Here is a 42,029-nt window from a genome sequence, read left to right on the forward strand (position 1 = left end):
GTTTGGAAACAAACAGAATGCTATCGCTGCATAGTTGAACAGTGATGTTCAGCAGTGTTCAGCGTAAATGTATCAGAACAAGCTCTGCTCTGTAAACAAGCGTACACTCCAGGGGGCGGTGATGCCGTTGTAGAAAGCCAACCCCAAAACGGGCAGGCTGAGAAATCCATAGGCAATCTGGGCCAAAGGGATCCCGAGGGCATCGGGGATGAGGCTGTTGTCTCCCAGAGGGGCGATGAGCAGCAGCTTCTGCCAATGGTGGGGCTGTAGGCGGGCCGAGCGCAGCACAAACCCTGCCGAGAGGGAATTGGCAATGACGTGACACGGTCGCCCGATCACCTGCTGGACAAAATCCCCGATCATCTCGGCATAGAGGCTGCCGGTGTACTTCAAATCTGGACGTTCTGAGTTGCCCCACCCCAACAAATCCAGAGCATAGACTTGATGGTGCTGCCCCAGCTCCGCCATAATGGCACGAAACTCATAGCTGGAGGAGCCTGCCCCAATGCCGTGCACCAGCAACAACGGCTGGCCGGATCCCATGACCTTGTAAAACAGGCGATGACCCCGCCAGAAGTGATGCCTTTCCTCTCCCGGCAGCAGGCTCTGCAGAGGCTGAGTTTGGGAAGAGATCCAAGCGTTGAAAACGGCTAGAGCACCCAACCCGCCGACAGTAGTCCAGAGCCCGATCTTGAGAACTTGGCTCAGCTCTTTCATCCTCAGCAGCCCAGCTAGGGAACCTACTTTTTCTTAAGGCGGTAGGTGATGCGCCCTTTGTTGAGGTCATAGGGGCTCAGCTCCACCTTGACCCGGTCGCCGGGCAAGATCTTGATGTAGTTGCGGCGAATTTTGCCGGAGATATGAGCGAGCACGTTGAAGCCGTTGTCCAGATCCACTCGGAACATGGCGTTGGGCAGGGATTCGGTAACGACCCCCTCCATTTCAATGGCATCTTCCTTAGACAATGAACCCTCCCAAAAACGACATAACAAACAACAGAACAACCCACAGCCGCGACGACACGCGCTGTTAAGAAATGAAAATATACTCCATCTCTTCCATCCTAACCGTTGCAGTCCTTCATCAGGGGATCCCTTAGGACTGAAAAGGCGTGCGATCGGTCAAAATTTCTGCTCCAGACTCGGTAACCAAGACCGTGTGCTCAAACTGAGCCGACCAAGAGCCATCCACCGTGACCACCGTCCACTGGTCTGGCAACACTCGGGTTGCCTCTCCCCCCGCATTCACCATCGGCTCAATGGCCACCGTCATGCCGGAGCGCAGCTTGGGATTGGGCAGATCGCGGGTGCGATAGTTGGGAAATTGCGGCTCTTCGTGCAGATTGCGCCCCACCCCGTGACCAACATACTGCTTCACCACAGAATAGCCCCGCCCCTCGATGTAATCTTCAATGGCACCCGAGACATCCTGAAGCCAAACGCCGTGGCGCACACAGTCGATGCCCGTCTGCAGGGCTTTGGCCGCAGTATCGATCAGATCCCGAGCTGCGTCGCTCAGGGGTTCCAGGCCGATGGTGATACAGGAATCCGCATGCCAGCCCTCGACGATGGCGCCAAAATCCACCTTAACCACATCTCCCGGCTGCACCACTTTGCGGGGACTGGGGATCCCGTGCACCACCTCATGGTTGACACTGACACAGACGCAGGCGGGAAAGCCGTAGTAGCCCTTGAAACTGGGCAAAGCATTGAGTTGGGCCACCCGTCTCTCGGCATAGGCATCGATATCTGCCGTGGTCCAGCCCGGCTCCAGGCGCTCCGCGATCTCCTGCAATACTTGGGCCACCACCCGACCGGCCCGCCGCATTTTCTCCACTTCGCGGCGAGATTTGATCTCTATGAGCTGCATGCCCCGCCGCTGGGGGGAATTTCCAGCTCCTGCTCTGATCACGCCGTCCTCCTGAAGCCTTCCAGAAGAGCCTGCAGATGTTCCTGTACGGATTCCACCGGCTGGTTGCCGTTGACCCGTTGCAAGCGCCCCTTGGCCTCATAAAAATCAATTAGGGGAGCCGTCTGCTGCCGATAGACCTCCAGACGCTTGAGAATCACCGACCGATCCGCATCATCGCTGCGCCCCTGTTCCTTGCCCCGGGCCAGCAGCCGGGCCACCACCACCTCATCCGGCACCTCCAAGTTGAGGACGTAGTCATAATCTTGGCCCAGCTCTTGCAGCAGCTCTTCCAAGGCCTCTGCCTGGGCTAAGGTGCGAGGAAATCCATCTAGGATCCAGCCCTGCTCTGGAGACTGCTGCAACTGCCCCTTCACCATTCCGATCAGCACCTCGTCGGGCACCAGCTCTCCCGCATCCATGTAAACCTTGGCCTGGCACCCCAGGGGCGTTTGGGCTTTCACCTCGGCCCGCAACAGATCGCCTGTGGAAATTTTGGGCGTGTGGTAAATGGCCGCCAGCCGCTCCGCCTGTGTACCTTTGCCCGCCCCCGGCGGCCCCAGAAAGATCAACCTCGGCACTACTGTTTGACCATCCCTTCGTAGCGTTGTGAGATGACATAAGTCTGGATCTGCTTGGAGGTCTCGATCGCCACCCCCACCAAAATCAGTAGCGAGGTCGCCCCCAAACCTTGGAAAGTGGTGATGCCGGTTGCCCGTTCCACCGTCGTCGGGATGATGGCCACCGCGCACAGGAACAAAGCCCCCAGCAGCGTCAGGCGGTTGAGGATCCCTTCGACATACTCGGCAGTGGCCTTGCCCGGGCGTACCCCTGGAATGCTGGCCCCCATCTTCTTCAAGTTTTGAGCCAGATCCACCGGGTTGATGAGCAAAGAGGCGTAGAAGTAGCTGAAGAAGAGGATCAGCACGAAATAAAAAGGAATGTAGAACCAGGAGGTGGGGGATAGGAAGTTGGCCACTTGCACCAAAGTCAGGTTTTGGGTGTACTGGGCCAGGGCCAGAGGCAGGGACATCACCGAGTAGGCAAAGATGATCGGCATCACCCCCCCTTGGTTTAGCCTCAGGGGCAGATAGCTTTTCTGCTCGCGGAACAGCTTGTTGCCCACCTGGCGCTTGGCGTAGACGATAGGGATCTTGCGGCTGCCTTCTTGGACAAAGACAATGCCGACAATGGTGACCAAAAAGATTGCCAGCAACAGCAAGATGCCACCGATGGTGCTGCTATCGGCACGGGCCAGGCTAATAGTCTGTCCGAGGGCACGGGGCAGAGTGGCAACAATGTTGACGAAGATCAAGAGCGAAGGGCCACTTCCCACCCCTTTCTCCGTGATCATCTCTCCCAGCCACATCACAAACAGGGATCCCGCCGCCAGAGCCAGGGTGGTGGATGCCATGAAGGCCAACTCATTGGTGGTACTGGCAAACTCCCGCACCCAAAAGGAAATGCCAATGCCCTGGATGATGGCCCAAACCAAGGTGACATAGCGGGTGTACTGAGAAATCTGCCGCCGCCCCTGTTCTCCCTCGTTTTTCTGCAGGTTCTCCAAGGCTGGAATGGCCGAGACCAGCAACTGCATGATAATTGAGGCATTGATGAAGGGCAGGATCCCAAGGGCGAAAATTCCCAAAGCAGAAATCCCCCCGCCGGAGAAGACATCCAGCAAGCCAAACACAGGGCTGTTGGCAGCTTCGGCAGCAAAGCGGGCCCGATCGATACTGGGAATGGGGATGTAAATGCCCAGTCTGACCAACAGCAGCAAGCCCAAGGTGAGAAACAGACGGCTGCGCAGGCCAGAGGCCATAGCCATCTGCATAAAGGTCTCTTGGGCAGAGGGGGCGGAACCTCGTGTGTCAACCATAGGGAAGAGAATCTCGCGGGAGCAAAGGGCAAGGTTAGCTATCTACCACTCTACGCTGCTGGTGGAGCAGTCGGCAAAATCAAAGCAAAATCAAAAAAGTGCAACTCAGCGCCACCCGGCAGAAGCCGGCCAGAGCAGCGGGAAGGGGCGGTCTAGGATCCCAAAATCTCCACCCGACCTCCGGCTGCCTCGACCTTGACTTTGGCTGAAGCAGTAATGGCCGCCGCCCTGATCGTCAGGGGCACGCTGACTTCCCCATCCCCCAAGATCTTCAGCGGGCCATCGTTGGTGGTGACGATCCCTCGTTCCATTAAGCTTTCCAGGCTGACCTCGCTGCCGGCAGGCAGATCCGCCAAGGCGCGCAGGTTAACCAGGGTGTATTCCAGACGCCGCGTGTAGCGGGGGAAATGCTTAAGCTTGGGTAAACGCCGGTAGAGGGGAGTCTGCCCCCCTTCAAAGCCGGGTCGTGTACCACCCCCCTTGCGGGCCTTTTGCCCCCGCATCCCCTTGCCACAGGAGGCCCCCTGCCCGGCAGAAACGCCACGACCTAGCCGCCGCCGCCGCCGCGTCGAACCTGCTTGAGGCCGAATGTCTTCCAGTCGCATGTCTACCTCTAGCTCACTTGCTCAATATCACCTGTCCATCACTTGCCCAATAGGCGGCGCACATCGATGTCTCGGTCTTGGGCCACCTGCTTAAAGGTACGCATCCGCCGCAGCGCATCGATGGTAGCACGGGCATTGTTGAGGGGGTTGCTGGATCCCAGTTGCTTGGCCAAGCTGTTGCGTACACCCGCCAGCTCCAGAACGGTGCGGACTGCCCCCCCTGCGATGACGCCTGTGCCGGGAGCTGCTGGCATGACCAAGACGGTGGCACCGCCGCCTGCCCCCTGCATGGGATGGGGTACGGACAAACCTTTGGTGAGGGGCACCTCAATCAGGTGTTTTTTACCGTCCACAACTCCCTTGCGCACTGCTCCGATCACATCGTTGGCTTTGCCCACGCCAACCCCGACTTGGCCCCGCTCGTTGCCGACCACCACCACAGCGCGGAAGCTCAACTTCTTGCCGCCCTTGACCACCTTGGTGACGCGCCGAATCTGGATGACCCGCTCTTGCCACTCCGTGGGCTGCTCTTCGCGGCTTTTCTTGCTTCTGCGACGTTCCCTCTGCTCAGCCATGTGCTATGTCCTCAGTAGCTAGAACTGTAACCCTGCTTCTCGGGCAGCTTCTGCCAAAGCCTGAACGCGCCCGTGATAGAGCTTGCCCCCCCGATCGAAAACCACGCGGGAAATGCCCATCTGTAAGGCTCGTTCAGCAACTGAGCGGCCCACCAAGGCAGCCGCTTCTTGAGTGGCTGTCCCGGTTTCTTTGAATTTTTCGCGCAGCTCCGTGTCCAAGGTGGAGGCGGAGGTTAAGGTATGCTGGGCTACATCGTCGATCACCTGGGCGTAGATGTGTCGATGGGAGCGAAACACGGCCAGGCGAGGCCGCTCGGCAGTGCCAAAGACCTTGCGGCGAATGCGTCGATGACGACGTTGGGTGGTGATTTTGCGGCTGGTTTTCATAGGACTCCGTCCCGCTTTCGCAATGGGCTATTTACTTCTTCGCTTTCCCGGATTTACCCGCCTTGCGGCGAACTTGTTCCCCTAGATAACGGATCCCTTTCCCCTTGTAGGGCTCTGGGGGCCGGACGGCTCGGATACGGGCGGCAGTATTGCCCACCAGTTCTTTATCTGTGCCTGAGACAACAATGATGTTGTTTCCCTCAACGGCAATTTGGATGCCAGGGGGAAAGGGGATCTCCACAGGATGGCTGTAGCCAACGTTCAAAACCAACTTGCTGCCTTGGATGGCAGCCCGGTAGCCCACGCCCACCAATTCCAGCCGCCGCTCAAATCCCTTGGATACTCCGTCTACCATGTTGGCGACCAAGGTGCGGCAGAGGCCGTGCAGTTGGCGGGCAGGCCGAGAATCGTTGAGACGGCTGACTGTGAGCGTCTGAGCGTTTTGCTGGACTGTGATCAAGGGCGGTAAACTGCGGGACAGTTGACCTTTCGGGCCTTTCACTGCAATGTGTTGGCCGTCGATCTGGATCTCCACCTTGGCAGGAAGGGCGATGGGGCGTCTACCAATACGGGACATGGGAAAAACTCCTGACCAGAGAAAACTTAATGTCTAGTAGACAAGGCAGAGGACTTCGCCGCCAATGCCCTGCTTACGAGCCTCCCGGTCGGTCATAATGCCGTTGGAGGTGGAGATGATGGCAATTCCAATTCCTCCCAGCACTCGGGGCAGCTCTTTGTGGTTGCGGTAAACCCGCAGACCCGGTCGGCTCACCCGCTTTAGACCATTGATGATGGGCCTGCAGTTGCGGCCTTTGCCTTTGTACTTCAATCGCAACACCACCCGGGCTTGGATCCCTTCTCCCTCCTCTTTCCATTCGCTGACAAACCCTTCCTCATGAAGAACGCGAGCGATGCTGCGGGTCATGCGTGTGGCCGGAACTGCCACCGACTCGTGCCGAGCCATGGTGGCATTGCGAATGCGGGTGAGCATATCGGCGATCGTGTCGTTGGTGTGGGCCATCGGTGGGTCAGTGCTCCTCGGAAGATCGATGCAGATCAAGAAAAGTCAGGGTGGGCAACCTAGGAGGCAAAGGGCATGCCAAACGCTTTGAGCAGGGCACGGCCCTCTTCGTCGGTTTTAGCAGTGGTCACAATGGAGATATCCATACCTCGCAACTGATCTACAGAGTCATAGTTGATTTCGGGAAAAATCAGTTGTTCGCGGATGCCCAGGGTGTAGTTGCCTCGTCCATCAAAGGCTTTGGGGCTGACGCCGCGGAAGTCACGGATACGGGGCAGAGCAATGTTGATCAGGCGATCCAAAAACGCATACATGCGCTCCCGTCGCAGGGTCACCATCAGGCCGACAGGCATGCCCTTGCGAATCTTGAAGCTGGCAATTGCCTTCTTGGCGCGGGTGATCACGGGCCGCTGGCCAGTGATGGCGCTGATCTCGGCAATGGAAGATTCCAGAGCCTTGGCATTTTGGGAAGCTTCCCCCAAGCCGCGGTTGATGACGATCTTCTCCAGGCGGGGCACCTGGTGGATGTTGGTGTAGCCCAACTCCTTTTGCAGCTTGGGGACGATGACGGTGTTGTAGAGGATTTGCAGACGTTGGGGCATGGTGGCTTCTCCTTGCGGCTCTGGGCTGGGTCAGAGCCAAACCAATGATGGAAAAAAGAATGTAATGCCTAGTCGAGGATCTCGCCTGTTTTCTTAAGGACGCGGACTTTGCGACCATCGGCGGTGATTTGATAGCCGATGCGGCTGGCCACTTCCTGCTTCTTGGAATAGGCCATCACTTTGCAGACGGGAATGGGGGCTTCCTTGGTCTCAATCCGGCCACTTTCCCCTTCTCGCTGAGGTTTGCGGTGGTAGGTAACAATGTTAACCCCTTCCACCAAAACCATGTTGCGTTCGGGAAAGACCCGCAGCACCTCGCCGATTTTGCCCTTATCATCGCCGGAGATCACCTGCACGGTATCCCCTTGCTTGATACGCATTTTGTAGCGCAGGCTGTTGCGGTGCTTGCGAATGCCCGGTCGCCGAACTAAGCGCCGAATTTGGCTGGGTTTGAGGGGGCGAACCATCAGAGTACCTCCGGGGCAAGGGAGATGATCTTGGTGAAGTTTTTCTCCCGCAGCTCACGGGCTACAGGGCCGAAAACGCGAGTTCCACGGGGGTTGCCGTCGTTGTTGATGATCACGGCGGCGTTGTCGTCGAAGCGGATGCACATGCCGTCAGGGCGACGTACCGTATCGACGGTGCGGATAACAACGGCCTTGACAACATCGGATTTTTTGACGGGCATGTTGGGCAGGGCATCCTTGACGACACCAATGATCACATCGCCCAAGCTGGCGTAGCGACGGCCACTGCTGCCCAGCACGCGAATGCACATCATCTTGCGAGCACCGGTGTTGTCGGCCACCGTCAGCATAGTTTGCTGCTGAATCATAGTTTCTTCACCTCCCTCAGGATTTCGGCAACTTGCCAACGCTTGGTGCGGCTAAGGGGACGGGTTTCCGTGATGCGCACCAGATCCCCTTCTTGACAGCGGTTTTCCTCGTCGTGGGCCTTAAACTTCTTGGTCTTGACGACGATCTTGCCGTACTTCGGGTGAGCAACTCGATTTTCCACAGCAACAACCACCGTTTTTTGCATCTTGTTGCTGACAACAATGCCAATCTTCTCCCGAACAGCCATTACTCCTCCTTGGTTGGGCGTTTGCCCCGCTTACGCTCTCCCTCCACAGTTAGTAGTTGCGCCAGCTTGTGTTTGCGCAGCCGGATGAGATGGGGCTGGTTCAACTGCCGCGTGGCCTGCTGCAAACGCAGCTCAAACAGCTCTTTCTTGACGGCGTAGATTTCGTTGCTCAGCTCTTCGTCCGATAAAGCACGGGCATCAGCAATTTTGGGCATGGGCATGGCTGAACTCTCCTCATACACTGCTGGTGGCCACCTCTGAAGCCGTTGCCTGGGCGGGCTCTGGCTTTTCAAAGTCGGCTTTGGTTACAAACTTGACCTTAATGGGCAGCTTCTGGGCGGCAAGGCGCATGGCCTCGCGGGCGATGGGCTCTGCCACTCCCCCCATTTCGAAGAGGATACGGCCTGGCTTGACGACACAAACCCAGTACTCAGGGTTGCCTTTGCCGGATCCCATGCGGGTTTCCGCGGCTCGCTGAGTAACGGGCTTGTCAGGAAAGATGCGAATCCAGATTTGGCCACCCCGCCGAACATAGCGGGTCATGGCCCGACGGCTGGCTTCGATCTGTCGAGCTGTAATCCAGGCGGGTTCTAGGGCCACAAGGCCGTATTCCCCAAAGTTGATGCGGTTGCCACGGGTCGCTTTGCCTTTCATGCGCCCGCGCTGCTGCTTGCGGTATTTGGTGCGTTTGGGGCTTAACATGGCCGTTCCTCAATCATGGGTAACTGATGGGGATCCCTGGGCATTGCCAAACCGGCGGTCAAGCCTCTGCTTGAGCCGAGCGATCTTCAAAGGTGGGCCGCCGCCGCTGCTGCCGACGTTTGGGCTGTTGCAGGGGAAACTTTTGTTCGTGACGTTCCTGCCCGGGCAGAACTTCCCCTTTGAAGACCCAAACTTTGACTCCGATGATGCCGAAGGTGGTATGGGCGAGGTGCTCGGCGTAGTCGATGTCGGCCCGCAAGGTGTGCAAAGGGATCCGCCCCTCCCGCGTCCATTCGGTGCGGGCGATCTCGGCCCCGTTGAGACGACCGGCAATTTGGATTTTGATCCCTTGTACGCCTGCCCGCTGGGCCCGTTGGATTACCTGGCGCACGATGCGGCGAAAAGCAATCCGCCGTTCCAACTGTTGGGCGATATTTTCCGCCAGCAAGGTCGCTTCGGCGTCGGCACGGGTGACCTCTACTACATTGATGCGAATGGTTCGTTCGCCGCCACCTCGTGAACTCAGCTCTTTTTGCAGACCTTGGCGCAAAGTCTCTAGGCCGGATCCGCCCCGACCCACGACCACCCCAGGGCGAGCAGCGCGGATCTCTAGGTCAATTTGATCTGCTTTGCGTTCAATTTGGATATCGGCCAAGCCAGCACTGCTCAATTGCTGGGTCAGGTAGGTGCGAATCTGATCATCCTCCTGTAACAGGGCTGGATAGCGGGCCGGATCGGCAAACCAGCGGCTGCGATGTTCTTTAATCACGCCGAGGCGGAAACCGGTGGGGTGGATCTTCTGTCCCATGGTGGTTAAGGGGTAGAGGTCTGGGAATACGGAAGGTTAGGAAGCTGTCACCACTTCAGCTCCTATGGGCCGGACGGCGATGGTGATGTGGCAGGTGCGCTTGCGAATGGGGTAGGCCCGCCCTTGGGCGCGGGGGCGAAACCGTTTCAGCACAGGACCCTGATCGGCGTAGGCTTGGCTGATCACCAGATCCCGGGGATCCAGGCCGTTGTTGTGCTCTGCGTTGGCCACCGCTGATCGCAGCACCTTACGAACCGGCTCACAGGCAGCGTAGGGCATGAACTCCAGCAGGATGAGGGCATCGGCATAGGTGCGCCCGCGGATCTGATCCAGCACCCGCCGCACTTTGAAGGGGGACATGCGGATGTAGCGGGCTACCGCTTTAACCTCAGGGGATGAATCAGCCATGGCGCTCTCCCTCCTGCTCAATACTGTCCTACTCGTTGTTTATCTCAACGGCGGGCGGCTTTTTTGTCGCTACCCGCGTGACCGCGGAAGGTACGGGTGGGAACGAATTCCCCCAGCTTGTGACCCACCATCTGATCGGTGATGTAGATGGGCACGTGTTGCTTGCCGTTGTGAACGGCGATGGTGTGGCCGATCATGACCGGCAAGATGGTGCTGGCCCGCGACCAGGTCTTGATCATGTGCTTCTCGTTGCGCTCGTTCATCTTCTCCACCTTGAGAAGCAGCTTGGCATCCACAAAGGGGCCTTTTTTCAGCGAACGTCCCATAAGAACCTCAACCGTTTGATAAGCAATTCACTGTCGAAAAAGCTTCGGGGAGCGAATGGCCAGCGGCTACTGAGCAGCCCTTCCGCCCTTGTCCCGGCGGCCTCCGCGACGGCGACCGCGCACGATGAATTTGTTGCTGGGCTTGTTGCGTTTGCGGGTCTTGTACCCCAGGGTGGGCTTGCCCCAAGGGGTGACAGGGGTACTGCGGCCTATGGGGGCTCGCCCTTCCCCGCCGCCATGGGGATGATCCACAGGGTTCATCACCGAGCCACGCACCTTGGGACGGCGCCCCAACCAACGGCTACGACCCGCCTTGCCCAGGCTGATGTTGTTGTGGTCAACGTTGCCCAGTTGGCCGATGGTGGCGTAGCACTCGCCGCGGATCATGCGGACTTCGCCGGAGGGCAGCTTGAGGGAGACATATTTGCCTTCTCTGGCCACCACTTGAGCGCCAGCCCCGGCGGCGCGAACGATCTGCCCGCCGCGACCGGGATACAGCTCCACATTGTGAACCACCGTTCCCAAGGGGATCCGCTCCAGGGGCATGGCATTGCCGATCTCAAAGGGGGCCTCTGGCCCGGCCATGATGGTGGCTCCCACCTGTAGGTTGCGGGGAGCGAGGATGTAGCGTTTCTCGCCGTCTTCGTATTCCACCAGGCAGATGTGGGCGCTACGGTTGGGATCGTACTCCACAGTTTTGACGGTCGCCGGGATCCCCCGCTTGTCGCGACGGAAGTCGATGATGCGGTAAAGCCGCTTGTGGCCACCACCGCGGTGCCGGCAGGTGATGACGCCACGGTTGTTGCGCCCTTTCTTGCGGTGAATAAATTGCAGCAGCGACTTTTCCGGTCTGGGCCGCTTGCCGTTCTCGTCACGGGACAGCTCCTCGAAGTCAGAGACCGTCATGTGACGGGTGCTGGGGGTGTAGGGTCGGAGAGTACGAATGCCCATGGCTCAGGTAGGGGTGGGGGACGGGACAACAACAGCTCAAAAGGGGCGTTCAGGTGTCCGGGAAGAGGGTGATGGAATCTCCCTCCGCCAAGGTCACGATGGCTCGCTTGGGACGGGTGCGGTAGCCCACAAAGCGGCCCACCCGCCGTTGCTTGCGCGGGAGCTTCAGGGTGTTGACGGAAGTAACTCGCACGCGGAACATTTCTTCGACGGCAGCTCGGATGAGCGGCTTGGTGGCGGTGGGCAGCACTTCAAAGACATATTTGCGCTGCTCCATCAAGGCGGTTGCCTTTTCGGTGATGACGGGGCGCAACAGGACGTCGGCCAGGATCCGCTTGCTCTCAGTCATCGCTTTCCTCCTCTGCTGGGGCTGCTTCGGCCTCTTCTACCGTTGACGGCTCTGCTCCTTGAGCCAGTTCTTCTGCTGGATCTTGGGGCTCTTCGGTTTGCTCTTCTGGCCCCTGCGGATCTGCTGGACGTCCTTGGAGGGCAGCTTGGTTTTCCTGGGCCTCAGGTTGGGCTGGGGTTTGCTCTGCTTCCTCGTGTTCGCTTTCTGGAACGGCCTGATCTTCCGGCCCATCTCCGGGCAGGGCCTGATCTTCGGCTATGTCGGCCTGAGGTGCATCCTCAGAGGGAGTCTCCAGAACTGCCGGCGCAGCGTCGGATCCCCAACGGGCCTTGAGCTGCTCTAGGGCAGAAACGGTGATCAGCACCCAATCGACGTTGAGCAGATCGAAAACGTTGATCTGATCCAGGCCGATCAGCTTAACGCGGGCGATGTTGCGCACGGCCCGCTCTACGGCTTCCGAGCGTTCGGCAACGATGAGCAGAGCCGATTGATCTTCCATCACCCCCCAGCGCAGCAAAGCCTGGGCCACAGCACGGGTTTTGGGCGGGTTGAGCTGCTCCTGGAAATCCTCCACGACGATCAGGTCTTCCACCCGACTTTGCAGAGCGGTGCGCAGGGCCAGTTGCCGTTCTTTGCGGTTCATGGCCAGGTTGTATTCCCGCTTGCGGGGGCCGAAGATCACCCCCCCTTTGCGCCAAAGTGGGGAGCGGATGGAGCCGGCACGGGCCCGACCGGTGCCTTTCTGCTTCCAAGGCTTGCGACCGCCGCCGCGCACCTCAGCTCGGGTCTTGGTGTGGGCGTTGCCCTGACGAGCATTGGTCATCTGCCGGCGCAGTGCCAGATAGAGGATGTGGGCGGCTGTTTCGGGACGAGCAACTTTAAGGCTCAGCTCCGCGCTGCCCACCGTTTCCCCTTGCCAATTTTTCACCACACAACTTGCCATGGTTCCCTCGTCTTTGCGGATGCCGGTCAACCTTGTTTTCACCCAGGGATCCCTCCCCTAACGCTTGTTGCCCACCTGCTTGGCAGGGGTGATCTCCAGCAGCCCTCCTTCTACGCCGGGCACGCAGCCCTTAATCACCAACAGATCCCGCTCCGGATCCACCTGCACCAACTGCAATTTGCGGGTGGTGACTCGGCCACCTCCCAGCCGCCCTGCCATGCGCATCCCCGGAAACACGCGGCCTGGGGTTGTGCCGGCGCCAATGGAACCCGGTCGGCGGTGGTTTTTGGAGCCGTGGGACATGGGGCCACGACCGAAGTGGTGGCGCTTTTGATAGCCGGCAAACCCTCGCCCGATGGAGGTACCTGCCACATCCACCAACTGGCCGGGGGAAAACATCTCGACGGTAATTTTCTGCCCCAATTGGTAAGCTTCCGGCTGATCAACGCGAAACTCTCGCAGGTGGCGCAGCAGCTCTGTCACCCCTGCTTTGCTGAGGTGGCCCCGCTGCGCCCGCGTGAGATGCTTTTCAGTGGTGGGCAAGTAGCCCAACTGAATGGCGTTGTAGCCGTCTGTGGCCTGGGTTTTGATCTGGGTCACGGTGCAAGGCCCCGCCTGTACGACGGTAACCGGAATGGCCAGCCCCTCTGGTGAGAAGATCTGGGTCATGCCGACTTTTCTTCCAAGGATGCCAAGTGCCACAAGAACCTCCAATCGAGCCTGCACGACTCGCTTTCATCAATTCAGAGCCGACTCACTCCGACAATCAGCCGACCTTTCGCGAAGCGGGCTGTAGGCCAATGGCTCAGTCAGCCGGATGGATAGACATACAGCAACAGCGTGGCAGCAGAAAGCTCAGAACAAGGCTGAGTCTGCCAACTCAGGCGAAAAAGCGAGGCAGGGAGAATCAGGGATCCCTGTCCCCAGAGCCTAAGATCAGCATCGGCAACGCTGATCCTCTCGCCTAGTTCACCCCAAAGTTACACGCCAAACTGCTTTTGCTAAGAGCTGCTCAGACTTGCCTGCAAAGAGGCAGTATCTGGGGTAGCAGCGCACCAGGTCGCCAAAGCGGATGGGCTTAGTTGGCAACGGAAAACGATCATAATGAAGCGAAGGCCCGTTTGTCCAGACTTTTGCCGAGAAAATGGGCTGGTTGGGGAGGCCAGCAATGGCGAGAGCAGCTCAGGCGGAAGAAAAGAGCCATTGGCGGGGGAAGCCATCTCCCTTCAAAAGTGTGATGGGCTGGGCAGGCAGTGGGCTGACCCAGGCTTGTGTGGATCACTATCGAAGTTTGTTGCAGGCGGGATCCGATCCGGGCCGGGTCTTGTTTTTGGTGCGGAGTCAACGGCAAGCGGATGAGGTGTTGTGGCGCTTGCAGCAGTCCAGTTCGGGCTTGGTGGGGCCGTGGCGGATCGAGACGTTCTTGCAGCGGGTTGGGCGCTCTCTGGCCGATCATTGGCCGCAGGTGTGTGCCCGCCTTCCTCAGTTGCCTCCTCAGTTTGAGCCGATCCCCTTGGCCAAAGATCTCACTCAATTTCTCTGCGAACGAGCCTGCGCTTTGTGCCCTCGGCATGGGGAAGCCTTTGCCGGGGTCGGGCTCAAGGAGTTCCAGATCTGGGATCAGATCAGCAGTGCTGCTTATATTGCGGGGGCTTCGGGTTTGCCGGCAGAGGTGGTGGGATCCCGGCTGGCCCGGGCTTGGCCCGAGGAGGCAGATCCGCGGCGGGCAGAGGCTTTGCAGGCAATGGGCTGCTGTGTGGGTCGGCTGTGGGAGGCAGCGCTTCGGTTGGGATCCCTGGATTTTGGCCTGCAAATTCGGCTGTTTGGCGAGCACATCCTGCCGCTGGCGGAGTTTTGGCAAGAGTGGGATCACCTGATTGTGGATCAGGCGGAAGACAGTTGTGCCGTGGCGCTGGAGTTTTACCGGCAGGGGCAATCCCATCTGCAAAGTCAATTTTTCAGCTACACCCTTGGTGGTGGGGTTTCCTTGACCGGGATCCCGGAAGCTGTGGCCGACTTCTTGATGGAAAAAACGCAGGTTCAGTTTCTGGAGGGGAGCCATCGCGCTTCAGCAGGCATGATCCGCTTGGGGGTGCAGATTGCGCGGGTGCTGGATCCCCCGTTTTCTCATCCGCTGCCTGAGCCGAAGGGGGGGGAGCTGCCGCTGGTGCAAACCCTGGAGGAAGAGACCCAGTTTGCGGCAGTAGAGGCGATGGTTGCCCAAATTCGCCGGCTTTTGGGGGCCGGGATCCCGGCCCATCGCATCGCTGTTTTGCTGCCCCGTATGGATGCGGGGGTGAGCCTGAGCTTGCAGGAGCAGTTGTCGGAAGTGCCGGTTTTGCCGATTGCCCCCTTCCCGGCCTTGATCCGCTATCCTTTGGTGCGGGCGGTGCTGACGGCAGCAGAATTGGCTCACCCTGAGTGGGGCGCTTTTCCTACTTTGCCGGCTTGGCGGCTGATGTTGAGCTGGGTGCTGGGGCTGGATCCCATCCGGGCGGCTCTGTTGGCCGAAGATACCTGGGATCCGGTGGGGCGTTCTCTGCGTCCCCGAACAGCAGTACGGCAGCCGGAGCGGGTGGGGTTTGCCAACCTGGAGCGCTACCAGCGACTGTTCGATTGGCTGCGCGGCTATCGTCCCGGCCCTTCATTGGCCGCTTTCTTCCAGCAGTTTTTTGCCGATCACTTGGCCTCGGTGATTGCTTCCCCTCAGGATCAAGAGCTGCTGCGCGTATTGATGGAAGCGGCACAACGGTTTCGTCAGGCCTTCCCTGCCGAAGGGGATCCCGCCTTTTTGGCCATGATCCGCTCGGGACAAACCCCCAGCAGCAGCCGCTTCGAACCCGATTATTCCCGCTACTTGGTAGTTGCAACTCCGGTGGCCTATATCAATCGGGGTTTGGAGGCCGATTACCAATTTTGGTTTGATATCACCAGCCCCAGTTGGTCCCGCTCTTTGTGGCATGTGCTCTACAATAGCCGTGTGCTGACGCCGGAGTGGGACGGGGAGGTTTTCGATGCAGGGCGGGATTTACAGGCGCGTCAACGCATTTTGGCCCGCACGCTGTTGAACCTCTGTTGCCGCACTCAGAAGGGGCTGTGGTTGGTGCGCTCCAATTTTAACTACCGCGGCGAGGAGAACACCAGCATTTTGGACTACCTGATTTTGAAGGGCCTGAAAGCCATGGCAGCCGTCGGCTGAGAGAGGCCCTATCCTGAAAGGGTGCTGGCAACTCAGGCCCCCAAGAAATCGGGGGATGCACCGCAGGAATGGTCAAAGGCAAAGGTTTTGGAAAAGCGGCGCAGCCGTCCCTCTCAAAACAGATCCGTCAGGCGGCAGTCCATTTCCGGCAAGGTGACTGGGCCCGTTGTCGGCAAATTTGTGAGCAGCTCCTCTCGGGTGCCGGCTCAGCTCCTGTTGGGACTGCCCAGCGGGGATCCCATTCGAATGCCGCCGACCTGTCTGATCCCGAAGCAGCCATCGCCTGGGTTCAGGCCCACGCTCTGTTGGGACAAATCGAGGAAGGAGCCGGTCGCTACCCCGCCGCCATGCTGCACTACCAGCAGGCCATTGTGAGCTGTCCACCTGCTGCGCCGGCCAGCTTAGCCGCTGAGGTTCATGCGCTGCTGGGGAGGGTGTTGCGGCAGATGGGGGAGAAAAAGCAGGCGCAATTGTTGTTTGAGCAAGCCCTGAACCGGGATCCGCAACTGCTGATGGCACGGGTGGGGTTGGCCGATCTGCTGCAGATGCGGGGAGAATTCGTGGCGGCGGTGGCCCACTACTTGCAGGCTTGGCAGGGATCCCAGCAGGAAGCGGATATCCCCTATCAAATCGGCATGTGCTTCTGGAAGCAGGGACAACCAGAGGCGGCCAGTCCCTGGTTTCGGCGGGCGCTCTCCTTGCAGCCTGAACACAGCGATGCCCGCTACATGCTGGCCATTCTGGGGGAGCTGCCCCTGCCCGACAGAACGCCTCCGGCTTGGGTCAGCCGCCTGTTCGACGAATATGCACCTCGGTTCGAGCAGCATTTGTTGGAGAAGTTGAACTACCAGGGACCAGAGGCTTTGCGGCAAGGGATCCTGGCGGTGGCAGCAGCGCAGGGATCGCCTCCTCAGTTTGAGCGGGCGCTGGACTTGGGCTGTGGTACGGGCTTGGCAGGAGCCCAGGTGCGCCCCTATGTCAAGCAGTTGTGGGGCGTGGATCTCTCTGCCCGCATGCTGGAAATCGCCCAACACAAGGGCATTTACGACCACCTGGTTCAGGGGGACTTGCTGGAGCTGCTGCACCAGACCTCAGAACGCTACGACTTGATCCTGGCGGCAGATGTGTTCATCTACCTGGGGGATCTGGCCCAGGTCTTTCCTGCCTGCGCTCGGGTGTTGAATGCCGGCGGGCTTTTGGCCTTTACCGTCGAGGTGGGATCCGCCCCCGGCTACGAGCTGGGATCCACGACGGGGCGCTTTGCCCACTCCCCATCTTACGTGCTGCAGCAGGCAGAACAAGCAGGGTTGGATCCCGTCTACCACCAAAACTTCACCCTAAGACGAGAGGGGGAAGCCGACGTACCTGGAGCCGTGTGGTGTTTGCGCCGTTCGCGTCAGCGGTGCGGAGCCCATTGAGGGAGAACACGACCTTCCCGAGCTTTCCCTTCATAGGAGCTTCACAGAAAGCCAGTTGAGGTATTCTTGAGCGAGAGTTTCCTCAGGGATCCCGGAAAGAGGAGCCTGATTTCTCGTCAGTCCCTCTGGGTTAGCTTGGGGTTAAGTTTCATTGGGCCAGGGTGGTTTGATGGATCCTGCCACCTTTCTGGAGCACTATGGGTTTGAACTGGAAGGTCAACCCGGCCAGGTTTGGGTGGAGCGCTGGGATCAGTCGTTCCCGGCCCGTTGGATCCCGGTGGCTTTGCTGGAAGCCCTCTACCAGGGGCGGTACAAGGCCACCTCTGTGGAGCAGCTTCTCCGCCTTTGGCAGCGTCGCGGCTCTCCTCATCTTACCTTTCCCCCAGAAATCGGCCAGTTCCTTTGGCAGGAGCAGCAGGAGCTGATCCGCTCTTTGGCTTCGGCTGCCCTTGCCTGTTCTCCGTTGCCGCCGGTACCCCTCGCAGGATCCCTGTTTTCCCGAGAACCGGCCATATCTCTAAACTTGTTGTTGGAGCAGTTGCAGGAGCTTCCCCCCAAGCTGCGCCGCCTGCTCGCCCAGTCCCCTCGTGCCGGTGGGACAGAGTCCTCATCGTTCGCGACAGAGGTGCAGAGCACATTCCCGGAGATTCCGCAGATGGTCGTTGACCCGCCAACTCCTGCCGAGCCTCCTCAGGGACAGTCTTGATGGGTTTGCCACCTTTTCCTCAGGGATCCCCGCCATGACCTTTCCCCTTGATCGCGACAGCGGTGCAGAGCACATTGCCTCCTTGCCCTGTGGGGTGATCACCGTCAGCGACACACGCACCCCTGAAACCGACCACAGCGGCCAGTTCATCTGCACAGCCCTCCAGGAATCCGGCCACCGGGTGGAGAGGTATTGCATTCTCCGAGATGAACCGCAGCTCATTCGAGAGCAGGTTCAGGATTGGGCCGGATCCCTGCCGGTGATCCTGTTGAATGGCGGCACAGGCATCGCCCCCCGCGACACCACCTATGACGCCATTGAGGCTCTCTTAGAGAAAACCTTGCCCGGTTTTGGCGAGATCTTCCGTCAGCTCAGCTACGCCCAGGTCGGCAGTCGGGCCATCGCCTCTCGGGCCATCGCCGGGATCCACGGAAAGTGCTTGATCTTTTCCATGCCTGGCTCCCCAGCAGCCGTGCAACTGGCTATGCGCAGCCTGATCCTGCCGGAGCTACCCCACCTGGTTAAGCAACTGCACCAGGGCAAGCATTGAGGCAGCAGGCCGTCTTAGTGATCCCCTCTTAGGCCAAGAGGGCAGTCGCCTTGGCAAGAGCCTCCTCCCGCAGCAGAGCGGCTTTATCGGTGCGCTCCCAGGGCAGATCCAGGTGAGTTTGCCCGAAGTGACCATAGACCGCTACATTTTGGTAGAAGCGTCCCCCCCGTTGGCGGGGCAGCTCCCGCAGTTGGAACTGGGCCAAAATGGCTGCCGGCCTCAGATCGAAGTGGCGCTGCACCAGCCGCAACAGCTCTTCGTCGGGGATGCGCCCTGTGCCAAAGGTTTCCACCAAAATGTTGATGGGGCGGGCTACCCCAATGGCGTAGCTCACCTGCACTTCACATTTTTGCGCCAAGCCAGCTGCCACGATGTTCTTGGCCACGTAACGAGCCGCATAGGCAGCGCTGCGATCCACCTTGGTGGGATCCTTGCCGGAGAAGGCCCCGCCCCCATGGCGAGAATAGCCGCCGTAGGTATCGACGATGATCTTGCGTCCGGTCAGGCCCGCATCTCCCTGAGGGCCGCCGATGACAAACTTGCCGGTGGGATTGGTGAGGAAGCGGGTGTGGCTATCCGGCTTGATGGGCAGCTCGGCAAACACCGGCGTGACCACTGCCTCCCAGAGATCGGCGCGGATCCGCTCTTGCACCGCCGCCTCTTCCGTAATGGCGCCAATCGTGGGCGTGTGCTGGGTGGAGATGAGCAGGGTGTGAATGCCCACCGGGCGACCTTCCTCATAGGCCACAGTCACCTGCGTTTTGCCATCCGGGCGCAGATAGGGCAGGGTGCCGTTTTTGCGAACCGTGGCCAACTGGCGGCTGAGGCGGTGGGCCAAGCTAATGGGCAAGGGCATCAACTCGGGAGTTTCATCGCAGGCAAAGCCAAACATCAACCCCTGATCCCCGGCCCCGACCAAGTCGAATTGATCTTCCTGGGAGCCGCGACTTTCCAGGGCCACATTCACCCCTTGGGCAATATCGGGAGATTGCTCATCGAAAGCCACCAACACCGCGCAGCTTTCTGCACAAAACCCATTCTTGGCATCGGTATAGCCAATTTCGGCCACCTTGTCCCGCACCAGACGGGTGAAGTTGACCTGCGCTTGCGAGGTGATCTCCCCGGTCAACAAAACCAGGCCCGTATTGACCACCACCTCGGCGGCCACCCGACTGAGGGGATCCGCCGTCAAGAGGGCATCCACGATGGCATCGGAGATCTGATCGCAGATTTTGTCGGGGTGCCCCTCCGTCACCGACTCCGAGGAAAACAAAAACGACTTGGACAACGAACCTTCTCCTTAAAAGCTAGAACTGAGAACCTGAACAAAAAACAAGGCTCACCCGCTCGTTCATTATCCGTCGGAGAAAGAGCCAACCAGGGATCCCCAGGTGCTCCGCACCAGCCCCAACTCAGCCAGAGGAAAGGCCCAGCAACCAGCAAGCGTTCTGCACCGCTGACGCACCAGCACTGCCGCGAAGGCCTTGCCCCGCTGCCGCGACCAGAGCTATGGGAGCTGCTAAAGGATAAAGTTGCCAGAAAAGTCCCCCGCCAAAGAGGGCTATCCTCTAGAGAAAACTTTATTGCCTTTATCTTTCGGTTACTGACTAACCGCAGGAATTGGCACCGTAGCGGAGGCTTCCGCCGGGTTGCCGCAGCTTCATTGGGCCTGGTCCCTCAGTCTGCTCTGGATAAAGAACGGAACTTGTCCCTATAGTACCCCCAACCTCCGCCCATTTGTCAAAAAATAAGCTGTGGGCGGCTTCAGCCAAACAGACCCTGCCACCAGTCTGTCCCCTGAGCGGCTTTGAGAAAGAATGCGCCGGCCAAGCCCAGGGGGGAGAGAACGCCGAGAAAGCCAACTGTCCCCAATCCCCAAGCCAAGCGGTGCAGATGCTTTTTGTCGGCAGGATTTGGCGTCGTTTCGGCTGAGATGGCCAACAGGGATCCCAAGGCTGCCAATAGGGATCCCCCCAGACCTGCAAAGTAGCTGGGCGCTAGCCACGGTTGCAACTCGGCGGCAGATACGACTTGGATGCGTGGCAAGACTTGAAAACACCCTATTGCCAGCACTGCCCAGATGAAGCAGTACATTAGCAGGCTATCTCGGAAAGCAGCAGCCGGTTCTCTCATGATCCCAGCCAATGCAACCAGATGAGGGATTAGGATGGGGGCGGTCTGCTGTGGGGGAACTTGAGTTTGCCCTAACAGTCGCGTCAGCGGTGCAGTTCCCCTGCCGTAGGCACAGCACCTTCCCCTCAGCTTGTGTGGCGAATCTCAATTTTTATGATTATGGCCCAACCCGCCCTGTCTGGCTGGCCTGCACCGGCTTCGGGATCCCAGCCCCTGCCCCCCTCGACAACAGAACTTGAGGCTGCTTGCGATAGCTCACCGGGCACAGAGGCCGACCCAAACTGGCGGCATCGCCAAAGAATGCAAAAACGCCAGCAGATCCAGCGGCAGCGTCTGTCGGGCATGCGAGATGACAAGGGCCTGATCATCGTGCACACGGGGCAGGGCAAGGGCAAGACCACGGCTGCCTTTGGCATGATCTTCCGCGCCCTCGGCCAGGGATTGTCGGTGGGGGTGGTGCAATTTATCAAGGGGGCCTGGGATCCAGGAGAAGCCAAGCTATTGCGGAAATTGGCCGAGCATCCAGAGCTGGGCCTGGGGAAAATAGCTTTTTACGCCATGGGAGAGGGCTTTACCTGGGAAACCCAAGACCGGGAGCGAGACATCGCCCATGCACAGGCGGCCTGGGAAAAGGGGCGGGAGCTGTTCACCAGCGGGGAGTTTCAGTTGGTGCTTCTGGATGAGATCAATGTCGCCCTCAAGTTGGGATATCTCTCGCCGGACAGGGTGTTGGCCGGGCTAGCGGAGAAACCGGAGCGGGTTCACCTGATCTTGACGGGGCGGGGTGCGCCGGCAGCGTTGATCGACCGAGCCGATCTGGTGACGGAGATGACTTTGGTCAAGCATCCCTTCCGTGACCAGGGGATCAAGGCGCAAATCGGCATCGAGTTCTAACCCTTGGGCAGGAAAGATGGCCATTCTGCTGGCGGCGGCAGCAAGCGGCAGCGGCAAAACCACCATCACTCTGGCTCTGTTGGCCGCTCTGAGGCGACGGGGCCTGCGCATCCAACCTTTCAAGGTGGGGCCGGATTACATTGATCCTCTGTTTCACACGGCGGTGAGCGGGATCCCCTGTCGCACTTTGGATCCCTTCTTGACCGACGAGGACTTTGTGCAGCGCTGCTTTCGCCACCATTGCCAGGGCAAGGATGGAGCCATTGTGGAGGGGGTAATGGGCCTCTTCGATGGACGAGCGCCGGGATCCCTGCCCCTCCCCGAGGGCGGAACGGAGCCTTTTTTTGCCAGCAGCGCCCATGTGGCCCGCCTGCTCGGGATCCCTGTGGTGCTGGTGATCGATGGCAGCGGCATGGGAACGACGGTGGCCGCTTTGCTCTACGGCTTGAGCCGCTGGGATCCCCGCCTCTCCATTGCTGGGGTGATTTTCAACCGGGTGGCCTCGGAGCGGCATGGACAAATCTTGCAGCAGGCAGCGGCTGCAGCGGGGATCCCAGTCTTGGGCCAGTTTCCCCGGCGGGAGGATTTGCGGTTGCCCAGCCGACACCTGGGGTTGGTGCCTGTCTCAGAACTGGATCACTTCCCCCACTGGCAAGCTGCCTGGGCCGAGCTGGCCGAGCAACACGTCAATTGGGATAGCCTATTGCCCCTCATTCGGAGGCTTCCTCCAGCGGTAGGAGAGCTGTGGCCAGGGATCCCCCCTCTCACCGAAAGGACTCCGCCCCGCCGCTGCGAACAGGTACGGGTGGCGGTGGCCCAAGACCACGCCTTTAACTTCTACTACGCCGACAACTTGGATCTGTTGCGGGCCTGTGGAGCCGAGCTGCTGGAGTATTCCCCCCTCCAGGTGGGGCTATGGCCACCGGAGCCCTGCGACGGCGTGCTGCTGGGGGGAGGGTTCCCGGAATTGTTTGCAGCACCTCTATCTGAGAGAATTAACCAACAACCTCCCCCGCCCACCCACCCACCCCTCTACGCCGAGTGCGGCGGACTGATGGTGCTGGGCCAATCCCTTACCGATTTTCAGGGAAAGACCTACCCGATGGCCGGGCTGTTGCCCATCACAGTAGACATGGCCGACCGGCTGTGTTTGGGCTACCGCGAAGCTGCGGTTTTGCGCCCAACCCTGCTGGCCCCAGCCGGGGATCGCCTGCGCGGGCATGAATTTCACCGCTCCCGCAGCACCCCCATCTCCCCCAGCCCAATCTACAGCTGGGGATCCCCCGCCCAGCTTCAACAGGAAGGATGGGCCACCGAGCGCCTTCACGCTTCGTACCTGCATCTGCACTGGGGATCCCGTCCTGATTTGGCCCTGAGATTATTACAGAACTTCTTAAGAATCTCGAAAGGGGATCCCTAAAAAACCGTGCCATCGCTGAGCAGTTGGATGGGAGGAGAAGCATCTGGCCTGAGCTGGGCAGCGATTTGCCGCCCTGCCGTCCAGGTTCCCCCTTGCAGTATTTTCACCAGGGGCAACTCCTGGGCAGAGCAGCCAAGCCTTTCCCGGATTAAGGAGGCAACTTGATCCAGCAAAATCACCGTCAGGGCTCGCCACTCCACAATCACCGTCGAATCTGGAGGATACGGTTGCTGACCAATCTCCGGCTGCTTGAGCTGGATCACCCCCAAATCCACAAACAGCCCCCCGTTGCGATACTCCGCCAAACCCGTCAGCTCATCCAAACCCCCGATTGGGATCCCCTCCTGCTGCAACGGCTCCAGCAGGGAATAGGTCATCCATTGGGACAACTTGTGAAAAGGCACCCAATGGCTCCCCGACTCCGTTTGGGGCAGGTGGGGATAGGGCCAGACATCCCCCAGAGGGATCCCGGCCAGCGAGACTCGCCCAGGCCAAATGGAGCTAAACCCCCTCTGAACTGCCTGGAAGACCTGTGCTGCTTTGATCCCACGGCTGGGATCCTCGGGTTGGATTGCTTCCCACAACCGGCCTGGACGAGGAAGATTGTGACCAGATCCAAAGTAATGAGGTTGAGCCCGCAAAGTTTGTGCCAACCTTTGCAGCAGTTGCCAGCGCCCCTCCAGTCCCAGTAAAGGATTTTCCGGCCCCACCTGGAAAGCTGCTGCCAAATCCGCCAAGGTGATCCGCTCCAGGCCCGCCGCATCCACCTGCAGAGGCTGCTGGGGATCGCTGGAAAACCCACCTTGCCAGAACCAGTCGAAACTGGCCAAGGCCAAACCTTCGGAACGACCCACCACCATCTGACTTTCTGGATCCCAGTACTTCCAGGCAGAGCCTGCGCCTGCGTCCAGCAACACGCTGACGATGGCCAGATCCCACTTGCATCGCAGCCGCTCCAGCGGATCCATGTCTTTAAGTCGATTTTCCAAACGGGCTAGGCGCTCCCCGGATCCCACCTGAAAATGTTGCCAGCGGCTGTGGAAGGGAATTTCCCCGTTGGGATAATGGGCCCGCATTGTGGTGATCACATAGTCGGCTACGGATCCCAGCCGGTTCAGGTCGAGGCGAAAATGCTCTGATTCACCGGCCAAAACCCTTTCAAATAGCAACTGACAGCGATCCCGAATGGCTTGGGGACTCTGAAAATAAGCCACTCGTTTCTCCAGATCAACAGGTGTCAGCATCGAGCCGTTCCTTCTCAATTGTCCATGCCGAGAATTTTCTCAGCATAATCGGGCGGGAACCCACCTTGATCTGCATTCGTCTGCAAGCCTTGGCCCACTTGACACTCCCGCCGGTCTCTTGTCAAAAGACCGCGTCTTACTTCGCGATCGGTGAGACCCTTGCAAGAGAAAGCTTTGAGGCAACTGTCCTGATGACGCGAGCAGCCGCTGAGCCATTTTGAGAAAAGACTGGGCGAGCACTGAGTGAGGATCCCAGTCGATAAGAGTGTTGACTCGGAGTAAACTTTGATGTCTTTGTTAAGAGAAGTGTTGAATACTACATTTCACTGAGGTAGACCTTGCCTACTCTGTGGCCTTAATCACTTCCTTGAGGGATTGTCGATTGTTATGATAGATGTAATCCTAGTCCTAAGCATAAATTACTAGTTAGGTCATTTGCAGCTAGGCTAAGCCCCAAAAGTGCCAATCCGTTAGGGAGGAGTGTGATGTTCACACGGTTGGCGGAACAATACCGCAGCTATGTTCAAGATCTGGTGATGAGTTTGCAGGCTCTGGCCATCGTTTTGGAGAAGCGGGGCTACCCAGCCTCTTGCTACACCTGTGGTACGTCTTTCGAGAGTGCCTCGTTTATGGTCAGTTTACGAGAGGGGCACCTAATCCGCTTTTTGGTTTCCGAATGCTCCATTAGCTGGACAGAAATGCGGGATGACCGGGAGCTTATGAAATTGGAAGGGGCAGAGGCGATTCGCCAACTGCAGGAGCTGGCAGAGCTTATCAAAGATGAGCTGTTGGTCGCCGCCACGCCGGCTGAAGCTCTGGTGGCCAGCACCTGATCCTGGCAGGCCCTAGGTCTGCTCAAACCCAAGCCGTAGCCGATTGGACAACTAAGCCTAACCTTCTAGGCCGCTGCTTTGGAGATTTTTCCCCTGTTGAGGAGTAAGGGTGGAATAGGGATCCCCCTCGACGGAGTGGCAGTTGGCTGGCTGCCCATGCCGCTTGTATGGGGATCCCAGATGACCCGCTCTCCCAGCTTGTATCTGGAGTGGTTTGTGGCGGCAAAGCCTCTCTGAGTAAAGTCTGAGTAAGGTGTCACCGCTGCCAGGGATCCCCTGTTGACGGCTTCATCTTATAACTCTGACCCAATACCCCCAAGGGGATTCGAACCCCTGTCGCATCCGTGAAAGGGATGTGTCCTAGGCCTCTAGACGATGGGGGCGCTCTCCGACAAGGCGATCCTAATCCTAAAGAAGGATAAGTAAGCTTGTCAACCTTTTAATCTGCATCCCCAGACCCACGCCCTGCCAAGTTCAGAATCAAGATCCCCAGCAAAGCCAGGCTCAGCAGGCTGGCAATTACAATCGGTTCATCTGGGATCACGTCCATCTTGGCTTCACCTCACCACATCACAAAGAGCCACACCTCAGACCCGTTCCACATCCCAGAAGAAGAGGGATCCCGCCATAACCACCCGTCTCTTTGCTGTTCTAGCCGGCTCACACCCCATCGAGCCCCGTACGGAGGCGGGCCGGTGAGTCGTCCTGAGCAAAGCATCCGTCCGGTGGCTTAGACTACACTAGTAAGGACTGACCCATCGTTTGGACTGGCATGATTCCCACCGTTATTGAGCAATCTGCGCGAGGCGAGCGCGCCTTTGACATTTACTCGCGTCTCTTGCGGGATCGGATCATTTTCTTGGGCACCCAGGTGGACGACGACATTGCCAACCTGATTGTGGCCCAGATGCTCTACTTGGAATCGGAAGACCCCGAAAAAGACATCTACCTCTACATCAACTCCCCCGGCGGCTCTGTCTATGCTGGCATGGCCATTTACGACACCATGCAGCACATTCAGCCGGATGTCTCCACCATCTGCATTGGTTTGGCTGCCAGCATGGGAGCCTTTCTGCTGGCAGGGGGCACCAAAGGCAAGCGCATTGCCCTTCCCCACGCCCGCATCATGATCCACCAACCCCTTGGTGGAGCTCAGGGGCCAGCTACCGATATTGAAATTCAGGCCAAAGAGATCCTCTTCATCAAAAACAGCCTCAATAGCTTGCTGGCCTACCACACCGGTCAACCTCTAGAGCGCATCGAACGAGATACCGACCGCGACAACTTCATGACCCCAGAACAAGCCAAAGAGTACGGCCTTATCGACCAGGTGATCAGCAAGAGACCCCAGCCAACCCTGGCAGCCGTTTCTTGACCGTCCAGGCCCTGCGGGTGGGTTTGCTCTGCTCCCTCAAAGAAGGGAGCTTTTGGTTTTGGCCGGGGATCCCACCCGAAGGATATTAAGAAAGCCAAAGAAATCTGTATTCTCAGCGGGAAGCAGGGGGTCTTACTTTAATTAAACTAATCAAACTCATAAAGAAAGTAATGATCAGCCCATTATTGCGGATGGTAGCTTAGGATTAAACCTATATAGAGTTGTGTTTGCCGAGATTCTAGCTTAGGCGCTGTATAAATTCCTTTCCGCTGGGTTTGCAAATCCAGGGAGTCGAAGCTAGTGATTGAAGGCGCTCGAAAAGAAGGGTTTAGGGCTTCCATCCGCCGGGATGAAGAGTGTCTTAAAGCCCAACTTTGGCCTCATGGTTGTGGGGCGGTCTTATTCACGGAAACTCGGCGGTCTCGAGTTTTGGCCCTGAGTTTTTCCTCTTGGTTGCATCCGTGAAGGGCATTTTCTGGTTCTGTAATTCGTTCAGAGGGAGATCAACGTGGCCTACTCAGCAACCCAATCCAAAAGCGGCTATCAAGCCGGGGTGAAGGATTACCGACTCACCTATTACACTCCCGACTACACACCCAAGGATACCGATGTCTTGGCCTGTTTCCGGGTTACTCCTCAGCCGGGTGTTCCTCCCGAAGAGGCCGGGGCGGCTGTGGCGGCTGAGTCTTCGACAGGCACCTGGACAACGGTATGGACCGATTTGCTTACCGACTTGGATCGGTACAAAGGCCGCTGCTATGACATCGAGCCGGTTCCCGGCGAAGACAACCAGTACTTCTGCTTCGTCGCCTATCCGCTGGATCTGTTCGAGGAAGGCTCGGTGACCAACATGCTCACCTCGATTGTGGGCAACGTTTTTGGCTTTAAGGCCCTAAAGGCGCTGCGGCTGGAAGATGTACGAATTCCGGTGGCCTACCTGAAAACCTTCCAGGGCCCTCCCCATGGCATTCAGGTGGAGCGGGACAAATTGAATAAGTATGGCCGTCCGCTGCTGGGCTGCACCATCAAGCCCAAGTTGGGCCTTTCTGCCAAAAACTACGGGCGGGCCGTGTATGAAGCTCTGCGGGGCGGTTTGGACTTCACCAAAGACGACGAAAACATCAACTCCCAGCCCTTCCAGCGCTGGCGGGATCGCTACCTGTTCGTGATGGAGGCTGTCCACAAGGCCCAAGCGGAAACCGGCGAGATCAAGGGCCACTACTTGAACGTAACGGCGCCCACCTGTGAAGAGATGTTCAAGCGGGCCGAGTTTGCCAAGGAGTTGGGCGCTCCCATCATCATGCACGACTACTTGACAGCCGGCTTTACTGCCAACACCAGCTTGGCCAAGTGGTGCCGGGATAACGGCATTCTGCTGCACATCCACCGGGCAATGCACGCGGTGATCGACCGGCAGAAAAACCATGGCATCCACTTCCGGGTGTTGGCCAAGTGTTTGCGCATGTCCGGTGGCGACCACCTGCACTCTGGGACGGTGGTGGGCAAGTTGGAAGGCGACCGCGCCATCACGATGGGCTTTGTGGATCTCATGCGGGAAAACTACGTAGAGGCCGATCGCTCCCGCGGCATTTTCTTCACCCAAGATTGGGCTTCCATGCCAGGGGTGATGCCGGTGGCTTCCGGTGGGATCCACGTTTGGCACATGCCGGCGCTGGTGGAAATCTTCGGCGACGACTCGGTGCTGCAGTTTGGCGGCGGAACTTTGGGACACCCCTGGGGCAACGCGCCGGGCGCAACCGCCAACCGGGTGGCCTTGGAAGCGTGTATCCAAGCTCGTAACGAAGGTCGAGATCTGGCCCGCGAAGGCAACGACATTATCCGGGAAGCAGCCAAGTGGTCGCCAGAGCTGGCGGCTGCCTGCGAGCTGTGGAAGGAAATCAAGTTCGAGTTCAAGGCCGTCGACACCCTCTAGAGATCTGCTGGGGGCAGGGGATCCCCACGGCTCTCTTGCCCTACTGGCTCCCTCCCTGGATCGGCAATGGATCTGAAACAGATCGCCAAAGACACCGCCAAGACCTTGATCAGCTACCTGACTTATCAGGCGATGCGCACGGTGCTGGCTCAACTGAGCGAAACAGATCCCCCCAGGGCTCTTTGGCTACAGCAGTTCTCCGCTCGGCAAAACCTTCAGGATGGGGAAGCCTACCTGCGGGCTTTGCTGGCTGAGCGTCCTGAGTTGGCCTATCGCATCATGACCGTTCGTGAACACATTGCTGCGGAGGTGGTCGATTACCTGCCGGAAATGGCCAAAGCTGGCATCCAGCAAGCCAACATGGAGCACCGCCGCAATCATCTAGAACGGATCACCTCAGCAACAGGATCCCTACCCGTTACCCACCCAGAAGCGGGATCCCCCCCACAAAACCCTAGACCCGAAATGGAGTGATACCCATCATGCAAACCTTACCGAAAGAGCGCCGCTACGAAACTCTCTCCTACCTGCCGCCGCTGACGGATCTGCAGATCATCAAGCAGGTGCAGTACATCTTGGATCAGGGCTATATCCCTGCCATAGAGTTCAACGAATCTTCTGAGCCGACGGTTCGCTACTGGACACTGTGGAAGCTGCCCCTGTTCAGCGCCACTTCTCCCCAGGAGGTGCTCAGTGAGGTGCAGGCTTGCCGCAGCGCCTACCCCAACTGCTTTATTCGCGTGGTGGGGTTCGACAACATCAAGCAGTGCCAGGTGCTCAGCTTCCTGGTCTACAAGCCCAGCGGCCTGCGCTAGGAGAGCGTCTTGCCAGTTCCCGGTCAAGTTCTGGCCAGCACCAGGGGAGAGCTTCTCCCCTTTTGGTCAAGCCTCCTGGCTTGACTTCTTTGTATGGCCGTTCTCGGTGGCACGGCAATAGAGACCGTGGTTCGGTAATGGTCATGTACAACGTTGCCGTCAACGGGCAACCGGGGTTGGGAACCAGCCTCGTTGGTCTCGGATGTTGCAGCACTCCTTCAGAGACCTGCGGGTCTATGAAGCAACTGGGACAGAGGAAGGGACAAAAACCTCACTGTTAAGGGGATGGGGCACTAGAAACCCCATCTGCCTATACGGTGGGGTAGTTCATGGTGACCCTATTTCTAGGATCCGATGCCCATAAGGGATCCCAGCCCTGCCGCCAGAAGAGCGGCCAAAGTTGTTTGAATGCCGTTCACGACTTCGTTGGTCATCCAGGCCAAACGGGGTTGTAACACCACTCCCATCCAGCTTTCCGCCAGGGTGGCCAGGATCCCAGCCAGCCAGCAGATGCCCAACCAAAATGGGCTTTCCCCCACCCACTCCCCGCCAATCCCCCAGGCCAACCCGGCCATCCCTGCCGCTGCCGCCACCCCCGCCAGGGATCCCTCTAGGCTCACGGCTCCTTCTGTGCCCGCCGGCACGGACTGGAAGGTGGTGATCAAAAAGGTCTTGCGGCCATAGGCTTTCCCCACCTCGCTGCTGACGGTATCGGCCAATTTCGCTGCAAAGCTGGCGCTGTATCCCAACCACCACAGGGGATGCGGGAAGAAAGCGTATCCTAGCGCACATACTGCCCCGGTTAAAGCGGATCCCCAGACGTTCTCCGGCCCTCGCGCCCCCTCTCGCTTTTCGGCGATCCCCTGCGCCTGCTTGCGCCGGATCCCCAGTTTGGTTACGGCTGTTCCCACTAAAAAATAGGCAGCTACCACCGCGTAGCCCCGCCCCCCCAGCCCCCCCCACACCAGCAAGCCCAGAAGGCCCGCGTGGATGACCCCTGCTCGCGTCAGAGCTTTCTGAGGGCTCAGCAGACCCAGCACCACCAGAGCCAGGTTGAGCCAGAGTGCCACCCCCCACTGACTCAGAAGCCACGCCTGCCACATAAACGCTCAGAAGGGGGTGAAATTGCAACCGAGGTTGACATTCTCCCTGCCCTAAAGGGTAAGGATTCTTTCCCAGGTCGCAGGATGATCCCCACTTCCTGGGCCACACCACCCTTGCGAGTGATGGGGGATGCCATGACCCCAACTACTGGGATGAACTCGCAGATACTTTTCCTGTTGACACTGCGCCATATTCAAGTTGGCGGAGTTCAACCAGCACCATAGCACAAAGCCGCCCTGTTCAGCTTGCTGCCGCGCAGCGGTAGGACGGGGCTTGCAACCCAGCTTTCTTGGTCAACTACAGAAACGGAGAGGGAGGGATTCGAACCCTCGACGGAGCTTTTGGGCCCCGTAACTTCTTAGCAGGAAGCCGCTTTCGACCACTCAGCCACCTCTCCAGGGCCAGGAAGGGCAATGGCAAGCTGGGATCCAGCCACCAGTTCACTCATTGTAGGGGATGGGATCCCACCCGGCAACTGCCCCCTGACCCGCCCTGCAAAGACTCCGTCCCGCTATCGCGATCAGCCGGGATCCCTCCTGGGGTTGGGTGAGTCTAGCTCACCACCTGCAGGTAAATATCGAAGCTGCCGCTATTGTCGCCGTAGCTGCCCTTGGCGTCATTGATGTTGAAGGCAATATCCAGGTTGGGATCCAGATCCACCTCTTGGGGCTGCTCTGGCGAGGACTCGAAAACCTGATGGGCCACCAGTTGGGCGTTGGGTTGAAACAGCACAATCCCGTAGCGGCAGAGGCCCGGGTAGCGCCACTCCTCAGGGGTCGGGATCCCTTTGCCAAGGGGCGAGCGGATGCTGGTGGAAAACGAGAAGCCATAGCGCCAAGCCACATTCCTGGGGAAAAAGCGGATACGGCTGGCCCGCAACGGACGCCCTTGCCAGCGTAAAATGTTGCCCGCCTCTTGGTTCACCCGCAGGTCACGGAAAGCCATCCAAGCCTGTAAAGCTTCTTCTTCAGGTTGGATCCCTTCGATGGCCAGGGCCTGGCTCCAATCCAAGTCACTGCCATCGCAGGTGATCTGCCGCGGAATTTGCGCCAAATCCAGTTGTGCCAACCCCAGGGTATCAGACGCAGATTGGGTAAACATCTATCTCTCCTTTTTCCATCTGATTTTTCAAAATGACTCCAGAAAGGATGGGCTCCCTCCCCAGAGATTGAGGAGCCGCAGGGATCCCAAAAATGTGTCTAGGGAAGGGTTGTAAGAGACCAACCTATCCACATCTCCCCTGCTGGGTAGAGAATGTCAGATGCACGATGCCCAACGGAGCTGAAAACCTCAAGCTCTTGCCCAAACGGATGAGAGGTTGGGAGTTCAAGCCCCTTTAGCAATAGATCAACTTTACTTGATGAATAGGAGCTATTCCCGAAAAAAGAGCCCTTTGCAATACTTTTTTAGGGAACCTTAGAGAGTTGTTAATCCCCTGTGACTTGGCTGCCCATAAAGACCAGAATCCAAATCCGGGTTTGGTGCAGATCTTCCAGAGACTCGTATTCTGGAACACATTAGTTTGTGCAATCCCCTGTTGAGCACTCTTGCACTCGACCCCTGGGCTCTCCCCGACCCGGAGCGCTCTGGCAAGCGCTTTTGATTTGATAAGATCGCCGTCATAGGTCTCGCAGGGTGCCCGGCGCCCACCGCATGCACGACAACCCCACTTCCATCTCTACTGACTTCGAAATCATCTCTCTGTCCGATCCTCAGCAGGCCATGTCTTTGGCGGGCATTCAGGAGGCCAACTTGAGGTGGATCAGTCGCTCCAGCGGTGCCTCTGTAACGCTGCGCGGACAAGACCTGTATCTGAAAGGCACTCCTCAACAGCGGCAGCAGGTGCGGCAATGGCTAGAATTGCTGAAGCCGCTTTGGCAAACTGGACACCCTGTTACTGTGATCGATGCAGAGCAAGCTTTTCGCGCCCTCTCCGGCCAGGAGGCTGCCGCCTATCAGCAAGCACAAGCAGGAGTTTTGGCCCGCACCCGCAAAGGGGAGCTCATCCGACCGAAGACGCCCCGCCAACAGGAGTATGTGCGAGCCATTCGCGCCCATGACCTCTGCTTTGGCATCGGGCCGGCGGGTACCGGCAAAACCTATCTGGCTGCCGTTGTGGCCATCACGGCTCTGCAAAACCGAGAGTATGAGCGCCTGATCTTGACTCGCCCGGCTGTGGAAGCGGGAGAAAAACTGGGGTTTTTGCCGGGGGATCTGGTGGAAAAGGTGGATCCCTATCTGCGGCCCCTTTACGATGCCCTATTCGAGTTTATTGACCCGGCCAAGCTGCCGCAGTTGATGGAGCAGGGGGTGATCGAAGTGGCGCCGCTGGCCTACATGCGAGGCCGCACTTTGAGCAATGCCTTCATTATTTTGGATGAAGCCCAGAACACCACCCCTGAGCAGATGAAGATGGCCCTTACCCGGCTGGGGTTCCGGTCGCGCATGGTGGTTACCGGGGATCTCACCCAAACGGATCTGGGCAAACATCGCACGTCGGGCTTGGCCGCCGCGGAGCGCATTCTGGCAGGGGTGGAGGGGGTTGCCTTTTGCTACTTCGACCAGCGGGATGTGGTGCGCCACCCTCTGGTGCAGCGGATTGTCGATGCCTACGCGCGCTACGAGGGGCAGTCGTGAGGCTGAGGGTGCTCTTTTTCGACGCTGTGGGCACTTTGTTTCGGGTGCGGGGCAGTGTGGGCCAGGTTTACGGCCAGGTGGCAGCGGAGTACGGGGTGAGGGTGGATCCCCAAGCCTTGGATCGCGCTTTTGGCCGAGTTTTTGCCCGGGCTCCAGCCCCGGCCTGCCCAGGGTTGACGGGATCCCCTTTGCCGGATTGGGAGCAGGCCTGGTGGCGTCAGGTGGTGCGGGAGACATTTGCCCAGGTGGGATCCCTGGCTGCCTTCGGAGAGCACCGGTTTGAGGACTTCTTCACCCAACTGTTTGAGCACTTTGCCGGGGCGGATCCTTGGGAGCTGTATCCCGAGACGCTGCCGGTTTTGCGGGCCCTGCAGCAGGAAGGGATCCGGCTGGGGGTGATCTCCAACTTCGACAGCCGCTTGCCCAGAGTGCTACAGCAGTTGCAGTTGGATCCCTACTTTTCCAGCCTCACCCTCTCCACCCAAGTGGGCTATGCCAAGCCCCATCCCCGCATCTTCCAAGCTGCCCTGGCAGCCCACGGGATCCCCCCCGCAGCCGCCGGCCACATTGGCGACAGCCACCGCGAAGACTACCAGGGGGCAAAAGCAGCAGGCTTGAGGGCCCTTTGGCTGGATCGAGAGGGGAAGGAGAGCTCCGGCCCAGAGCGGATAGAAGATCTGTGGGGATCCCTCTCCATGCTCAACGGGCCGAAGCAGAATTGAGCAGCAGGGGGGTGAAAAGGCCACCTGGCTTGAGCAGGTAACGCCGCAGGTTCATCTGCCGCTCCAGCAGACAAGCATGGCCGCTCTGGGGAGAGATCTCTATCTGTGCTTGGGGCAGCCGTTCCGCCAGTCGGCCCACCTCCTGCACCGAGGGCAAGAGGCGATCCCGGCCCCCTGCCACCAGCAAAGTCGGCATGGTCATCAACTCCAGAGGCAGCTTCTCCACAACAAAGGATCCCAGCAAAGCCAAGCGCTGGGCAGCCACTGTGGGCTCAACACTGTGAACCGCCTGGCGCAGCCGCTCCCGATCCGGCGGCTCCATTTGGCTGAGCTCCGCCAAAGCCCCCAACCCTCGCTCCGACAACTGGTGATAGAGCGCCGGCGGCAAAAAGGGCAAGAGAACATGTCCTGCCCACCACCAGGGCCTACGTCGCAGCGACGAGGCTGGATTGACCAAAATGAGGCCACGGCACCGTTCCGGCCATTGGGCGGCCACCAACAAGGCCAGGCAGGCCCCAAAGGATTCTCCACACAAGTACGCCCCCGCTTCTAGCTGGGATCCCACCCAATCGGCCAGGGTTTCCCAGCTATCCCCCGCTTCCGGGTGGTTCAAACTCAGGGGGCGAATGCGAAACTCCCGCTGCAGAGCCTGCGCCTGCCGGTAAAACAACGTACCTGTGCCATCCATACCGGGCAAATACAGCAGCAGGGGCCGCTCCTGACCGACCGCTCCCGTTGCCGGGCTGACCAAGCTAGAGGCAGATGCTACCGGCTCGCCACTCAACTTTCTCATCTCTCTGCCAATCCCAATCGCACCTGTTCTCGGGCCGCTGCAGTTAGCTCTTGAATGACCTGCATTCGCTCGCGTCGGGATCCCTGGCGCTGCTTCCTGCCCACCCAAAGGGGGGATCCCACCCTGAGCACCACCCGCCGATACAACACCACCGGATGTCCCCCTTCCTGTTGAAATCGGGGTTCAGTGGGGTCAAACCAGCGGAAAAAAGCCATAGGAATATCTACTCCCCGCCATTCTTCCTGCGCCCACACCGCCACCGGCAGAATCGGCAAGGGATCCACCGCTGCCGCCAGCGCCAGGTGGGCAAAACCTGGCTGAAACCGCCCCACCTCCCCAGGCGAGGTCTCACGGGTGATCTGCTCCGCCCCTTCTGGGAAGATCCCCACACCCACCCCCGCTGCCAAACTGGCCTGCGCCTGGCGAAAAAAATGGATTTGCTGTCGGGATCCCTGCTTGAGGGGAATGCAGTCCAAAGCCAAGGCGATCTCCCGCAGCAGCGGCACCTGAGCCAGGTAGTAATGGCAGGCAAAGCGAATCGGTCGGCCCAACCCCGCGATCAGCACCGGTGCATCCAGAAAACTGCGGTGATTGCTCACCACCACCAGCGGGCCAGCAGGAACACGCTCCCCTCCCTCCACCCACACTTCCGTCTGGAAAAGGGTAAGCAACAACTGGGCCAGCATCCTGGGGTCTGGAGGCCAAGAGAGAGCAGAATTGGCTGAGAACGCTGCGAAGGATCCCATCAATAGTCCACCCCGCGCCGCAGATCGGCCCCCTGCTCGGCATAGTGCTTGTGGCTCACCATTTCCGAGTGGACAGAGGCCAGCTCAAAGTAAGGTAAGGGGGCATGGCACCGCCCCGTGATGATGATCTCCGTGTCCCGCGGCTTGCGCAGCAAAGCCTGGACAATCGGCTCCACGTCCAGCAGCTCCAGATCCACCGTCGGGTTCAACTCATCCAAGATGATGGTTTTGTACAGGCCAGAAGCGATGGCCGCCCGTGCCAACTCCCAGCCCCGCTCCGCTTCTACATAGTCGATTTCCTGTTGTTTGCCCCGCCAGACAATGGCGTCCCGACCGCAACGCTGGTGATCCACCAAATCGGGGTAGCTTTCCCGCAGGGCCCGAATGGCTGCATCCTCGGTGTAGCCCGTTCCCCCCTTCAGCCATTGCATGATCAGTACACGATGGGAGAGATCCTTACTGATGCCGCGCCCAATGGCTTGCAGAGCCCGACCCAGAGCGCTGGTGGATTTTCCCTTGCCGTTGCCGGTGTAGATCTCGATGCCGCTGGAAGGGGGTTGGCCGTTTTGGGGATCCGCCGTCCGACGCAGGCTGCGCATTTCCGAATGCAAATCCGCCAGGTCGATAATTGCCTTAGGAGCACCCCGACCAGTGATGATCACCTCCATGGCCTCCGGCTTTTGCTTGAGGGTACTGACCACCTCCTCCACAGGCAACAGGCCCAGATCCAGCACCGGGTTGAGCTCATCCAGCACCACCACCGAGTAAAACCCCGACGCCAAAGCCCCTTTGGCCACGTCCCAGCCACGGCGGGCCTCCTGACGGTCAAACTTGGTGATCTCGTCTGGGCCAAAAAACTCTCCCCGCCCGGTGCGCAATTGATCGATGAGATGGGGGAAGCCTCGCTGCAGAGCCGCAATGGCCGCATCCTCAGCATAGGTTCGGCCTGGCCCCTTGAGAAACCGCACCAGCAACACCCGGCTGGGGGCCGCCTTTTCGATCCCCAAGCCAATGGAACGCAGCACAACCCCTAGGGCCGCCTGGGACTTGCCTTTGCCCTCGCCGTCGTAGACATGGATCTGGCCCCGTCGCCGATCAAACTGCTGGGCAGTCACAATCCCAATTTCTGCCATGCCCCTCCGCGTCATCCTGCTGTGGGAAAATCCCACTTTTCTACCCCCATCTTAGAGCCTACTTGGAGCCTAGCCAGAACTTGGGCAGGAGGGGGAAACTAAAAAGCTCCCAAGAGGCCGGAAAGACCGGGGTAAGATGAGCAATGGTTGTCCAGCCGATGCCTGTCTAGCGAGGGATCCCCCTTGTATCCGACTGCATTTTCTTCTCGCCCGTTACTCCCTGCTGTGGATAGCCCTATTGAGCTGGTGGGGGGGACGCCGCTGATCCGTCTGCGGCGGGTTGCTGCCGATTTGCCGGAATCGGTACGGGTATATGGCAAGGCAGAGTGGTACAACCCTGGGGGTTCAGTCAAGGATCGCCCGGCCCTCAACATGATTCGCGCTGGCGAACGCCAGGGCAAGCTTACCCCCGGCAAGATCATCCTCGATGCTACCAGCGGTAACACCGGCATCGCCTATGCCTGGATCGGGGCCGCCTTGGGCTACAAGGTCAAGCTGGCTCTTCCCGCCAACGCCAGCCCGGAGCGCAAGAAGATCCTGGCTGCCTATGGCGTGGACTTGGTTCTGACGGATCCCGCTCTGGGATCCGATGGGGCCATCGAGAAAGCCCGCGCCCTCTATGCGGAAAACCCCGAGCTTTATTTCTACCCTGACCAGTACAGCAACCCCGCCAACTGGCAAGCCCACTACGAAACCACTGGGGTGGAGATTTGGGAGCAAACCCAGGGGCAGGTCACCCATTTTGTTACCGGGCTAGGCACCAGCGGCACCTGTATGGGGGTGGGGCGGCGCCTGCGAGAGTATCGCCCGGATATCCAAATCATTGCCATGCAGCCCGACTCTCCCTTCCATGGCCTGGAAGGGCTCAAGCACATGGCCACAGCTCTAAAACCCGAGATTTACGATCCCACCCTGCCTGACCAGCACATCGAGATCTCCACAGAAGCAGCCCAGAAAATGGTTAAGCGCTTGGCTTTAGAGGAAGGCTTGCTGGTGGGCATCTCTGCCGGGGCCAATGTGGTGGCAGCCCTAGAGGTGGCCCGTCAGCTCTCCTCTGGAGTGGTGGTGACCATCTTTTGTGACGGGGCTGACAAGTATCTTTCCGAGCGTTTCTGGACAGAGGATTAACTTTCAGGCATGGGGAGTATGTCAACAAGGCAGGACAAGCCGTCGGCTGCAAAATGGCCAATGCCCTTAACAACTCCACCCTTCTGTCGCTATGATGGTTAGGCTCGGAAGCGGATGTGGCGGAATTGGTATACGCGCACGTTTGAGGGGCGTGTGGCTTTGCCTTGCGAGTTCGAGTCTCGCCATCCGCATCGATCCCTCCCGGAAAGATGTGGAAAGTGGTACACCATTTACCCAAGATTCCATCGCTGGAGTCGCTTGGGAGTCTGGGAGAGAATGTTTCAGTTCTTCATCACAGAACCCGATTGAGAGCATCTTGTCCTGGACTCAACCATCGTTCGTGCTCACCCCTGCGCAGCCAAAGGGGAGCAAGCCTTGGGCAGGAGTCGAGGTGGATACAGCTGGCAAGAAGAACACACGAAAGTGATAGGGGATAGAGGATAGGATTCCCATCGATTTACGCAGAGGATAGGGGAGAGTCGGGTGGTGATTCCTTCTAGGAAGAAGAGGAGGGTGGTGCAAGATTACGACCGGCATGTTTACAGAGAGAGGCACCCAGTAGAGTGCTTTTTTCAGAAGCTGAAGCAGTATCGGCATTTGTTTTCTCGTTTTGACAAGTTGGTCAGGAACTTCTTGAGCTTTCTCGACTTCCCAGGTGCTCTCTTCTGGCTCAAATATACAAATATAATACAAATATAAAGACCAACAGAACCTAGCAAGTTTTGGGGCATCCTGTGAACAGCTCTCAGGGTGCTTGCACGGGCGGTGGGTTGTTGCGCAAAAACGGCTGTACGGCTACAAATCCCAACCCAAACGATCCGACGACCAAGACGACTGCAGCGGCCATCCAAAGGACGGCAGAGCCCTGGGATCCGTGATGTTGCTCCCGTACCCGCTGATAAATGCCGGTGGAATAGGCTGAGGAGTCTGCCTCGCCGAGATAGGGATCCGGGCCGCCCCTATCCTGCATCAACTCGTCCAGGGAAGGAACCTGGTAGCCAGTGCGGGGGTAGGGCTCGGCAGAGGTGTGGGTGGAAGGGTGGCGAAGGGAATCAAAGGAGGACGGGGCAAAGCCGTTGGATGAGAAGGAGGGGGTCTCGTTGCGGGTCTGTCGGCGCTTGAGGCGATTCAAAAAATCGTAGCTGGGAGGGGCTTCCGGTTGGCCGGGATTGGCAGTCGGGCTGTTCTGTTGGAAAGAGGCTTCAGAAGCTGCAGCAACTTGGGCAGCCTGGCCATTTGCGTCAGCAAGCCGTAGGCTGATTTGCTGCAGGCGCTTCAGGGTGTGGCCCAATTGCCCCTGGAACTCTCGGGTGATGGCAGCGAGCTCTCCAGACAACTGCTGATGCAGAGCGCGCAGGTGCTGGTTTTCCGAGGAAAGCAGGCTTATCTGCTGACGGGCAGACTCCAACTCTTCGGCCACTTGTTGATACACCTGAATCGGCACCACCCCTGGCCCCGTCTCCATTGCGGCAGGGGAGCGAAAGCCACTGGGGTTACTGTTGCTGTTGCGAGCGCCAGAGGGGCTAGAACCCCGAAAACCGTATTGCATAAATTGGGATCGACTCGGAAGGACAGGGGGCTGGGACAGCTTGACACAGAGGGATCCAAGATATCAGGGATCTCCAAGGATAGTGCTGAACACCGGCAATCTAAAGGCGTGCAGCTCTAGCTTTAGTGTAAGCCGCGATTGCTACCCCAAGCATACCGCTAAGCCTTTGGAATGGGCGATCTCTTCACAGCAATTTTTCCCGCCCACAAGCGCCATTTCCCCGCTGCTTCCAGGTTGCGCTGTCGTTCCCACGTCACGAATACTCTCCCACCAAGTCCGGGGAGCCTGAAGATTCGGAATCCGAGGCAGAGGAGTCCCGCAGCAGCCGCTCCAGATCCCGTCGCAGCGGTGGTTCCAACTGTTCCAGCTCGTTGACAAAGTCCTTTATACCCTGAAACTGGCGATAAACGGAGGCAAAGCGCACGTAGGCCACCTCACTTAGGTGTTGCAGGCGCTCCAGCACCATCTCGCCGATGCGCAGGCTGGTTACCTCTTGGGCATCTTCCAATTGCAGTTTTTCTTCGATCTCATTGACCAGCTCTTCCATCTGTCTGACGGTGACGGGGGTTTTTTGGCAGGCACGCATCACCCCTTGCAGGATCTTGTTGCGGTTGAAACTTTCGCGGGATCCATCCCGTTTAATGACCATGATGGGCATGAACTCGATGCGCTCATAGGTGGTGAAGCGGTAGCCACAGGACATGCATTCTCGCCGCCGCCGCACACTCTGGCCACCTTCTGCCGAACGAGATTCCAAAACTCGGATTTCTTGTTTGCTGCAGCGGGGACATTTCATGGCTTGCAGTCCTTACAAAGCGACAGGTGGGTAGGAGGGTGCCTCAATTTTACCGGATGCTTAATCTTCTGGTGCTTAGACAGATTGCAAATGAGATGGACTCTGTTCGTCGAGTGCAGATTGCAAGGGATCCCACCAAGCAGCGGCTTGCACCTGGATCTGGGCCTTCAGCTCCGGTTCCATGCGATCCAAATGGATCAATACCCATTTCATTCTGCCCAAGGGGGCTAAGAGGGATCGCTGACGCAACAGGAAGTCCCAATACAACGTATTGATGGGGCAGGCTTGTTTGCCAACCTTTTCGCTGGGATTGTAGCGGCAATGGCGGCAGTAGTCACTCATTTTGCGGATGTACTGAGCAGAGGCGGCATAGGGTTTGGTGGAGAGCATGCCCCCATCGGCAAAAAGGCCCATGCCGATGACGTTGGGCTGCATCACCCAGTCGTAGCTGTCGATAAACACATCCTGAAACCACGCTTCTACTGCCTGGGGCTGAATGCCACTGATGAGGGCGAAATTGCTGAGCACCATTAGCCGCTGGATGTGGTGGGCATAACCATGACGGCGAATTTGATCCAGGGTGTGCTGCAGACAGGCCATGTCGGTTTTGCCCGTCCAAAAAAACTCTGGCAGGGGTCGCTGGTGGCCAAAAAAGTTGTTCTGGGCATAGCCGTTGGGCATTTGGTATTCGTAGAAGCCGCGCATGTACTCCCGCCAGCCCAGGATCTGGCGGATGAAGCCTTCGGCGGAGGGCAGGGGGATCCCGCCGCGATGGTAGGCTTGTTCGACGGCAGCGATGACTTCGTGGGGGGTGAGCAGGCCCAAGTTGAGGTAGGGAGAAAGCAGCGAGTGGAAAAGGAAGTCTTCCCCGGCTTGCATGGCGTCTTGCCAGGGGCCGAAGTGGGGCAGGCGCTCGTGAATGAAATGATCAAGCACTTGCAGGGCTTGGGCGCGGGTGACGGCCCAGCCAAATCCTTCTAAGGATCCGAAGTGATGGCCGTAGTGTTGCCTAACTTTTGCGATGACAGCCTGGGTAATGGCATCGGGGGAAAAGGTGAGGGGCCGAGGATAGCGCATTCCCGGTTTGGGAGGATGGCGGTTCTCCCGGTCGTAGTTCCAGCGCCCGCCCAGGGGCTTGGGGCCGTCCATGAGAATGCGAAAGCGTTTGCGCCCTTCGCGGTAAAAGTCTTCCAGGAGCAGGCGCTTGCGACCTGAGGCCCACTCGATAAATTGATCAGCTGTCCAGAGGAAGTGGTTGTTTTCCACAACCAAGAGGGGGCAAGGGAGGGTGGATCTCAGCTTTTCTATTTCATCTCGGACTGGAATATCGGCGGGCTGCATGAGGCGGATCTGCTGCAGTTGATGCTGCTTGGCCCAGGTTTGCAGGGGCTCGGCATAGCTGTCGGCTTCCACGTAGGTGACTGGGTAGCCCCGCTGTTGCAGTTCTTGGGCAAAGTGACGCATGGCCGACCAGACCAGCACCAATTTCTGCTGATGGTGGTTGCGGGAGCTGGCCCACCGGTGAGATTCGATGAGAATGACGGGAACTCGGTCTGGGGATAGGGTCGAGAGGGAAGCGAGGGCGGATTGCTGTGGGTGGAGTTGATCCGCAAGGATCCAAACCCCTTCTGGGCCGGCAGATGGAGCGATCATGGGATGCTGAAGCTCTCGGTCTATGGGAGGAGCGCTGAGAATGACACAGGTTGAGTTTAGCTCTGGGGGGCAAGGCCAGGTGGCAGTTGCAAGGGATCCCAATGTCTGCTGAATCTCTGCGGATTGTTTTCAAAGCATGAACGGTACAGACGAGGAGAGAGAGACATTGCCGGAGAGACCCCACAGGCCGGGGATCCCTTTCCTGCGGTGGTGGGCCGGGCTGGGGATGGTGGCCCTGCTGCTGCTGGTGATCTGGAATTGGACGGATCCCTTGCCGCCAGCCTGGGATGAGGCGCAGCATTTGTTGCAGGCGCAGGCGTTTGGGCTTCACCTGGGACGGTTTCGCTGGGATGGGCTGTGGGGGCAGCAGTTTTTGCATTTGAACCAGCGCTACCCCCCTTTGGCCTATTGGCTGGGGATCCCCTTGGCAGTTCTACATCCGTTCAGCCGGGCGGACGGGCAGTTGCTCAACTTGGGGTTGCTGGGGGTGCTGGTTCTGGCAACGCAGCGGCTGGGACAGCGGGTCTATCGCTCCTGGAAAGTGGGCTGGCTGGCGGCGGCGCTGCTGCTCCTCTATCCGGGGATCACGGCTTTGGCCCACGTGTACATGTTGGAGTTGCCGCTGGTGGTGGCGGTGACGCTGGCGTTTTGGGCGCTGTGGGCCTATGGGGAGAAGCCTTCCTGGTGGGGGGCGGTGGGGG

General features: G+C 58.8%; 48 protein-coding genes, 3 tRNA genes, 3 pseudogenes and 1 riboswitch. Of the genes and pseudogenes, 18 read left to right on the forward strand and 36 right to left on the reverse strand.

The features are described from left to right. Positions 1-72: 72 nt before the first annotated feature. The 23 genes and pseudogenes from NW870_RS06560 to rplC all read right to left on the reverse strand — a co-directional run bounded on the left by NW870_RS06560 (position 73) and on the right by rplC (position 13,249). A complete protein-coding gene (locus NW870_RS06560; RefSeq protein WP_414374542.1) occupies positions 73-717 on the reverse strand; it encodes an alpha/beta fold hydrolase in 645 nt (214 codons plus the stop codon). A 23-nt stretch (positions 718-740) separates the two neighbouring features. Next, a complete protein-coding gene (infA, locus tag NW870_RS06565) occupies positions 741-965 on the reverse strand; it encodes a translation initiation factor IF-1 (RefSeq protein WP_011434173.1) in 225 nt (74 codons plus the stop codon). A 130-nt stretch (positions 966-1,095) separates the two neighbouring features. Continuing rightward, a complete protein-coding gene (gene map, locus NW870_RS06570; RefSeq protein WP_011434172.1) occupies positions 1,096-1,869 on the reverse strand; it encodes a type I methionyl aminopeptidase in 774 nt (257 codons plus the stop codon). 38 nt (positions 1,870-1,907) lie between these two features. Then, positions 1,908-2,489: an adenylate kinase gene (locus NW870_RS06575; RefSeq protein ID WP_414328926.1), complete on the reverse strand. Its 582-nt coding sequence runs from the start codon at positions 2,487-2,489 to the stop codon at positions 1,908-1,910. Next, positions 2,489-3,787: a preprotein translocase subunit SecY gene (gene secY, locus NW870_RS06580; protein ID WP_011434170.1), complete on the reverse strand. Its 1,299-nt coding sequence runs from the start codon at positions 3,785-3,787 to the stop codon at positions 2,489-2,491. The genes NW870_RS06575 and secY overlap by 1 nt, the downstream gene beginning before the upstream one ends. Before the next feature lie 152 nt (positions 3,788-3,939). Beyond that, positions 3,940-4,392, reverse strand: coding sequence for a 50S ribosomal protein L15 (gene rplO / locus NW870_RS06585; protein WP_414374543.1), 453 nt, complete (start codon positions 4,390-4,392; stop codon positions 3,940-3,942). Positions 4,393-4,430: 38 nt separating this feature from the next. Then, entirely contained in the window at positions 4,431-4,967 is a 537-nt protein-coding gene (gene rpsE, locus NW870_RS06590) for a 30S ribosomal protein S5 (protein ID WP_414344276.1), read from the reverse strand. Between the two features lie 18 nt (positions 4,968-4,985). After that, positions 4,986-5,354, reverse strand: coding sequence for a 50S ribosomal protein L18 (rplR, locus tag NW870_RS06595; RefSeq protein WP_414349593.1), 369 nt, complete (start codon positions 5,352-5,354; stop codon positions 4,986-4,988). 31 nt (positions 5,355-5,385) lie between these two features. Continuing rightward, on the reverse strand, positions 5,386-5,931 hold the full coding sequence (gene rplF / locus NW870_RS06600; protein ID WP_414355944.1) for a 50S ribosomal protein L6: 546 nt from the start codon (positions 5,929-5,931) through the stop codon (positions 5,386-5,388). Positions 5,932-5,964: 33 nt separating this feature from the next. After that, entirely contained in the window at positions 5,965-6,375 is a 411-nt protein-coding gene (gene rpsH, locus NW870_RS06605; RefSeq protein ID WP_011434165.1) for a 30S ribosomal protein S8, read from the reverse strand. 59 nt (positions 6,376-6,434) lie between these two features. Next, complete coding sequence (gene rplE, locus NW870_RS06610; protein ID WP_414355946.1) at positions 6,435-6,977, reverse strand: 50S ribosomal protein L5; 543 nt, start codon at positions 6,975-6,977, stop codon at positions 6,435-6,437. 68 nt (positions 6,978-7,045) lie between these two features. Then, on the reverse strand, positions 7,046-7,444 hold the full coding sequence (gene rplX / locus NW870_RS06615; protein ID WP_011434163.1) for a 50S ribosomal protein L24: 399 nt from the start codon (positions 7,442-7,444) through the stop codon (positions 7,046-7,048). Next, a complete protein-coding gene (gene rplN, locus NW870_RS06620) occupies positions 7,444-7,812 on the reverse strand; it encodes a 50S ribosomal protein L14 (RefSeq protein WP_011434162.1) in 369 nt (122 codons plus the stop codon). The genes rplX and rplN overlap by 1 nt, the downstream gene beginning before the upstream one ends. Next, a complete protein-coding gene (gene rpsQ / locus NW870_RS06625) occupies positions 7,809-8,060 on the reverse strand; it encodes a 30S ribosomal protein S17 (RefSeq protein WP_011434161.1) in 252 nt (83 codons plus the stop codon). Before rpsQ ends, rplN begins: the two co-directional genes overlap by 4 nt. Beyond that, on the reverse strand, positions 8,060-8,281 hold the full coding sequence (gene rpmC / locus NW870_RS06630; RefSeq protein WP_011434160.1) for a 50S ribosomal protein L29: 222 nt from the start codon (positions 8,279-8,281) through the stop codon (positions 8,060-8,062). Before rpmC ends, rpsQ begins: the two co-directional genes overlap by 1 nt. Before the next feature lie 13 nt (positions 8,282-8,294). Next, entirely contained in the window at positions 8,295-8,762 is a 468-nt protein-coding gene (gene rplP / locus NW870_RS06635; RefSeq protein ID WP_011434159.1) for a 50S ribosomal protein L16, read from the reverse strand. A 58-nt stretch (positions 8,763-8,820) separates the two neighbouring features. After that, entirely contained in the window at positions 8,821-9,570 is a 750-nt protein-coding gene (gene rpsC, locus NW870_RS06640; RefSeq protein WP_414355948.1) for a 30S ribosomal protein S3, read from the reverse strand. Between the two features lie 36 nt (positions 9,571-9,606). Then, positions 9,607-9,978, reverse strand: a complete 372-nt coding sequence (gene rplV, locus NW870_RS06645) for a 50S ribosomal protein L22 (RefSeq protein WP_414355949.1) — start codon at positions 9,976-9,978, stop codon at positions 9,607-9,609. Between the two features lie 44 nt (positions 9,979-10,022). Beyond that, positions 10,023-10,304, reverse strand: coding sequence for a 30S ribosomal protein S19 (gene rpsS, locus NW870_RS06650; RefSeq protein WP_414331934.1), 282 nt, complete (start codon positions 10,302-10,304; stop codon positions 10,023-10,025). A 66-nt stretch (positions 10,305-10,370) separates the two neighbouring features. Then, positions 10,371-11,255 carry a 50S ribosomal protein L2 gene (rplB, locus tag NW870_RS06655; protein WP_414374544.1) on the reverse strand — a complete coding sequence of 295 codons (885 nt, stop codon included), beginning with the start codon at positions 11,253-11,255 and terminating at the stop codon, positions 10,371-10,373. Between the two features lie 49 nt (positions 11,256-11,304). Next, the gene (locus NW870_RS06660; protein WP_414330452.1) at positions 11,305-11,604 is read right to left on the reverse strand and encodes a 50S ribosomal protein L23; all 300 of its coding nucleotides are present in this window, start codon (positions 11,602-11,604) and stop codon (positions 11,305-11,307) included. A 316-nt stretch (positions 11,605-11,920) separates the two neighbouring features. Continuing rightward, positions 11,921-12,547, reverse strand: a pseudogene (gene rplD / locus NW870_RS06665) (50S ribosomal protein L4); the annotation flags it as partial. Between the two features lie 57 nt (positions 12,548-12,604). Further along, complete coding sequence (gene rplC, locus NW870_RS06670) at positions 12,605-13,249, reverse strand: 50S ribosomal protein L3 (protein ID WP_414344285.1); 645 nt, start codon at positions 13,247-13,249, stop codon at positions 12,605-12,607. Positions 13,250-13,715: 466 nt separating this feature from the next. On the opposite strand from rplC, the gene NW870_RS06675 reads away from it, so the two are divergent. The 4 genes from NW870_RS06675 to NW870_RS06690 all read left to right on the forward strand — a co-directional run bounded on the left by NW870_RS06675 (position 13,716) and on the right by NW870_RS06690 (position 18,420). Next, positions 13,716-15,746, forward strand: a complete 2,031-nt coding sequence (locus NW870_RS06675) for a hypothetical protein (protein ID WP_414355952.1) — start codon at positions 13,716-13,718, stop codon at positions 15,744-15,746. A 68-nt stretch (positions 15,747-15,814) separates the two neighbouring features. Next, entirely contained in the window at positions 15,815-17,164 is a 1,350-nt protein-coding gene (locus tag NW870_RS06680) for a methyltransferase domain-containing protein (RefSeq protein ID WP_414355954.1), read from the forward strand. A 169-nt stretch (positions 17,165-17,333) separates the two neighbouring features. Further along, on the forward strand, positions 17,334-17,870 hold the full coding sequence (locus NW870_RS06685) for a hypothetical protein (protein ID WP_414355955.1): 537 nt from the start codon (positions 17,334-17,336) through the stop codon (positions 17,868-17,870). A 34-nt stretch (positions 17,871-17,904) separates the two neighbouring features. Beyond that, positions 17,905-18,420, forward strand: coding sequence for a MogA/MoaB family molybdenum cofactor biosynthesis protein (locus NW870_RS06690; protein ID WP_414374546.1), 516 nt, complete (start codon positions 17,905-17,907; stop codon positions 18,418-18,420). Between the two features lie 28 nt (positions 18,421-18,448). Here NW870_RS06690 and metK read toward each other — a convergent pair whose 3' ends face one another. After that, on the reverse strand, positions 18,449-19,708 hold the full coding sequence (gene metK / locus NW870_RS06695) for a methionine adenosyltransferase (protein ID WP_414349600.1): 1,260 nt from the start codon (positions 19,706-19,708) through the stop codon (positions 18,449-18,451). A 298-nt stretch (positions 19,709-20,006) separates the two neighbouring features. Then, positions 20,007-20,118, reverse strand: a riboswitch (SAM riboswitch). 66 nt (positions 20,119-20,184) lie between these two features. Continuing rightward, positions 20,185-20,553 (reverse strand): hypothetical protein, encoded by a 369-nt coding sequence (locus tag NW870_RS06700; RefSeq protein ID WP_011434147.1) that lies wholly within the window; start codon positions 20,551-20,553, stop codon positions 20,185-20,187. Between the two features lie 159 nt (positions 20,554-20,712). Between NW870_RS06700 and cobO the strand changes: the two genes are divergently transcribed. After that, on the forward strand, positions 20,713-21,447 hold the full coding sequence (gene cobO, locus NW870_RS06705; RefSeq protein WP_414374548.1) for a cob(I)yrinic acid a,c-diamide adenosyltransferase: 735 nt from the start codon (positions 20,713-20,715) through the stop codon (positions 21,445-21,447). 16 nt (positions 21,448-21,463) lie between these two features. Further along, a complete protein-coding gene (locus NW870_RS06710) occupies positions 21,464-22,867 on the forward strand; it encodes a cobyrinate a,c-diamide synthase (protein WP_414374549.1) in 1,404 nt (467 codons plus the stop codon). Here NW870_RS06710 and NW870_RS06715 read toward each other — a convergent pair. Next, on the reverse strand, positions 22,864-24,111 hold the full coding sequence (locus NW870_RS06715) for a URC4/urg3 family protein (RefSeq protein ID WP_414374550.1): 1,248 nt from the start codon (positions 24,109-24,111) through the stop codon (positions 22,864-22,866). The genes NW870_RS06710 and NW870_RS06715 overlap by 4 nt on opposite strands. 485 nt (positions 24,112-24,596) lie before the next feature. Between NW870_RS06715 and NW870_RS06720 the strand changes: the two genes are divergently transcribed. Continuing rightward, positions 24,597-24,944 (forward strand): DUF1815 family protein, encoded by a 348-nt coding sequence (locus NW870_RS06720; protein WP_011434143.1) that lies wholly within the window; start codon positions 24,597-24,599, stop codon positions 24,942-24,944. A gap of 96 nt (positions 24,945-25,040) precedes the next feature. Further along, complete coding sequence (locus tag NW870_RS06725) at positions 25,041-25,181, forward strand: hypothetical protein (RefSeq protein ID WP_414329377.1); 141 nt, start codon at positions 25,041-25,043, stop codon at positions 25,179-25,181. A gap of 73 nt (positions 25,182-25,254) precedes the next feature. On the opposite strand, the gene NW870_RS06730 is transcribed toward NW870_RS06725, so the two are convergent. Continuing rightward, positions 25,255-25,327, reverse strand: a tRNA-Glu gene (locus NW870_RS06730). A 389-nt stretch (positions 25,328-25,716) separates the two neighbouring features. Here NW870_RS06730 and clpP point away from each other — a divergent pair. The 4 genes from clpP to NW870_RS06750 all read left to right on the forward strand — a co-directional run bounded on the left by clpP (position 25,717) and on the right by NW870_RS06750 (position 29,067). Further along, the gene (clpP, locus tag NW870_RS06735) at positions 25,717-26,319 is read left to right on the forward strand and encodes an ATP-dependent Clp endopeptidase proteolytic subunit ClpP (protein ID WP_011434140.1); all 603 of its coding nucleotides are present in this window, start codon (positions 25,717-25,719) and stop codon (positions 26,317-26,319) included. Positions 26,320-26,827: 508 nt separating this feature from the next. Continuing rightward, positions 26,828-28,252, forward strand: coding sequence for a form I ribulose bisphosphate carboxylase large subunit (locus NW870_RS06740; protein ID WP_011434138.1), 1,425 nt, complete (start codon positions 26,828-26,830; stop codon positions 28,250-28,252). A gap of 66 nt (positions 28,253-28,318) precedes the next feature. Continuing rightward, positions 28,319-28,726 carry a RuBisCO chaperone RbcX gene (gene rcbX / locus NW870_RS06745; RefSeq protein ID WP_414374551.1) on the forward strand — a complete coding sequence of 136 codons (408 nt, stop codon included), beginning with the start codon at positions 28,319-28,321 and terminating at the stop codon, positions 28,724-28,726. A gap of 8 nt (positions 28,727-28,734) precedes the next feature. Beyond that, complete coding sequence (locus NW870_RS06750; RefSeq protein WP_011434136.1) at positions 28,735-29,067, forward strand: ribulose bisphosphate carboxylase small subunit; 333 nt, start codon at positions 28,735-28,737, stop codon at positions 29,065-29,067. A gap of 344 nt (positions 29,068-29,411) precedes the next feature. Here the strand turns inward: NW870_RS06750 and NW870_RS06755 are convergent, their stop codons facing one another. From NW870_RS06755 to NW870_RS06765, 3 genes are all read right to left on the reverse strand, one after another. Beyond that, complete coding sequence (locus NW870_RS06755) at positions 29,412-30,170, reverse strand: TIGR00297 family protein (RefSeq protein ID WP_414374553.1); 759 nt, start codon at positions 30,168-30,170, stop codon at positions 29,412-29,414. A gap of 307 nt (positions 30,171-30,477) precedes the next feature. Beyond that, positions 30,478-30,568, reverse strand: a tRNA-Ser gene (locus tag NW870_RS06760). 155 nt (positions 30,569-30,723) lie between these two features. After that, positions 30,724-31,272 (reverse strand): hypothetical protein, encoded by a 549-nt coding sequence (locus tag NW870_RS06765; protein ID WP_011433891.1) that lies wholly within the window; start codon positions 31,270-31,272, stop codon positions 30,724-30,726. Positions 31,273-31,845: 573 nt separating this feature from the next. Between NW870_RS06765 and NW870_RS06770 the strand changes: the two genes are divergently transcribed. After that, positions 31,846-32,808 (forward strand): PhoH family protein, encoded by a 963-nt coding sequence (locus NW870_RS06770; protein ID WP_414358203.1) that lies wholly within the window; start codon positions 31,846-31,848, stop codon positions 32,806-32,808. Continuing rightward, positions 32,805-33,530: an HAD-IA family hydrolase gene (locus NW870_RS06775; RefSeq protein WP_414358201.1), complete on the forward strand. Its 726-nt coding sequence runs from the start codon at positions 32,805-32,807 to the stop codon at positions 33,528-33,530. Before NW870_RS06770 ends, NW870_RS06775 begins: the two co-directional genes overlap by 4 nt. Here NW870_RS06775 and NW870_RS06780 read toward each other — a convergent pair. From NW870_RS06780 to NW870_RS06790, 3 genes are all read right to left on the reverse strand, one after another. Next, positions 33,508-34,323 (reverse strand): alpha/beta fold hydrolase, encoded by an 816-nt coding sequence (locus tag NW870_RS06780; protein ID WP_414374554.1) that lies wholly within the window; start codon positions 34,321-34,323, stop codon positions 33,508-33,510. The genes NW870_RS06775 and NW870_RS06780 overlap by 23 nt on opposite strands. After that, positions 34,320-34,997, reverse strand: a complete 678-nt coding sequence (locus NW870_RS06785; protein WP_414374555.1) for a lysophospholipid acyltransferase family protein — start codon at positions 34,995-34,997, stop codon at positions 34,320-34,322. The genes NW870_RS06780 and NW870_RS06785 overlap by 4 nt, the downstream gene beginning before the upstream one ends. A gap of 71 nt (positions 34,998-35,068) precedes the next feature. Continuing rightward, positions 35,069-36,202, reverse strand: a complete 1,134-nt coding sequence (locus NW870_RS06790; protein ID WP_414374557.1) for a cob(I)yrinic acid a,c-diamide adenosyltransferase — start codon at positions 36,200-36,202, stop codon at positions 35,069-35,071. Between the two features lie 183 nt (positions 36,203-36,385). On the opposite strand from NW870_RS06790, the gene NW870_RS06795 reads away from it, so the two are divergent. From NW870_RS06795 to NW870_RS06805, 3 genes and pseudogenes are all read left to right on the forward strand, one after another. Then, entirely contained in the window at positions 36,386-37,330 is a 945-nt protein-coding gene (locus NW870_RS06795; RefSeq protein ID WP_414374559.1) for a PLP-dependent cysteine synthase family protein, read from the forward strand. 110 nt (positions 37,331-37,440) lie between these two features. Continuing rightward, positions 37,441-37,521: transfer RNA gene (locus tag NW870_RS06800), tRNA-Leu, on the forward strand. After that, a pseudogene (locus NW870_RS06805) lies at positions 37,517-38,029 on the forward strand (IS5/IS1182 family transposase); the annotation flags it as partial. The gene NW870_RS06800 and the pseudogene NW870_RS06805, both read left to right, overlap by 5 nt. 46 nt (positions 38,030-38,075) lie before the next feature. Here the strand turns inward: NW870_RS06805 and NW870_RS06810 are convergent. From NW870_RS06810 to NW870_RS06820, 3 genes are all read right to left on the reverse strand, one after another. Further along, positions 38,076-38,879: a hypothetical protein gene (locus NW870_RS06810; RefSeq protein ID WP_414374561.1), complete on the reverse strand. Its 804-nt coding sequence runs from the start codon at positions 38,877-38,879 to the stop codon at positions 38,076-38,078. Between the two features lie 253 nt (positions 38,880-39,132). Beyond that, positions 39,133-39,675: a transcriptional regulator NrdR gene (nrdR, locus tag NW870_RS06815; protein WP_414374563.1), complete on the reverse strand. Its 543-nt coding sequence runs from the start codon at positions 39,673-39,675 to the stop codon at positions 39,133-39,135. A gap of 75 nt (positions 39,676-39,750) precedes the next feature. After that, the gene (locus NW870_RS06820) at positions 39,751-41,328 is read right to left on the reverse strand and encodes a cryptochrome/photolyase family protein (protein WP_414374565.1); all 1,578 of its coding nucleotides are present in this window, start codon (positions 41,326-41,328) and stop codon (positions 39,751-39,753) included. Between the two features lie 136 nt (positions 41,329-41,464). Here NW870_RS06820 and NW870_RS06825 point away from each other — a divergent pair. Next, positions 41,465-42,029 (forward strand): annotated as a pseudogene (locus tag NW870_RS06825) (hypothetical protein); the annotation flags it as partial.

Origin of the sequence: Synechococcus sp. R50.1 (assembly GCF_047462115.1) — a bacterium.
In the GTDB taxonomy this organism is placed as follows: domain Bacteria; phylum Cyanobacteriota; class Cyanobacteriia; order Thermostichales; family Thermostichaceae; genus Thermostichus.

What these genes read in the sequence shown, in the direction of transcription:
- NW870_RS06560 (WP_414374542.1), bottom strand. Translation starts at nt 717, where the DNA reads ATGAAAGAGCTGAGCCAAGTTCTCAAGATCGGGCTCTGGACTACTGTC.
- map (WP_011434172.1), bottom strand. Translation starts at nt 1,869, where the DNA reads ATGCAGCTCATAGAGATCAAATCTCGCCGCGAAGTGGAGAAAATGCGG.
- secY (WP_011434170.1), bottom strand. Translation starts at nt 3,787, where the DNA reads ATGGTTGACACACGAGGTTCCGCCCCCTCTGCCCAAGAGACCTTTATG.
- rplO (WP_414374543.1), bottom strand. Translation starts at nt 4,392, where the DNA reads ATGCGACTGGAAGACATTCGGCCTCAAGCAGGTTCGACGCGGCGGCGG.
- rpsE (WP_414344276.1), bottom strand. Translation starts at nt 4,967, where the DNA reads ATGGCTGAGCAGAGGGAACGTCGCAGAAGCAAGAAAAGCCGCGAAGAG.
- rplR (WP_414349593.1), bottom strand. Translation starts at nt 5,354, where the DNA reads ATGAAAACCAGCCGCAAAATCACCACCCAACGTCGTCATCGACGCATT.
- rplF (WP_414355944.1), bottom strand. Translation starts at nt 5,931, where the DNA reads ATGTCCCGTATTGGTAGACGCCCCATCGCCCTTCCTGCCAAGGTGGAG.
- rpsH (WP_011434165.1), bottom strand. Translation starts at nt 6,375, where the DNA reads ATGGCCCACACCAACGACACGATCGCCGATATGCTCACCCGCATTCGC.
- rplE (WP_414355946.1), bottom strand. Translation starts at nt 6,977, where the DNA reads ATGCCCCAACGTCTGCAAATCCTCTACAACACCGTCATCGTCCCCAAG.
- rplX (WP_011434163.1), bottom strand. Translation starts at nt 7,444, where the DNA reads ATGGTTCGCCCCCTCAAACCCAGCCAAATTCGGCGCTTAGTTCGGCGA.
- rplN (WP_011434162.1), bottom strand. Translation starts at nt 7,812, where the DNA reads ATGATTCAGCAGCAAACTATGCTGACGGTGGCCGACAACACCGGTGCT.
- rpsQ (WP_011434161.1), bottom strand. Translation starts at nt 8,060, where the DNA reads ATGGCTGTTCGGGAGAAGATTGGCATTGTTGTCAGCAACAAGATGCAA.
- rpmC (WP_011434160.1), bottom strand. Translation starts at nt 8,281, where the DNA reads ATGCCCATGCCCAAAATTGCTGATGCCCGTGCTTTATCGGACGAAGAG.
- rplP (WP_011434159.1), bottom strand. Translation starts at nt 8,762, where the DNA reads ATGTTAAGCCCCAAACGCACCAAATACCGCAAGCAGCAGCGCGGGCGC.
- rpsC (WP_414355948.1), bottom strand. Translation starts at nt 9,570, where the DNA reads ATGGGACAGAAGATCCACCCCACCGGTTTCCGCCTCGGCGTGATTAAA.
- rplV (WP_414355949.1), bottom strand. Translation starts at nt 9,978, where the DNA reads ATGGCTGATTCATCCCCTGAGGTTAAAGCGGTAGCCCGCTACATCCGC.
- rpsS (WP_414331934.1), bottom strand. Translation starts at nt 10,304, where the DNA reads ATGGGACGTTCGCTGAAAAAAGGCCCCTTTGTGGATGCCAAGCTGCTT.
- rplB (WP_414374544.1), bottom strand. Translation starts at nt 11,255, where the DNA reads ATGGGCATTCGTACTCTCCGACCCTACACCCCCAGCACCCGTCACATG.
- NW870_RS06660 (WP_414330452.1), bottom strand. Translation starts at nt 11,604, where the DNA reads ATGACTGAGAGCAAGCGGATCCTGGCCGACGTCCTGTTGCGCCCCGTC.
- NW870_RS06675 (WP_414355952.1), top strand. Translation starts at nt 13,716, where the DNA reads ATGGCGAGAGCAGCTCAGGCGGAAGAAAAGAGCCATTGGCGGGGGAAG.
- NW870_RS06680 (WP_414355954.1), top strand. Translation starts at nt 15,815, where the DNA reads ATGGTCAAAGGCAAAGGTTTTGGAAAAGCGGCGCAGCCGTCCCTCTCA.
- NW870_RS06685 (WP_414355955.1), top strand. Translation starts at nt 17,334, where the DNA reads ATGGATCCTGCCACCTTTCTGGAGCACTATGGGTTTGAACTGGAAGGT.
- NW870_RS06690 (WP_414374546.1), top strand. Translation starts at nt 17,905, where the DNA reads ATGACCTTTCCCCTTGATCGCGACAGCGGTGCAGAGCACATTGCCTCC.
- NW870_RS06700 (WP_011434147.1), bottom strand. Translation starts at nt 20,553, where the DNA reads ATGAGAGAACCGGCTGCTGCTTTCCGAGATAGCCTGCTAATGTACTGC.
- cobO (WP_414374548.1), top strand. Translation starts at nt 20,713, where the DNA reads ATGGCCCAACCCGCCCTGTCTGGCTGGCCTGCACCGGCTTCGGGATCC.
- NW870_RS06710 (WP_414374549.1), top strand. Translation starts at nt 21,464, where the DNA reads ATGGCCATTCTGCTGGCGGCGGCAGCAAGCGGCAGCGGCAAAACCACC.
- NW870_RS06715 (WP_414374550.1), bottom strand. Translation starts at nt 24,111, where the DNA reads ATGCTGACACCTGTTGATCTGGAGAAACGAGTGGCTTATTTTCAGAGT.
- NW870_RS06720 (WP_011434143.1), top strand. Translation starts at nt 24,597, where the DNA reads ATGTTCACACGGTTGGCGGAACAATACCGCAGCTATGTTCAAGATCTG.
- clpP (WP_011434140.1), top strand. Translation starts at nt 25,717, where the DNA reads ATGATTCCCACCGTTATTGAGCAATCTGCGCGAGGCGAGCGCGCCTTT.
- rcbX (WP_414374551.1), top strand. Translation starts at nt 28,319, where the DNA reads ATGGATCTGAAACAGATCGCCAAAGACACCGCCAAGACCTTGATCAGC.
- NW870_RS06750 (WP_011434136.1), top strand. Translation starts at nt 28,735, where the DNA reads ATGCAAACCTTACCGAAAGAGCGCCGCTACGAAACTCTCTCCTACCTG.
- NW870_RS06755 (WP_414374553.1), bottom strand. Translation starts at nt 30,170, where the DNA reads ATGTGGCAGGCGTGGCTTCTGAGTCAGTGGGGGGTGGCACTCTGGCTC.
- NW870_RS06765 (WP_011433891.1), bottom strand. Translation starts at nt 31,272, where the DNA reads ATGTTTACCCAATCTGCGTCTGATACCCTGGGGTTGGCACAACTGGAT.
- NW870_RS06780 (WP_414374554.1), bottom strand. Translation starts at nt 34,323, where the DNA reads ATGAGAAAGTTGAGTGGCGAGCCGGTAGCATCTGCCTCTAGCTTGGTC.
- NW870_RS06790 (WP_414374557.1), bottom strand. Translation starts at nt 36,202, where the DNA reads ATGGCAGAAATTGGGATTGTGACTGCCCAGCAGTTTGATCGGCGACGG.
- NW870_RS06810 (WP_414374561.1), bottom strand. Translation starts at nt 38,879, where the DNA reads ATGCAATACGGTTTTCGGGGTTCTAGCCCCTCTGGCGCTCGCAACAGC.
- nrdR (WP_414374563.1), bottom strand. Translation starts at nt 39,675, where the DNA reads ATGAAATGTCCCCGCTGCAGCAAACAAGAAATCCGAGTTTTGGAATCT.
- NW870_RS06820 (WP_414374565.1), bottom strand. Translation starts at nt 41,328, where the DNA reads ATGATCGCTCCATCTGCCGGCCCAGAAGGGGTTTGGATCCTTGCGGAT.